A 57,671-nucleotide genomic window follows, 5' to 3' on the forward strand; every position below is an offset into this window, starting at 1 on the left:
CCTCATGGATTACCTATACCAGGTGCCATGACGATATTGGTTTAGGCTACGATGATGAAATGATCAGGAGGGCGGGCTACGATCCCTATCGCCATCGCCGGTTTTTGCAGGATTATTATACAGGCAATTTTGTATCGAGCCCATCGGCAGGCGCTTTATTTTCGGCTAACACCCAAACGGGCGATGCCCGCATCAGCGGTTCGCTGGCTTCATTATGCGGCCTTGAAAAGGCAATACAACGTAACGATACAGGTGCAATAAACACGGCCATTCAAAAAATTTTACTGATGCAGGCGCACAGCTTTTTTCTTGGCGGCATACCCATGATTTTTTATGGTGATGAAGCCGGCTATACAAACGACTACTCCTATTTAACCGATGAGGCTAAAAGTTATGATAACCGGTGGATGCACCGCCCGGTGATTGACTGGCAAAAAAACGATTTGATAAATACCCCCGGAACAGTTGAAAATATTATTTTTTCGGGCACTCAAAAGTTAATCTCCATCCGCAAAAAATTACCGGCCGTGGCCGATCATAATAACCTTAATTGGTTTAAGCCTTATAACATTCATGTGGCAGGCTACGCCAGGACTTATGAAAACAAAACCTTTTACGGTGTATTCAATTTTAGTAATGAAGTGTGCTATCTTGCATGGGCAGCCTTTGGGTTAAATGAGGGTATTACAACACAGTTAACCGACCATTGGACCGGCATTGAATACGATATTGCCAATAGTGATGGATACCTGATCATTGAACCCTTCGGTTTTCATTTAATGGAGGTTTTATAACCCCGATCCATCAATATTTTTGACAGTTATTGGGCGGCCTATGTTCCAACCATTTGTCCTTTTCATTTTGTAGCACGTATCATTTTGTGCAGTGACCATCGTCATACTTTTGGCCGGGTACTTTAGCCAATTTTACTCCCGGTTAAACGGCAAAAAATGAAAACATTATTAATTCCTACCGATTTTTCAGACAACGCCGGGCATGCAGCCGAATATGGCTATTACCTGGCTAAACAAATGAGGGCAAATGTATTGCTGTGCAATGCAGTAATTGTACCGGCAGAAATGCCGCAAGCGGGATTTACAGGCTGGCCGATAGAAGAAAATGAATTGCTGATAGATGATAGTACCGCTGAATTACAGCGTTTAAAAGCCCATCTTGAACTTACTGACCAAACAGACACCTTCAGGCCCGAAGTTGGTTATGTAAATGAAGCAGGCCGGGTTACTGATGTAGTGAACGCAAACTGCGCAACTGCCGATGTTGGCCTGGTTGTTATCGGCAGGCATGGTAATAGCGGGTGGGGCGGATTTTTATTAGCAAACCATTGCAGCGCCCTCATTGATGCAGCTAAGAAGCCACTGCTGGTCGTTCCGCCCGAGGCGGATGTAAGGATGGTTAAAAAGATCGCTTTCGCTACTGATTTTAACAAAATCGGGAAAGACATGAAATCTATATATGAACTAATAGCATTAGCCCGGCCCCTTAATGCCGAAATTCTGTTGACCCATGTTTATACCGATAAGCACCATTCTGCGGCACTTCAGTTGCTGATAGATCAGTTGCTCACCGAACTATCTAACAAAGCCGATTATCCCCACATTTATTACCGTGCGCTGGAGGATAGCAATGCCGAAAAAGGCCTTACCTGGCTATGTGAGCATGGGCAGGTAGATATCCTGGCTATGAACCATGGCCCCTATAGTTTTATTGATGATATTTTAAGCTTAAGCCATACGAAAAAAATGGCTGCCCACCTTTCGGTCCCTTTACTGGTTTTCCGGGCGTAATTGATTTGGAAACCAGCTAACTAAACAAAACACTGCCTGCACTCCAGGCGGCGTTTTGCTATTTATGGTAAGGAAAAACAACTTCTACCGCCAGCGCAAATGCGTTTAATTGGGTTAACATAACTTAACACATTTCAGGTATATTTTTTATAAGTATTTGATAATAAATATTTTATATTTTAACATGGTTAACACTATACTGATCGTGCAATTTAGAAGCATCCAATATTTGTGCCTGTTGCTGGTCAATACAAGTCCCTTTGGTACCTGGATCACTTAACCACGATCAGCCAATAAAAACAAGGTATCGTTTGATGCTTATATCTCTCCGACCCCATAAGCTTATTCCGTTAGCGATTATTAAATGACAGCTTATTGCCGTTAAGTATTTAGATGCGTTTGCCCTGCTTCTACCTCCTTAATATTTACCACAAAATTCTATCACAAACACACCGGGAAAATTCAAAACATTTTAATACCCATCGGGTTGTACCTAAGGATATGATATACATCACTATTTATGGTCATGAACGTCATTCCCCGAGCCGGTAGTAAGCTATAGCTTCGCATTGTAGTCCATTTTAAAACTACACGATTAAAACAGGTATGGCGGTCTCCTTAAATACTTTTCTGTTAACCATTAATTGCGGTTCATCCAGCCTTAAATTTAGTTTGTACCATACAGGTTCGCTGCAGCAGGAGTTATCCGGCAGTGTAAACGCTATTGGCAGTGCATCAAGCAAACTTGTGATAAACAAGCAGGAACAAGCGCTGCCCGGCCACCCCGCCGGATTTAAAAACCTGGATGCAGCAGTAAAAGCCGTAATCCATTGGATTAAACAAAGCCGGTATAACAATAACCTGCTGGCTATAGGGCACCGGTTGGTACAGGGCGGACCAAACCACCGGGCACCGCAACTCATAACAGACGATTTACTGAAAACCCTGCACCAATATATTTACCTGGCGCCTAACCACCTGCCCGATGAAATAAAAGCTATCAAAGCATTCCAACAAGCTTTTGCGCAGTTGCCACAGGTAGCCTGCTTTGATACGGCCTTCCACGCTGATATGCCGGATGAAGCTAAATATTACCCCCTGCCCGATAAATACCGGGAACAAGGCCTGCTGCATTATGGCTTTCATGGCCTTTCGTACCAATACATTATGCAAAAACTGGCGGCCGATGGCATTAATGTGAATAAACAAAATATCATTATAGCTCATTTGGGCAATGGCGCCAGCATGGCCGCTGTAAAAAATGGTATCAGCGTAGAAACTACCATGGGCCTTAGCCCTATTGGCGGCCTGGTAATGGGTACCCGTTCCGGTGATCTTGACCCCGGCGTTGTGCTGTTCCTGCTGAAACAAGGGCGGCTCACTACTACACAGCTGGATACTTTACTTAGTAAACAATCGGGGTTAAAGGCCATTGCCGGCAAAAGCGATGTGCAGGAATTGCTGGGCCTGGCTGCCCATGACGCCAAAGCCCGCGCGGCCATTACCACATTTTGTTACCAGGCACGCAAGTTCATCGGTTCGCTGGCAGCGGCCATGGGTGGGTTAGACCTGCTGGTTTTTACCGGCGGCATAGGCGAGCACTCGGCCGTTATCCGGGAATTAATTTGCCGCGACCTGGATTTTTTAGGCATACGCATCGACGAAAAATTGAACAACCATCACAACGAAAACATCTCGTCACCAACAGGCAAGGTAAAGGTTATGGTGCTAAAAACCAATGAAGAAGCAATGATTGCACAACATACACAAACTATTATTTTAAAACAAAACTCACCATGGAAACCGAAATTTTAGATATAGAACAGGCTGAATTATCGCCCGAACTATTAAGAAAAATACACGCCTACTGGCGCGCTGCAAATTACATATCGGTAGGTCAATTGTACCTGCACCACAACCCATTGTTAAAAGAACCGCTTAAGCTGGAGCATGTAAAAAATATGCTGCTGGGGCATTGGGGCACTACACCGGGGCAAAACTTTATTTATACACACCTAAACCGGATCATCAATAAATATGATCTGAATATGATCTATGTTTCTGGTCCGGGGCATGGCGGGCCGGCTGTTGTTGCCGGCACCTACCTGGAAGGAACATATACAGAAGTTTATCCTGATATTACACAGAATGAAGACGGCCTGCGGAAACTGTTCACCCGGTTTTCATATCCCGGCGGCATATCCAGCCACGCTTCGCCGCAAACACCGGGCTCTATCCACGAAGGTGGCGAGCTGGGCTATTCCTTAAGCCATTCATTTGGCGCTGTGCTGGATAATCCCGACCTGGTGGTTGCCTGTGTTGTAGGCGATGGCGAAGCCGAAACCGGCCCTTTGGCAACAGCCTGGCATTCCAATAAATTCCTGAACCCGCTTACCGACGGAACTGTACTGCCCATACTGCACCTGAACGGTTATAAGATCTCTAACCCCACCGTTTTAGCCCGCATCACCCACGAAGAGTTGGAACAACTGTTCCGCGGCTACGGCTGGAACCCCATTTTTGTAGAAGGCGAAGACCCTGAGCAAATGCACAAGGACATGGCCGCCGCGCTTGACTATGCGGTTGACCGCATTAAACAAATAAAATATGATGCCGAACAACCCAATACCGAACGCCCGCGCTGGCCGATGATCGTATTACGGTCGCCCAAAGGCTGGACGGGGCCAAAGGAAGTGGATGGTCATAAAATTGAAGGCAACTTCCGTTCGCACCAGATCCCGCTGGCAGTTTCCGCCTCGGCACCGCCCGAACATTTACAAATGCTGGAAGACTGGATGAAAAGTTACCAGCCCGAAGAATTATTTGACGAACAGGGCAAACTGGTGCCCGAACTGGCCGAGCTTGCGCCAAAAGGCGACCGCCGGATGGGTGCCAATCCGCATACCAATGGCGGTAATTTACTGCGCGATTTGCGACTGCCCGATTTTAGGGACTATGCCACCACGGTGGAAAGCCCCGGCGTTAACGGCGAAGGTGATACTTACGTAAGCGGGCGCTTTTTACGCGATGTGATCAAGGCAAACCAGGAAAAACGAAACTTCAGGATATTTGGCCCGGATGAAACGGTATCAAACCGGCTGGATGCAGTGTTTGAGGTAACCAACCGCCAATGGCACGCGCCGATAATTCCGTACGACGAATTCCTTGCAGCAGATGGCAGCGTAATGGAAATGCTGAGCGAGCACCAATGCGAAGGCTGGCTGGAAGGCTATCTGCTTACCGGAAGGCATGGCCTGTTTAACTGTTACGAAGCCTTTATTCATATTGTCGATTCGATGTTTAACCAGCATGCCAAATGGTTAAAAACAACGCTCGAACTGCCCTGGCGCAGGCGCATAGCTTCGCTTAATATTTTATTGACCTCTACCGTTTGGCGGCAGGACCATAACGGCTTCACTCACCAGGACCCCGGCTTTATTGACCATGTGGTAAACAAAAAAGCCAACATTGTGCGGGTTTATTTACCGCCCGATGCCAACTGCCTATTATCGGTAATGGATCATTGCCTGCGCAGCTATCATTATGTAAACGTTATTGTGGCAGGTAAACACCCCGCACCGCAATGGCTTAATATGCAACAGGCGGTTGAGCATTGTACCCGCGGCATAGGGATCTGGGATTTTGCCAGCAACGACCAGGAAGCCGAACCGGATGTGGTAATGGCCTGCAGCGGCGACGTGCCAACTTTAGAAACACTTGCAGCGGTATCGATTTTAAGGGAACACCTGCCCGAGCTAAAAATAAGGGTTGTTAACGTTGTAGACCTGTTTAAACTTCAAAAAAGCACCGAACATACGCATGGCCTCAGCGATAAAGATTATGACGCGTTGTTCACCATTGATAAGCCCGTGGTGTTTGCTTTCCATGGCTACCCATGGCTGGTACACCGCTTAACCTATAACCGCGCCAATAATGCTAATATGCATGTGCGGGGTTATAAAGAGGAAGGCACCATCACCACATCTTTTGACATGACCGTACTTAACGAAATGGACCGCTTTCACCTGGTAATGGATGTTATTGACCGCCTGCCGCAAACGGGCAGCAAAGGCGTTTATCTTAAACAGTACCTAACAGATAAGCTTACCAAACACAAGCAATATATTAAAGCCAACGGCAAGGATATGCCCGAAATACTTAACTGGAAATGGAAACAATAGAACAAGAGGTAGTTGTAAGGCCCAATATGCATACCTATTACCGCAGCTATCGCGTTGATAAAAATGACACCGGAATAAAAATGATACCGGCAAATGACTTTAGCCTGGTTGGTGCCCGATTGACAGACCGGCATAATGTTATTTATACTTTACAGCCGGATTATGAGCAATATTATCAAACAACCAGTTTGGTAAAAGCTATGGAAAAAGCCAAGGAAGGTGCCCTGACATCCATAAATGAGTTAATTAAACGCGGCGACGACGGTGTGGCCGCATTATTGCAATACAGGATAGACCATTACGAAGACTTACATGTAAATCTGGTTGATGCCAACATCCAATTGGTTGAACAGCAGATAGTGGAAGATAGGTATTTTAAATGGACACCTTATAGGATTAAAAGTTAAATATGCTGAATAAACAAGATATTTTTGGCTATGAGCCGGATCAGAAATACAAAACATCCGTTGCTTATTTTTCAATGGAATTCGCGGTTGACCAGGCTTTAAAAATCTATAGCGGCGGATTGGGTTTCTTATCCGGCTCGCATTTAAGAAGTGCTTATGAGTTAAAGCAAAACATGGTAGGCATAGGTATGCTGTGGAAATACGGTTATTATGACCAGGTGAGGGATGGCAACGCCTTTATGAAGCCGGAATTTATTGAAAAGCAGTATTCCTTTTTACAGGATACTGGTATAGTTTTTACTGTACAGGTGCATGACGCGCCTGTACATGTTAAAGCCTGGTTGTTAAAACCCGAAACATTTGGTACGGCGCCCATATTTTTATTGAGTACAAATGTTCCGGAAAACGATGAAGTGTCTAAGTCGATTACCTATAGGCTATACGATTCAAACGAGGCAACCCGGATAGCGCAAACCATTATTTTAGGCGTTGGCGGCGCTATATTGCTGGACATTTTAGGCTTTGAACCGGATATTTATCACATGAACGAAGGGCACTCGGTATCATTAAACTTCTACCTGTACGCTAAATATAAAAGCCTGGAAGAAGTGAAGAAAAGAGTGGTTTTTACCACCCATACCCCCGAGATGGCCGGTAACGAAGCGCATAGATATGACCTGCTAAAAAAAATGTCGTTTTTTTATCATTTACAGGAGCACGAAGTAAAATCGTTGTTAGGGATGGACGGAGATAGTTTTAACTACACCCTGGCGGCGCTTAAGTTCTCGGGTAAAGCAAATGGCGTATCTAAACTTCATGGCGAAGTAGCGCGGCAAATGTGGGGCAATAATCCCGGTGTTTGCGAAATTATAGCCATTACCAACGCACAAAATAAAGCCTATTGGCGGGATGTCGCTTTAGATGAGGCCATCGCTGCGAATAATGCAGAAGCTATTATTGCCCGTAAAAAGGCGATGAAGCTTGATCTGTTCCGGGTGATAGCAGACCAGTGCGGAAAATTGTTTGACCCCAATGTGCTGACTATTGTATGGGCCCGCCGTTTTGCCGGCTATAAACGCGCCGACCTGGTAATGCAGGACTGGGAAAGGTTTGTGGCCATGGTAAATAATGCTAAATATCCTGTACAAATCATCTGGGCGGGCAAGCCCTACCCGGAGGATGAAGGCTCTATCGCCTTATTCAACCAGATCATCGCACGTACGCGGGCATTTGCTAACTGTGCGGTGTTAACCGGTTACGAGCTGCATTTATCGGCCTTGCTAAAAAAAGGATCGGATGTTTGGCTTAACAATCCGCGGATGTACCGCGAGGCATCGGGCACCAGCGGCATGACTGCGGCCATGAATGGCAGCATTAACCTCTCCCTGCCAGATGGCTGGGTACCTGAGTTTGTTAAGGACCTGAAAAACTGTTTCCTGGTTCAGCCAGCACCTAACGAGTTTCAGGAGCACGAAAAAGACAGCCAGGAAAACAGGAACCTGATGGACGTACTGGAAAAAACGGTACTGCCCATGTATTATGGCGCTCCAAAAAAGTGGTTAGGCATCATGAAACAAGCAGCCGCAGATGTGGTACCCACATTTGAAGCCGGGCGATTGGCAGCCGAATATTACGAGAAAATGTATAGCCTGTAACAAAGTATCTGTATATTAGTTGTTAATTGATTGGCCGTTTTGTGCCCAATGTCAGTTTTTTCCATGACGGCCATCATGAACAATGGCAGGTTTTAGCACGATCTTTATAAAGCTAAAACCAGATAAAGATGCAAAAATATCACCGCTTGTTTTTCTTTTCGGCAGGAGTAACTTTGTTGTTATTATTAATCGGCGCTGCATCAGAGGCCGCGGCATACAGTGCCCGAAAAGATACATCCATAGCAACCTCTATAAAAAGCCAACTCGCGGTACACCGCAAAGAATTATACTTCCCAAACAGTGTTCAGCGCGTTTACCGGCAAACCGGCTTCAAGCTGGCCTGGATAGCGCCAGACACCGTTAAAACTCATGCTACCGATGCTATGCTGTTGCTTGATTGTGTGGTTACCTACGGGCTAAAACACGCCGATTATCATCCAGATCAGTTATTATACGATAAGTTGAAGCTACTCAGATCAAGCTCAAGCCCGGTTAGCAACAGGCAAAAAGCGATGTTCGACATCCTGTTAACCGATGCCATAATTGCTTTTGAAAACAACCTGCATTATGGCCGGCTTAACCCGAATTACCCTACCGCAAAAATCGACTCGGGAATTAAAAGCGGGTTTAATGCCGAAAAAGTGCTGATCAATGCACTTAAAAGCCAGCAATTTGAAAAAGAGATCAGCAAGGTGCAACCTCAAGCCAAGGCTTACGCATCCCTGAAGCACCAGATGTATTTGATGAAAGGACTTTATGAACTGGATTGTTACGAGTTTAGTGAAGCCGACGTGCAACGGGTAGCCATTAATATGGAGCGCCTGCGCTGGTACAGCACCAGGAAAAAAACACCTGTAGATATCAACATCCCCTCAGGTATATTAACTGTACATACCAAAACCGGCGATCAATACTTCAAAATAAAAATAGACAAATCGGGTATGGATCTGTTGGCGACAGGCCTGGATTATTCGGCAATCAACATCACCACAGCTAAAGGGCATGTATTTTTGCAGGTAAGCAGACCGGGCTATCAAAAGCAAGGAGAACCGGTTATAATAACACCCGTTGTTGGCCAGGATACAGCCATTATCCAGGTTAATGTTGTCCGCGGCGCTAAGCTTTTGGCCTTGCTATCAAACATCGGCAAAAAGCAGTCCATTCCAGTCTCGCTTACTTACCTCACCTGCGATATCCGGAACGGGCAGCTGGTTACTTATAAAGATATTTTTTATGCCGATCAAAGATTGAAAAAAGCATTATACAAGGTTAGCAAGCCTTGATCACGCCACCTCACCGAAAATTTGATACCGGTTTTAGCATTTTAACTACTGATTTTGATGATTAACCCAATAACGGCAGCTATACCAATAATATAAGGTTCCTGTATTTTTTTGATATAAATAAGTGCAGCTACGGTAGCTAAAGCAATCAGCGCTGTAGGGATATCAACAATTGACCGTAACCCGATAATAATTACCGACCCTACCAGGGCGCCTATTACCGATGCGGTGATGCCCTCTACAAATGCTTTGATGCTGGTATTTTTGGCGATCTTTTTAAAAGATGGCGCTAAAGCGACAGTGAATAAATAACAAGGCAAAAAAGTAGCTAACGCGGCCACACATGCTCCCGGAAAACCGGCAACAAGATAACCGATAAACCCAACCGTGATAACCACGGGTCCCGGCGTGATCATAGCTACGGCAACCGCATCTACAAATTGATTTTCTGTTAGCCAGCCAAACTCCTTTACCACACCGCCATGCAAAAACGGCACAATGGCCAGGCCGCCGCCAAATACAAACGCACCCGCTTTTGCAAAAAACCAGGCAATCTCCTGCAAAGTCTTTCCGTCATATTTCCAGAAACCGGTACTTATCAATATTCCGGCCGGCAGTACCGCCGGCTTTTTGACCCACCGGGGCGGCGCTTTGATAACCATATACACAATGCCGCAGCCCAGGAACAATAGTATTTCTTCTCTTTCGGTAATAATCGTAATTACAACACCGGCTATATAAAAAAGCCACAACAGCCATTTGGATTTCATGGCAGCCGGTTCAAACTTGCTGATAGATTTAACAGTTAGTTTATAAGCGCTCATGGCGACGATACCAATAACCGCTGCACCTACTCCATAAAACACTGCCTGCATCCAGGTTAAGCCGCCATAAAGCTTGTATGCCATGCCTAACAGCACCACCATGATAAAGGAAGGCAGTACAAAAGCCAGGCCTGTAAGCGTTGCACCGATAAGGCCATAGTGAACAAAGCCTATATAGATACCCAACTGAGCCGCTAAAGGCCCGGGAGCCAGCTGCGCTAAAGCCAATCCTTCTTTATATTCTTCGGTCGTTAGCCAGTCTTTTTGCTCAACAAGGTCGCGCTGCATATACCCTACCAAAGCTACCGGGCCGCCAAAACCCCAGGTGCCCATTTTTAAAAAGTATTTTGTAATATCCAGCAATGAATAAGCCGGTTGTTGTTTGGTTAATTGCTCTTCCATGGGTATTTCTCCTCGTTGTGCATATTTGCCAGGCTACAATATTTGCCTTTTTACCTAATGCTTTACCTGCACCGTTGTGCCTTCTTTCAGTTCCTCATTGGCTTGTGCCACCAGCTGGTCGCCAGGCTTCAAATCGCCGGCTATCTCAGTCTTTTCCTTGCCGGTAAAACCGGTCTTTACATCTACCCATTGAGTTTTTCCGTTTACCACCCTGATCACAAACTTGCGTTCCTGGGTAGATACCACTGCTTTAAACGGCACCAGGAACCCATCTTTGGGGCGGCTAACCGGCAATACAATTTGGGCGAACATCCCGGGTTTAAGTAAACCGTTTGCATTTGGAAAGGTAAGCTCCCAAGTTTCGCTGCGGGTTTGCGGATCAATGGCATCTGATTTTCGTGCCAGTTTGGCTTTAAACACCTGGCCGGGATTGGCCGATACCGTAAAACTTGCTTCATTATCTTTTAGCGTGGTGGAATTATAAGCTTCCGGAACAGCAACATCAACCCTTAACGACGAATTATCTTCAACACGGAACAGCAACGTTTTACCGGTATTATCTACAAAATCTCCTTTAAATATGTTCCTGGCTGTAACCACACCGTTAAAAGGCGACCGGATCACCAGGTAATCTTCCATAGCTTTATTGGCCTGGGTAGCCGAACGGGAGGCCTGGTAAACAGCACTATCCGTCCGCATTTGGTTTCGTGCAATTTCCAGTTCGTTATCAGCCACAGCACCGGGCGTTTGCGCAGCTTTTAATAACCTTAAATATGTTGATTTACTGGATTCATATTTTGACCTGGTGCCCATGCTGTTACTTTGGCTTTGCGCTTGCGCCGCTTTTAATTCGGGAGCATCAAGGACGCATAAAACCTGGCCTTTAGTAACTTTTGAGCCGATATCAACTTTTACTTCCTTCACATAGCCCGGTGTGCGGGCGTAAATATTGGCGCGATCGAACGGAATAATTTCACCGGTGAGGTTCAGTTTGTTGGCAATGGGTTCCGGTTTCAGGGTTAACAGTTTAACCACCGGCTTTTCTGGCGGGCCTTGCGGCGTTGCCTTTTCAACCTGGTTACCCCCGCAAGCCGACAGCAAGCAAGCCGGGATTATGAATATATATTTTATAACTTTCATGATTGACTTTCGGTTAAGGATTGATATTTGCTTTGCGGATCATCCGGATCTAAAGAGATAACAGGCACAGGCCGGTTACCTATGGAGAACTGGTATATTAACGGTAAAATAACCAGGCTGGAGAAGATGGAAAAGACAAGGCCACCTATCACTGCTGTGCCCAAGGGGGATGTTTGATCGCCCCCCTCGCCTAAGCCTAAGGCCATTGGCACCATTCCGGCAATCATTGCTAAGCTGGTCATCAGGATAGGTCTTATCCGGTCTTTAATCCCCTGCAAATAGGGCTCCTGTAATTTTTCACTTCTATATTTTTCTGCCTGGGTAACAAACAGGATGGCATTGGCCACGGCCACACCTACAGCCATGATACAGCCCATATAGGATTGTATATTCAGTGTTTTACCGCAGATCCATAGCAACAGCAGGCTCCCAGCTAATATGCCCGGTATAACCGAGATAATGACCAGCGATAACCTGAACGACTGGAAGTTTACTGCTAACAAAAGGAAAATTACCACGATAGCCAGCAAAATACCATTCTGCAACTCCTGAAAAGTTTGTAAAAAAACTTCGGCCTGGCCCGGCTGCTGTATTTTCATGCCTTCGGGCAGTTTGCCGGTTTCACTGATAATCTTATCGATATCGTTAATGGCCGAACCCAGCGCTTTGCCCTGCAAATTGGCAGTTATGGTAATAAAGCGTTTTTGGTTTAAGCGGTCAAATTCGCCTTCGGTATTGCCCATTTTCCAGGTTGCTACATCGCGCATGTAAACCTGTTTGCCATTATTGGAGCTCAACAAAATATTATCCACCTGCGCTGGGTCGTTCATCACCAGCTCCGGTATCTGCACCTGTACCTGGTAAGCTGTTCCGGCTGTTTTATCTACCCAATAATTGGGCTGCGTAAAACGGCTGGATGAAGTTGCTGCAGCCAGCGATTTCCCGGCATCCTCAACAGTTAAGCCTAACTGACCCAGCTTTACCCGGTCAAATTCAATTTTCATGGCCGGGTAACCTTGCGGGGCGCTATAAGCCACATCGCGCAGGTAAGGCAGGGTTTTCAAACGCTCAACAATCTTTTTTCCAAACTGGCGGTCCTGTGCCAGGCTTTTACCTAAAACCTGTACCTGTATAGGGGTGCCCGTTCCCTGGCTCATCACCTGGCCCACCAAATCTGCCGGCTCAAAAGAAATATGCGCCCCGGGCATTTGCACACTTACCGCCTGGCGTACCTTTTCCCTGAAATCATCTATTTTGATGCCCGAACCTGAGATAAATTTAACTTTTAACAGGGCCTCCTCGGGCCCACTCGTCCACAAGTGGATAACGCTCACCGGGTAACTTGAACCCACTAAACCAACATAGGCAGATGATATCGCAATTTTATTGCCACCCGACAGGCTATCAACCAGGTGCAGCAGTTGTTTTGTTTTTGCTTCTGTCCGTTCAATACGTGTTCCTTCGGGCAACCTTAGCCTTACCTGGAACTGCCCGGCATCAACTTTCGGAAATAATTCTTTACCAACTGTTAAAAAAAGCAACGCCACCAGGCCAAATGAAAGGACCAGGTAAACGGGTATTAGTATGTTTCTGCCGGGCGAAAGCCGCAGGATCAGCCTTCCATGTCGTTCTTTAAAACGGGCCATGCGCTTGCCTTCTTTTGCGGTTTCGGCCGGCTGGTCTTTAAACAACCAATTGGCAACAACCGGCACAAATGATTGTGACAACAGGAAAGAAGCTATCATGGCAAAACCAACAGCCAGCGAAAGCGGCAGGAACATGGCTTTAGGAATACCCGACATAAAGAAAGCCGGGAAGAATACCGCCAGGATACAAAGAAGGATTAACAATTTAGGCAAGGCAATTTCTTTACAGGCTTCTAAAATGGCGCGCCCCTTCAGCTCGCCTTTTTCCTGGTGATGGTGGATATTTTCTATCGTTACGGTGGCTTCATCTACCAAAATACCTATGGCCAGTGCCAGGCCGCCAAGAGTCATAATGTTGATGGATTGCCCAAAAAGTTTGAGGCAGATAACCGCCGAAAGCAAGGCCAGTGGAATAGTTAAAACCACGATGAGCGAACCGCGCCAGTCGCGCAAAAATAGCAGTACCATAAGGCCGGTAAGTAAAGCGCCTAAAATGCCCTCGGTCATTAAGCTTTTTATTGAATTGATAACATAGCCCGATTGATCAAACTCATAGCTTACTTTAATATCAGGGGGTATGGCCGCCTGCATATCCGGCAAGGCTGCTTTCACCTTTTGTACCACATCCCAGGTGGAGGCATCGGCCCTTTTGGTAACGGGGATATAAACCGAACGTTTACCGTTAATCAATGCATAACCTGCTGTAATATCGGCGCCGTTATCTACCTGTGCCAGGTCATGTACATACACGGCCGGGCCGCTGCCGGTTTTTACGGGAATGTTGCCCAAATCCTGGATATTATCTACCACCGTATTTTGGGGTGCGATGAGCATCTGATCGCCTACACGCAGGTTACCTGCCGGCAGGATGGAGTTCCCTTTGGCAATTGCCGTAACCAGTTCTTCGGGGCTAACCCCATAACTCCTTAATTTATTGGGATCGGCCTTGATGAGTACCGAACGCTGATTACCGCCAAACGGCGGCGGTGCCGAAACACCAGGCAGGGTGGAGAACATGGGCCGTACTTTAAATAGGGCAAGATCTGATACCTCGCCCAATGACCTGGTCGGGCTGCTGAAAACCAGCTGGCCAACCGCCACGCTGCCCCCGTCAAAGCGGGTTACAAATGGCGATACTGTACCAGGGGGCATAAACGCCCGCGCGCGGTTTACCATTGATACCACCTCGCCGGTGGCCTGCCCCATATCGGTGCCCTCGTAAAAATTTAATTTTAATAAAGTAACCCCCTGGATGGTTTTGCTTTCTACAGATTTAATACCGGTTACATATAAAAAGTGATACTCATAATAGGAGGTTACAAACCCTTCAATCTGCTCGGCCGATAGCCCGCCGTAAGTTTGCGCCACATAAATAGTGGGGGTACCCAGCTTCGGGAAAATATCTACCGGCATGGTACGTATAGATACCACCGCGAAAAAAACGATGGCAATAACGGCTACAACAATGGTGACCGGTTTTCTTAATGAGGCGTATAAAAACTGGATAATGTTCATTTGCCGTATTGATTTAAAAACAGGTTGAGGTTGCCACTGTAAGCCGCTTCACTTAATAATGCCCGCCATGTACTGTAATAGGCGATGCTGACTGTAGCTGCCGACTGAAATAATAATTGCTGTGCCTGGATCACATCGTAATAATTAATAAGGCCCGACTTATATCTTGATTGAATACCCTTGTAGGTATACTCGGCGGAGTGTAATTGCTGCGGGGCAAGCTGTGCCGATTGCAGCGCCCTTTTAAAATTGGATGCTGCAATTTCTTTTTGGGTGTTAAGGTGTAATTCGGTTTGCAAAAGTTGTTCGCGGCTTGATGCGGTGATAAGTTCCTGTTGTTTCCATAGGGGCTTCTGCCTGAAAACTTCCAGTATCGGGAAAGCAATTTGTGCCCCTACACCATAATTATAACGCTGAAAGCGCCAGCCGTTGCCGGAGTTTACCGAACCATCGGCGGCAATGCCCGATCCCCGACCGTAACCGGTGCTCCATAAGGTTAATTTGGGCAGGATGCTTCGTTTTAATGATTTTAACGCCAGTTCATTGGCATTTAGGTTGGCCTGTCCCAATTGCACTTCGGGGTGGCTGGTTGTTATAGTATCGCTTAAAGCAATTACGGGGAGAGTTTTAAAAAGTGAAGTATCAACCACCAGGCCGGCTGGTAGCGTACCACCTACCAGTTCCTTAAGCGCTATCAACGTGGAATCCTGTTGCCTTTCAAAAGTGATTAATTGCATTTGGGCCCGTGTATACTCCGATTGAAAGGACGAAGAGTCGGTTCCGGGCCGCAAACCGCTTATTACCAGGGTTTGGGCCTGTTTTAAATTAAAAGCTGCTCTATCAATATTTGACCGGTAAACTTTAATCAACTCGCTAACCAGTAAATAATTTAACCAGGCGCCAATTACATTTACCCGGTGCTGAAACAGGGTTAAGTTCTCGTCTGCCTGGCCATATTGCAATCTGCCCTTAGCCAATTCAACTTCGGCACCGCGCTGACCAAAAGTAATGGGTTCCCATTGCAGGTTAAGTGCGGCCGCGCTGCCCGGCACGCCGCTATAATCATTACCCTTGCTTGGCGGACCGCTGATAGGTGTAATAAACTGCGGATAAACCATGCCGGTTATGTTATTGGCGGTTGCATAATCTACCTGGTACGATGCGTTAAGCGACGGAATAATGCCATTCTGCTTATACTTCACAGCATATTGTAAAGATTGTGTTTGCAATCTCTTGGCTTTTATCAAGGGATAATTAGCTGTTGCGGTATGCAGCAGGGAATCAAGATAGGGCTTACTTTGCTGCCCCAAGGTTTGCGTGGGAAATAAAAAACAAAGAAGCACACCTGCAAGCACGCTGATTTTTGGAAGGGCGGGTAAGTCGGGATATTTCATAGCTGGAAATCCAGTACTGTATATGTAAGCGCAATACTATGGCAATTTACTATTTTAAAATAGAACAGATTTTACCGAATAGAATCTGCTTTACTTTTTACCACGTTTTTTTTGTAATCAGACGCCCTCATCCCCATTTGTTTTTTGAAAATCCGGTTAAAATGGCTTTGGTCCGAAAATCCGGTGAGGTAAGCAATCTCCGTTAAAGAGTAGTCGGTGGTTTTCATCAGGTTTATTGATTTTTCGATGCGCATTTTACGGATATAGTCGCCGAAGGATAAATTTTCGAAGTACCTTGAAAACTCCCGCGACAGGTAGGCCGGGTTAATCTTTAGTTCTTCCGACACCTGTTGCAAGCTTAAGCTCATATTGGTATCAATTTGGTCCTGGATCATCTCCTTAATCTCTTTTGCCCATACCGGTGCTTTTTTTGATCCCTGCTGCTTCAGGTATTTATTAAAAACCTCCAGTAAAAGGAATTCTACAGGCTCCTGTATATGTTTTTGCTCGTACAAGTATTTGGCCCAGGTGTACAAGCCGTCATAAACCTTAATACCCAACTCCAGCAATTCGTGGTCGTCTGGGATGTTTTTTGATAACCCTAAAAAAATCGCCGACAAACCCGATGCCTGAGGGGCGAAATCATGTCTATCCGTATCGGCCCCCCGAACAATGGCGGCTATGCGGTCAAGCGCGATATCCTTGAGCTGATGCTTTTTTATAAAATAATCAAAGGTACACTGGTCGTCGTAGTGCGTGTACTCCACACCCGGAAGGTCAAAGGGAATAGCATTCAAGGCTGCGGCCTGCGAAATCACCTGGTCTACCGGTACATAAATAATCTCAGCCTCGGAATCGATAAAGCGTTTGATTAGCCAGGGACAGGCAATACGGTCTATCTTCGGATGTTCGCGGGTAATCCATTTCATTTCGTTACCAAAGTTAGAAATCTAATCCTTTTTATGGCAACGAATTCCTTGGCGACTGTCCATGGGTAATCGTAACAAATTTGTTCAAGTCAACAGAGATAGGCTAAGAAAGCGGGTAACGTTTATTCCCGAAATTTGTAAAGTAAAAAAGCCGCCAATGTTTGATCAGTTAATAGACTCCAGTGTCATGGTGCCCATTAGCTTGCCATTTTTACTATAGGTTTCCGACTTTACAAAACGCCCCAGTTTTGGCGCGAACCACTCGATTACTTTCATCCTGAAAGGTATACTGATCCCCATCATCTTCATCGTGGTTGTAGCATCGTACGTTATTTTAAAGCAATCAAAACTACCGCCCCCCGTGGTTACTGTTTCGGTTGCTTCTACTTTACGGTTAACAATGTCCATTTGCATCTCCCCTTTTGCCGCGCCGCCATTATTCAGGCTGATAGTTACCGATCCATCATCAAGCGTTTGCCCGGCTTTAATATCGGCAGGGTAACTAAGGTACCTGGCTTCGCCATTCACCTGCATGTCCCCGTATTGTTTCATAGAGGCGGCCGGGATAAACGATTTCATATCAATCTTAATCGCGTCCCCACTGCAAATCATCTCCGAATCGCCGGTGCCCATAACCTTGCCATTATGGTCGCTGATAACGGCATGTACCGCCACGGTCGACGCGTCTTTTTTGGTGCTGGTATAAACAGCGGTCATTTGTGGCTGTCCCTTGGCATCGTGGTTAATATAACTGAGTTTTTTGCCGTTGACGTTGTTAACAAACTGGTTACAACTTTGGGCGTTAACTGCATGCCCGCCAATAGCAGCGCATAGCAGCAGGATGATCAATTTTTTCATAACGTTTACAGATGATTAAACCGGGAGTAAATATCCTGCCTAAAGCACAGATATACAATCGTATAAATACGTCATCATGATGCGGCAGTTACGTAATCTGAAATGTTAAAAACGAGGGATATTTTAAAACAAGGGGTAAGTTCGGATTTTACAATACAATTCGGCCCCCAAAAACCTAACATGGTAACTGTATAATGCTTATTGACAAGTAGCCGTGAAAGTACATGTTAATAAGCGGGCCTGCAAAATCATGGTTTAAATGATTTCCCGGCATCAATTCCTCATTGGGCTTTTGACATACAATTATGGGAGCATTTAGTTGGGCCAAAATAAAAAAATGACAAACCACCCGCATTCCCCTTTGTTGTAACAGTAAGCCGGATATTCCGGCAGATCAAAAATCAAGAGGAGGAAGCATCATGACACTTGTAAAGTTTAATGACGGCAAAAGCAGTATGCTGCACCCGGGGTTCGACGACATTTTTGAATCTATCATGAACGACACTTTTTTATCCGACCGTATGGTATCGCGCGTGCCGGCGGTTAACATTTCAGAAACGGATGGCTATTACCATATTGAACTGGCCGCGCCGGGGCTAAGCAAAGAAGATTTTAAAGTAAGCCTTGACCGCGACGTACTCACCATTTCGGCCGAAAAACAAAGCGGGCAACCGGCTAACGACAAAAAGTACAACAAATGCGAATATAATTATACCTCATTTGTACGCTCATTTACACTGCCCGATTCTGTGGATAACGAGGGTATCAATGCGGAATACACCGACGGCTTACTGAAGGTTAATGTGGCCAAAAAAGAAGAAACCAGGACGGCCAGCCGCCAGATAGAGATTAAATAAGCCACAACTGCGGCAATTATTAACAGGCGCCGTACCAGGCACCTTTATTTTTTTAGTTATGTTGGCCAGTATAGATCAAAGCAAGCAAAATGATGCCGGGCAACCGGCACCCGAGCTTAAAACGGAAGGTCCGCTTGCCGAAAAAGATCAGCAGGGACAAGCGGCAGAGCGTGCCAGGAAACTCGCGCAGGAAGCGCTGGCAAAATGGCGGCGTTTGCAGGAAAAAATTCAACATCCATTTAAAAAATAAAGTCATGTGGTATTATCAATATTACTGGGGAATGAACTGGATTTGGTGGATAGTTTGGGGCCTGATAGTCATTTGGATATTTGCCCTGCCTATTGGCATACCCGGGCAGCGGTATCAGCGGGAAAGACCGCTGGATATCCTGAAAAAACGTTTTGCCAGGGGCGAGATTGACCAAAAAGAATACCGGGAAAGAAAAGCGGAACTGGAAAAGTAAATAGTTTTTAACCAAAAAATTGCCGGGCCGGGGATTGGCCCCGGGGTTGTTATTCCTTGCCCGGCAAGTGATGCATGTACAGTTTTTTTACCAGGAATGTCCGATATCAGGTAATAAAGGACAAAACTTCGGTATTGGGCGTTCGAAATTCAATGTTCGATATTATTTATCTTTCTGCTTTTTTTAACTTAATGATATTAAGCCCGATGGGGCAATGTGATGAATCAGTAGCTGTTTTCTGCCTCGTTACCGTAGTGTCTGTAAAATTCATTTTCATTGGTTTCGGGCAGCGGCACCGAGGGGTCATATTCAGGACTGTTCTTTACCGCGTTAACCGTGATATCCACATAAACCGCGTCCTCTTCCCATTTTACATGGGTGATCCATTTGGGCGATACCAGCACCTTTTTTCCCGGGAACCAATGTCCGGTATCCACTACCAGGAAATGGATGCGCCAACTTTGATCGTCAACAATAAAATCTTCCACATCGCCAATTTCGCCGTTAGTGGCATGAATGCGGTAACCTGTAACTTCGCGGGTGCTGCGCAGATGTGGGTTGACATGCTTATCGCCGGCTGTTGTTGCCAAAATACTTTCTTCAAACGGTACCCGGGATTCCATCATGCCCGACATACCCATGCCCCCATAAAATCCTGCTCCGGCGGAACCCATGTATGGCCAGCCGTAGTGACTATACAGGTCGATTTCCTGCTGCCGGGAAACTGTTCTTTCCGTATCAATATCAGGGCTGTGTTCAATTTGCTTTTTGGTTAGGTTCACCGGGAAAACTTTATTTTCCCAATCGGGCGTTTTTAATGCAGCAGGCGAAATCAGCACCCTGCGGCCAAACAGCCAGCCCCCCGTTTTAACAATCAGGTAACGTATAGTCCAGGTTTCATCGTCAAAATAAAACTCTTCCAGTTTTCCAAATTCACCATCGGTTGCCCCCATACTGAAGCCAGCCAAACTTTTTACATTCCGTTTCATGATTTTTTCGGTTTATCGCAGCATCTGCTTCTTAATTACCCACAAAAATCATGCTGAAAAGCGGAATATCTGCGGGATAATCAATTGTTAAGTCAACAGTCTTTAGCCGGAAGTCTCAAGTCATATTTTGCTTGTCTTTTATTTAGAAGCTGTTTAAAAACAGCCTCATGGAACTTAAGACTTTCGACTCAAGACTAACCCTCACCTAATCATTACAGGACACTTTTACAGATACTGTACACCACTTGCCGAAGTGAAACTCCTGTCGTCTGCCGAAGGCCCATATATGGATGGCACCTCAATATCGTTCAGGCGCATATAAACCGTTAGCTGCCCCCGGTGGTGCACCATATGGTTAATCGTCGATTCTACCTGCTCTTTTTTGGATGACCGGAGCAATTCCCGGCCACCTGTTTTGAGGTAAAAGGTCTCTGCCAATTCACCCTCGCTGACATTTAACAGCGTTGTTTTGGCTTCGGCCACGTTTTGTTTAAAATAATTTACCAGGGCTTGCGTATCATCCGGTTTAAAATGCTGAAAGGTAGCAAAGTCGATCTCGGAATGTTTGATGATATGGGTAATCCATAAGGGTATCTCGGCTACAAGCAGCGCAAGGTAACCCAGTTCCATAGATCTTTCATGCGGTTTCCAGCCAAACAGCCGGGCAGGGATCCGCTCCAGGCATTTGAGACTGGCAGGCGATTCGGCCCCCAGCTCCCTGGCAAATTCACTTGCAAACAATGCGTCGTTCATGAGCTTGAATTTTATTGATGACCAATAAGTCAAAAACAAGTGTGCCTTAAAAAAGTTTAACCCGAGCTTCGTTTTTTTTAATTTGATTGAAATTTTCCCTGTCAATTAAAAAAAATGCAAACCAATAAAAATGAGCTTTGTTCTATAAGCATTGTATAGGGACCTGTTAATTAATTTCACCACATAACACCTTTATAAATCGAAAGCCAAGGCATACTGTTTAGTCCTTGTGCATCCCATTTTCCGGCTTCTATACCATACTGACGATAGCGGGCCCAGGATCCCGCTGTTCAAAATATTGAAACATGGAAACTAATAAAATCAAACAAATTCAGGAGTTCGGCCAAAGCATTTGGCTGGATTTGCTGGACAGGGGGCTCATCCGCTCCGGCCGGTTAAAAAAAATGATTGAAGAAGACGGGCTGCGGGGCATGACCTCGAACCCGGCCATTTTTGAAAAAGCCATTAGCGGCAGCGCTGATTACGACGAGCAGATCAGGGAACTGGCAGAAAAGTACCAAAACAACGAGGCCATTTTTTATGAGCTGGCAATTACAGATATCCGGGAGGCGGCCGACCTGTTCGAACCCGTTTTCAGAACCGGGCATGACGGCTTTGTCAGCCTGGAGGTTTCGCCGCACCTGGCGCGGGATACCAGCAGGACCATAAGGCAGGCAACGGAACTTTGGCGAAAGACGGACCGGAAAAACGTAATGATCAAAATACCCGCCACCGCCGAAGGTTTGCCCGCCATCCGCAGGGCCATTTGCGAGGGGATTAATATCAATATCACGCTGCTGTTTGGGCTCGACCGATATGAAGCCGTTACCGACGCTTACCTGTCGGGCCTGGAAGACCGTTTGGCCGATGGCCAGCCAATTGACCAAATTGCTTCGGTAGCCAGCTTTTTCCTGAGCCGTATTGATATACTGGTAGACCCTATGCTGGAAAAAAAGGGCTATCCCGAATTAAGGGGAGAAATAGCGATTGCCTGCGCCAAACAGGCTTACCAGATATATAAAAGGGTTTTCGGCAGCGACCGCTTTAAAAAATTGCAGGAAAACGGCGCCCGCCCGCAACGCGTGTTATGGGCCAGCACCGGCACCAAAGATCCATCTTTCGAGGATACCAAGTATATAGAGGCCCTTATTGGCCCCGAAACCGTGAATACCGTGCCACTGGAAACGCTGGACGCCTACCGCGATCATGGGCAGCCGGAAAGCAGGTTGGAGCAGGGCACAGATGAAGCTGTGCAGGCGCTGGCCCGCCTGAAAAAGATAGGGATCAATATTGATGAGGTTACCGCACAATTGGAAACCGAGGCAATCGAAAAGTTTAACAAGCCATATGACCAGTTATTGCAGGCTATCGAAGAGAAAAAAGCACGGTCCCGGGCCAGGTCTTACGCTCTTTAAAGCCCGTAAGGAAAAACTATTCCATAGCAGGTTTAGGAAGATATGGCTATTTAAGCTATTAATAGGATACCTGGACGGGCATTCGGCAGTTTAGTACTTTACCCGGTGGTTGCTAATTTAATCAGCAAAAATTAAAAAAGCACCATCGGGGAAAGCACAATTTATGCTTAACTTTATTTCCCTTTTGCTGCTACTTATACGTTTGTTCCGGTTTCTATCTTTTCACCTCAAAATTAAAAGTTTATGGAAACAATTATGGTACAAGAAGCGGATGCCGCTACCCTGGATGTGGTAGCCACTGCTTTACAAATGGAAGGCTACCGGGTTTGCAGCCTGGACGATACGAACGAAAATGCGTTGGAAATGATCAGGCGCCATCACCCCAAACTGGTTTTACTTGACTGTTGGCTCAGCCACAATTCGGCGGGGCAGGTTAGTCAGTGGATAAAAGCGCATTTCCCACACCTGCCGGTGATCGCTTTTAGCTGTGATAACCAAATTGAAGCAAAATACCGGCAATTTGGCTTTGATGATTATATCCAAAAGCCATTTGAGTTGCATAAACTATACCAGGTAATCAGAAAATACTTACCCCAACGCCATAAGCGCCGGGAAACTGCCGGGCGTGTTTAAGCCATTAGCATAAAGCAACCGGTTAGGTGGCCGGCTTATTTGTAGTTTGATTTTTTGATCAGCCGCTGTAAGTCTTTAACCCATATTTTACGGCCATTAGTTTCTACGATGCCTTCTGCTTTAAACTCCTTTAATAAGCGAATTACGTTTTCTTGTGCAATGCCCGCCATATTGGCCAGATCGAGCCTGGAGATATTTAAAACAGTATTTTTTTCATCGGTTCCTTCTACTTTATATTTCTCCCGGAGCACGATAAGGGCTATAGCCAACCGTTCTGAGGCTGTGCGCTGCGCGATTACCGAAATACTGTTGGTTAATACCGTAAATTCATGGCTTAACGCCTTGAGCAGCCGCCAGGTAAACGCCGGAGACCTGTGTAAAATACTGATAAAATCTTCCTTGGGTATAAAACTTATCAGGCTATCTTCTATAGCCGCTGCCGAGTCTGGGTACCGTTCATCAGACAGTACTGCGTGGTAACCGAATAACTCGCCCTGGTTGGCTACATAAAAGATTTGTTCTTTCGCGGTATTATCAACCTTGTATTTTTTGACTTTGCCACTTTTAATCAAAAATATGCCCGAGGGTACGGTGCCTTCCCTAAAAATCACGTCGCCTTTCTGGTAATGCTGATCGCTGTGGTGCGCAAGTAAATCTGCATGGTCGGCTTCGGAAAGCACATGAAGCGTTGATTGCGTGGTAAAATTCCACCGGTCGATTGGAAAAATTCCGGATAGGCTCATACGCTAAGGTACGGATTTTTTAAAAACTGATAAATATCAGTTCCTGCGTTGATCTGGTACGGAAAACCGGGTTACCTAAGCATTTAAATTTACCGGCAATGAAAGCTTACCCTTTTTTCCATTTCTTCCCATCGGCAGATGACGTCAACAAAGGCCTGGTAAAACAAAAAAAAATTAATCCGAATGCGGGCTTGTTCAGTAATGATGCCGCATTTGACTGGCTATACCCTGAACATTTTCAGCTGCTATCGCCGAAACATTGGACACCATTGGCCATTGCGCATACCGCTGCCAATTTTTTGGCCGAGCCTGGCGCCCGGGTACTGGATATAGGCAGTGGCGCCGGTAAATTTTGCCTTGCTGCAGCCTACCATTTTCCCGAAACCTATTTTTATGGCGTTGAACAACGGCACGAGCTGATATGCCTGTCTGAAGAAGCCAAAGGATATACAAAATTGCCCAATGTAAATTTTATCTATGCCAATATTACCCAGGTGAATTTTAAGGAGTTTGATCACTTTTATTTCTATAATTCCTTTTATGAAAATATCGATCCCGAAAACAAAATAGATGATAGCCTGGAATTATCGCAAAGCCTTTATGCCTACTATAACCAGTACCTGTGCGCCGAACTGGATAAAAAGCCATTGGGAACAAGGCTGGTTACCTTTCATAGCCTGGAGCAGGAAATACCATCCGGCTTCAGGCTGGCAGATGTAGCCTGCAATGGCCTGATGAAAATGTGGATTAAAGCCTGACCTGATGGAAGCTCCAATTTTTATCCCCGTTTTTAAAAATTTTCATCCTTCTAAAAATAAAAGAATGCTTAATGAGGTATTAAACCCCTCCCTGTTTTACCATGACAGTGCTTTTGACGAGTTGTATCCCGAACACATCCGGAAGCTGTCGCAAATGCACTGGACACCCGTGGAGATTGCCAAAATAGCGGGCAATTTCCTGGCCATTCCTAATACCAGGGTTTTGGATATCGGCAGCGGCGTTGGCAAATTTTGTATCACAGCCGGTTTTTTCCATCCCGAGACAACGTTCTCGGGTATTGAACAGCGGCGCGAACTATACAATTTTGCCGAGACAGCCAAAGCCGGGGTAGATTTACCCAATGTAACCTTTATGCATGGGAACCTGACTGAACTGGAATTTAACAATTACGATCATTTTTATTTCTACAACTCATTTTACGAAAATATTGAGCCCGACAGCCGCATAGATTATGCTGTTGAAACTTCCTTTGAACTGTATGACCAGTATAGCAGGCTGGTTTACCAAATGCTGGCCGAAAAGCCTTCAAAAACGCGACTGGTTACCTTTCATACCCCCGGCGGCCAGGTTCCGCCTGGTTATCAGCTGGTAAACAATTCCTACAGCAGGCTATTAAAAATGTGGATTAAAGAATAAGCCGATGTTTAAGCCCAAACTCATAGATACCCTAAAGCATTACCGGAAAGAACAATTCTTTAAAGATTTGATTGCCGGAACCATTGTGGGCATTGTGGCCCTGCCTTTGGCTATAGCGTTTGCCATCGCCTCCGGCGTATCGCCCGAGAAGGGAATTTTCACAGCCATTATCGCCGGTCTAATCATTTCGGCACTGGGTGGAAGCCGGGTACAGATAGGCGGGCCAACAGGGGCTTTTATCGTGGTAGTTTATGGCATTGTACAGCAATTTGGCATCAACGGACTAATCATCGCCACTTTTATGGCCGGTGTATTGTTAATTGTTATGGGTGTTACCAAATTAGGCAATGCCATCAAATATGTCCCCTACCCCTTAATTACCGGCTTCACTACGGGCATAGCGCTCATTATTTTTTCCTCGGAGGTTAAGGATTTCCTGGGGCTGCATATGGGCAGCGTTCCCGCCGATTTTATCAGCAAATGGCTGGCTTTTGGCCAGCATATTTCTTCGGTCAATCCATACGCGGCGGGTATCGGGGTGGTTACCCTGGGCCTGGTTTTGCTTTGGCCCAGGGTAACACACAGGGTGCCTGGTTCGCTAATTGCCATCCTGGTTACCACCTTTGCCGTTAGTTTTTTTCATTTACCAGTCGAAACCATCGGCAGTCGTTTTGGCGCTATACCGTCATCCCTGCCCCGGCCGGTAATTCCCGGTGTCAGTTTCGCCACCATTCAGCAATTAATAAGGCCGGCCATTACCATTGCATTGCTGGGCAGTATCGAATCCCTGTTATCGGCAGTAGTGGCCGATGGCATGACCGGCGGAAACCACCGATCCAATACAGAATTGATTGCCCAGGGGCTGGCCAATATTTGTTCATCGCTGTTTGGGGGGATACCTGCCACCGGGGCTATAGCACGGACGGCCACCAACGTAAAAAACGGCGGCAGAACACCGGTGGCCGGTATTGTTCATGCACTCACTTTATTAATTATTATGCTGTTTGTGGGCAAATGGGCTGCCTTGATCCCGATGCCGACATTGGCCGGAATATTGGTTGTGGTTGCCTGGAACATGAGCGAGCTGGAAAGTTTCAAATCGGTACTTAAGGGCTCCAAAAGCGATGCCGTAGTTTTAATTACCACTTTTGCGCTCACTGTATTGGTTGACCTGACAGTGGCAATCGAGATCGGCATGATCCTGGCCGCATTCTTGTTTATGCGGAAAATGATGCAGGCCAGTTCTGTACAGCAAGCGGATGTTTTGCCGGGCGAGTTATTTAATCAGGATGATATGCCTAAAGGCCTGGATGTTTTTGAGATTAACGGCCCTTTATTTTTTGGCGCGGCTTACAAGTTTAAGGATGCGATGAAGGTAATTGAAAATCCGGCCCGCGTGCTGATTATCCGGATGCGGAACGTGCCGGTTATTGATGCTACCGGCATCAGGGTGTTGCGCGAGGTTCATTCAGCAACAAAAAACAACGGAACAAAACTGGTTTTAGCCGAGGTTGCCAGCGAACAGGTTATGAGTGAGCTGAAAAAAGCGCGTTTATTATTTGAGATTGGTAAGGGAAACGTTAAAGATACTTTTGAAAACGCATTAAAGCGCGCTAACAGTATTTTGGAAGCCGGTTAAAATCAGCAATAAGGGCCGACCTGTGTTTGCTAAGATTGTAAAACCCATCGGGTATAAAGCACGCTAAAACAAAAACTGTTATTATTTCATTAGGCCAGCGGCAGCTTAAAATAAAACGTAGAGCCTTTGCCGCTTTCGCTTTCTGCCCATATTTTGCCATCATGCCTTTTAATAATTTCAGCGCTTAGATACAGGCCGATGCCGAAACCTGAAATATGACGTAAATCGCGATTTTCAACGCGATAGTACCTATCAAATACCCGGTCAATTTCTGATGCTTTAATGCCTATCCCTTCATCTTTTACACTCACAACCACCATTTTTCCTTCAGTTTGGCATCGAATGTCAATTAATTTTCCCCGGGGCGAATACTTTACCGCATTGCTGATGAGGTTGGAGATAACAGAACTGATTTTATCGCGATCGGCATTCACCGTGATATCGTTACATTCATTGAGGCTAAAAATATGACTGCTCACGGTGAGTTTAGTTTCTTCCAGGGTTTCGCGCAGTAGTTCATCAAGCCTGAAAGGTTCTTTTTCGATAAGCAGTTGCCCCGATTCCAGCCGCGAAATATTCAGAAAACTATTGATCATACTGGTCATCTTTTTAACCTGGCGGCTGGCGTTTTCCATGGCGCCGGATAAAAATTCGTCCTCGCTGTTCCTGAGCTTAGTGGTGCCCATTTGGATGATAGCACTAAGCGAGGTGAGCGGTGTTTTAAGTTCATGGCTAACCATCCCGATAAAATCATTCTTCCGCTGCTCTTCCTGTTTTTTTTCGGTAATATCCCGGGCTATTTTAGATAAACCAATAATATTGCCCTGCGCATCTTTAATGGGAGAAATTGTTAATGAAATATCCAGTAAGCGCCCGTCTTTGGTTAGGCGTTTGGTTTCAAAATGATCTACCCGCTCTCCTTTTTTTAAACGGGCCAGTATTTGAGGCTCTTCATCCTGGCGGTCAGAAGGGATAATCTTATAAATTGTCTGGCCTATCATCTCGTCTTCCGTATAGCCAAATATCCGTTCGGCTGCTGCATTCCAACTGGTTATCACGCTTTCCAGTGTTTTGCCAACGATAGCATCGTCAGATGATTGGACGATTGCGGCCAGCTTCGCGCTTTTTTCTTCGGCCTGCTTAATGCCGGTAATATCAAGGGTAATGATCAGGCCCGCATCTACTTCGTTTCGTTCGTTTTTTAACGGTACAAAATGTACAATATAAAATTCGCCGTCCTCAGTTTTCCATTCAATCGAAAACTGGTCGCCGTTTATCACCCTTTCATATAGGTGGCGGGAGGCTTCATAGCGTTCGGGCGAAACCTCCGAGGGATGCCTGCCTTCATATTTCTGCCGGTCAAAACCCATCTTTTCCATGATATCACCCTCAATGGTTATATACCGGTGGCTCCTGTCAATCACCATAATCAGCGACCCGGGAATATTCAGGGCAATTGACCGGAACAATTTTTCGCTCCGCTGAAGGTTGGCCTGGGTTTCAATCAACGCGTCGTTGGTGGCCGCCAGCTCTTCATTAGCCGCGGCAAGTTCTTCATTGGCGGCAGCAAATTCTTCGTTGGTAGCGGCCAGTTCTTCATTCAGTCCGTGCGCGGTATTCTCCAGCAGCCATACAGCTAAGCTGGTAACACTACCTTCGCTGTTTTTTATTGGAGAGTAAACAAAACTAACCATTACCATTTCTTTCTCACCGTCATGTAACTGCAGCATCTCCCTTTCACTGGCGGTATATGGGCGACCTTCCTGGACGACTTTATTAAGGATCATTTCATCCTGATCAAGCCTGTCCAAAGGAAATATTTCCCGGTAATGCTTCCCCAAAACTGCCTCTTCCGGCTTACCGGTCAATTTCAAAAAATGAGCATTAGCCATTTCGACCACCAGGGTGGCCGCATCCACTATGCAAATACCTACCGGCGCATTTCGCAATATATAGGATAAATTGTATTCGTTGATTATTTGCATAAAGTCACAACATTTTCCTCAAAAATAAAGATAAGTGAATATCAGTTAGATTACTCTTAAATAATTTTCCAATCCGTTAACTAATAACAAATTCCGAATACCTGACGATATTTTACCGCCAACGTGGCCGGTTTAGATAATATCATCGCATTTTTTGCATTCGGAGTCTTTTTGTTTTTGCTGACTGACACCCGGAATGGCTGTAACACTAATCAGCAAGCGAAAGCATAAAAACCAACAGCCCCAAAAGCTTATTAATTTTGCTGGGCAGATAACCAAACTTCTTTTTAAATGCCGTTGTAAAATGATGGGCATTTTTATACCCCACCTCAAAAGCCACTTCCCTTACCGGCTTTCCATCTTTTAAAAGCAATTTCGCTTTGTCCATCCGTAAATCATATAAATAGCCAAAAACCGTTGTCCCAAAAACTTCTCTAAAACCTTTTTTTAGTTTAAAATCGTTAAGGCCTACCTTATGCGCCAGTTCAATAAGCGAGCAGGGGTTTAACAAATTTTCCTCCACTATGGTTTTGGCCTGGTTAATGCGCTCCAGGTCGTGCATTTTCAAAAATGAATTGGCCGGTTGCCCGGCTAAAGCTGCCACCTGTTCCAATTCAAGGAAAAGTAACTCCAATGCCTTTGCTTCAAAATAAATGTGATGGTTCCCCCTTTTTTCAATATTAGCCATTATGCCCTGAATAGCCTGGCTCATTTGCAGCGTGGTTGGCCTGCTAGCTTGCAGCAACTCCAATTGTTCGGGATCAATTGCACCCGGTATACTTTTTTTCAAACTATCTCCCAGGAAACAAACCACAAAGAGTAATAAATGGCCCCGAAGGCTGGCCTTAAATTTTAACTGGCCGGGCGAAAAAAGGCTATTGTGTTCACCTTCACAAAATGGGAAGCCCGCTAAACCTGGTTGTGTTGGCCCTGATAAGGTAAAGCTCATCATCAGGCATAAGGTATCAATCTCCACAGTCGCCGGGCATATTTTATCACTCTCGAAATCGATCACAAAGAAATGGATATCAGTCAGTTTTACGGTGATAATGCTTACGTGGCCCCAGTTCCCGGTTTGATTAAATAAGGCTTTATCCCTTAAAATACCATCAAAATGGTAAACATCATCATCCAATAAGGCAGAAGTAATCCTGATCATTATTAATCCGTATCGCGTTTATTAAAATCCCGCTGGCGTTATCATACTGTTAGTAAATCGCTCAAATTTGCATCATTATTTTTAATTAGTCTAAATAAATGCAAATAAAATATATCCTTTGCGCTTTTGCCATGTCATTTACATTACATATGGCCTATGCGCAAAGGCGGGATACATTAAAAAAGGATACAGCAAATATTAAGCAGCTGAAAGAAGTAGTGGTTACCGGAACCCGCACCCAGAAAAGCCTGCAACAGGTGCCAATACCAATTACCCGCATCACAGCCGACGAAATAAAGAAAAAAGGGCTGGTACGGCTGAACGAGATTTTGGCCGAGCAAACCGGGATAACCATTTTAGATGACCCGCACGGACAAGGCATACAGATTCAGGGCTTTGACCCTGCCTATACCATGATTTTGATAGACGGACTACCTTTAATTGGCCGCAATACGGGTATCCTGGAGCTTTCCAGGATCACCATTAATAATATCGACCGTATTGAGATTGTAAAAGGCCCAACATCTTCTCTGTACGGCAGTGAAGCGATGGCCGGGGTTGTAAATATCATTACTGCCGATCCGGTAAAGGGAATATCGGGCGGGGCGGCAGCCAGGTATGGTACCAATAATACCGCAGATATTAGCTTAAATTCGGCCTACAAAAATGACCGGTTCTACATTTCGGGCTTTGCCAACCGTTACAGCAGCAGCGGTTATACATTGCAGCCTTCATCAGGCCTGCCTACAGTTTCGCCCTTCGCGGGCTATACGTTTAATGGTAAAACATCTTACAAAATAGACGATAGAACAACCATCAAACTTTCGGTAAGGTATTACACGAATGATCAGGACAGCAGGTATCTTGTAGAAAATCGGTATGCAGCCGGGACGGGTACCGAAAAAGATTTTAACATAGCACCGGTAATAACCCATCGCTTTACCGATAAGCTACTTTCCACCTTACAACTTTACCGCTCAACCTATAAAACAAAATCGGATGTAAGATATGAGGATGACCAGTCTGTATACGACCAGACCCATTTTAACCAGGCCTTTAACCGTGCCGAACTGCAGAATGATTACGCTTTAAAGGATAACCTGAAACTAACCGCCGGGGCAGGTGGCCAGTATGAAACGGTTGAGGCTACACGCTACACCAAACTACAATCGTTCACATCCGGCTACAGCTACTTCCAGGCCGACTGGCTGCCGGTAAAAAAGCTGGATATTATTGCCGGTGGCAGGTATGATGTGCACAGCGTTTACAAATCGCAGTTAAGCCCCAAACTGGCGGCAAGCTATGCACTTAGTCCAAAATTTACGGTGTTAGGGTCGGTTGGTAAAGGTTATAAGGCCCCCGATTTTCGCCAGCTTTATTTAAACTTTACCAATGCCGAGGTTGGCTACAGTGTTTTTGGTTACGAAGAAGCAAGCGCAGGTATACAGCGCTTACAGCAGGCCGGGCAAATTGAAACCATATTGATTGATCCTACTACGCTTAAAAGTTTAAATGCCGAAAGCTCCACCGCTTTTAATTGGGGATTCCGGTATAAACCCACAGGCAAACTCTATTGGACAGCCAACCTGTTCCGCAACAATATCACCAACCTGATAGAAACTGCGGCTATAGCCATAAAAACCAATGGCCAATCTGTTTTCTCTTACTTCAACCTCAATAAAGTTTACACGCAGGGTGCTGAAACCGATCTGAGCTACCAGGTATTTAAGTCGCTACAGTTGGCAGGCGGCTTTCAATACCTGGAAGCATATGACCAGGAAGTGCTGGACCAGATAGTCGCGGGTAAGGTTTTTACCAAAGATCCCGAAACCAATCTTACTAAAGTTATTAAAAGAAGCGACTACGGCGGGTTGCTCGGCCGGTCAAAATACACGTACAATATCCGTGTAAACTACCAGGAAAATAAAACAGGCATCAACGCCTCCATAAGGGCCATCTATCGCGGCAGGTACGGTTATAAGGATACCGATGGAAACGGCATTGTAAACCGCGATGATGAATATACAAAAGGATACGTGCTTGTTAACGCGTCGCTATCAAAGCCCCTTCTGAACGATGCCATCAGGGTACAGCTTACCGCGCAAAACCTGCTGAACTATAAAGACACCCAGGTTATCCTTAACCTGCCGGGCAGGCTCATTTACGCCGGGGTAGCCTACAATTTCAATAAAAAATAACACACAAATCAAATAACAATTCAAACAATAAAACACATGAACAAATTTGCAACTTTATCATTGGCATTAAGCAGCGCTATCATTTTACTGACATCATCGTGCAGTAAAAACAGCGATGACGTTACTCCGGCAGTAAGTAAACTCACCACAAAAACAGTTACCGATCTTGACGGCTCAACTGCCACCGTTTATTACAGCCTTTCAACCGGCGCGCAAATTACCGGCGCCGATACGGCCACAACCAAATGGGATATTAAATTTAAGGGGACAAGCATATTTATAAACGGCGGTACATCGGGCACCGGAACTACCCAGGCCCAAATAGTAAGCAGCACCTTTGAAACTTTGGCTACCGCGCCAACCGCCGGTTATCAGACAGATGCAACAGGCGCACCTGCCATATCGGGATGGTACACCTACACGGCCACCACCGAGCCACAGCACGCCATCCTTACTGTGCCAGGGAAGATCATCGTGATTAAAACATCGGCGGGCAACTATGCCAAGGTTGAAATGATAAGTTATTACAAGGGTAACCCAAACACAACAACTGCCGAATTTGCCAACCTGGCCACCAGGCCGGCATCGCGTTATTATACCTTCCGTTTTGCTTACCAGGGCGATGGCACAACCAGTTTACAATAGTTTGCTTTAAAAAAGAAACAAATAAAACACTTCAAATCATCATGAAAAAACAAATATGTTTAACATTGGGCCTGCTGATACTGGCTGCAGCCGGCCTTTACGCGCAATCAAAAATGGAACAGGACCGCGCGGCCATCCGTTCGCTCGGCGGTTTTTATAAAGTAACCTTTGACTATTCGGAAACTTTTGCGCCCGATACCGCTTACAAAAACCATCCTAAATATCATTCATCCGGTTATGAATGGGCTGTGGTTGAAGAAGAATCGCCAAAAAAAATTGTGATCCAGCATATCCTGGTTACCGGCGATACCTCTGTGATTAAGCATTGGCGCGAGGATTGGGTTTACGAAGAAAACAACCTGGTAACTTTTGACAAAGACAATACCTGGAAAAAAGTGAACTTAAAACCAGCCGAAGTAAAAGGCCGCTGGGTGCAAAAAGTATTCCAGGTTGATGACAGCCCACGCTATGAAAGTATAGGCACATGGGTACATGCTGATAGCAGGCATGAGTGGCACAGCGAATGTGATGCGCCCCTGCCTCGCCGGGAGTTTACCAAGCGCGACGATTATAACGTACTCAGGAGGGGAAACCGGATTTACCTGACAGCCAACGGCTGGATGTTTGAGCAGGATAACCAAAAAATTATCCGCTCGGTCACCGAAGATAAATTACTGGTACGAGAAAAGGGCTACGAAGAATTTACCAAAGCGGATGAAAGTAAATTTAATTATGCCAAAGGCTGGTGGAAAACCCGGAAGTCTTACTGGACATCTGTAAGGCAGGTTTGGGACCAGGTTTATGCACAGCATGCACAGGTAAAACTAAAAGGAAAAACAGATGGAAAGCTGCTGTATGAAAGGCTGTTTGACCTGGCCGACCAGTCGGCAAAAGAAAAATGGGATACTGTTAAAAATAAATTGGAAATCAGCAAGGTGATCGAAAATTATTTGGCGGCTATTTAATTTAAGAAACAAAGTCCTGCGCTTACCGCCAGATTTATCCGGAAAATGCGGTAAGGCAGGCACTAATTTTTCAAATTCGGCAACAGCATAAATATCCGTAATTGCTTACCCAAAAAAAGCAGGCATCGGGGGTTTCATGATTAAGCCCCCGATAGCATGCACCAATATTTAACCGGGAACTTTATCCCACCATTTTAACGGGAATTTTATTTCGTCGACTGAACTTGCAACCATATCCGGCTTAAATGCATAATGCGCAAGCCTGTCTTTAGTTGATATCCCCGACAAAACCAGGATTGTTTTGTAACCCATTTGCACGCCCCCCTGTATATCGGTTTCCATCGTATCGCCTATTACAGTGGTTTCGGCTGTTTCCAACCCCAGAAATTTACGGGCCGACCGCATCATTACCGGGCTTGGCTTGCCTGTAACAAAAGCCTTCCGGCCGGTTGCCTCTTCAATCATGGCGGTAGTTGCCGCAATCCCTAAATTGTTCCATCCTGGTTTTTTTGGAGAGGGGTCGCGGTTGGTGGTAATAAATTTGGCTCCCGCCAAAATCATATCTACCGCACGCTGAACCATCTCCAGCGTAAAATTGCGGCCCTCGCCCAAAACCACAAACTCCGGATCGGTATTTACCAGTGTAATGCCATTTTCATGCAAACTGCTCAATAAACCCCCTTCGCCCAAAACGTAGGCTGTTCCGTTAGGGCTCTGATCGCCCAAAAACTTCCCGGTAGCCATAGCACTGGTATAAACATGCTTGTCCTGAACCTCAATTCCCAAACCTTTCAATTTACGTACAACTTCCAGGCTTGTTCGCTGGCTGTTGTTGGTCATAAAAGCAAAAGGTATATCGCTGTCAATTAAATATTTGATAAATTTATCCGCCCCGTATATCAGTTCCTCGCCGCTATAGATAACACCATCCATATCGATTAAAAGTCCTTGTTTCATATTATGTTTTTTAAATTATAAGTTGTAAGAAGACCGGCTTCTATATATCCAAATATACGACATTAATAACAAAGTGAATATTTTATTAAAAATTCAATAACAATTTTCTTTATTTATTAACAATTTATCAATACGATTAAGGTTTACAAAAACACTTCAGGCATATTAAACCTTCAATGCCACAAAACTTTGGGACATTGGTTAATTGCATGGCCAGGCTGTTTTTCCGACTTAACAGGTCAGGTTTTATTCGCCCAGGCGAAACATGATGTCTGTACGTAAAACATACTTTGTACCTTTTGTTACCGGCCTGCCTTCGTGTTCTAAACTGTGTAAGAAAACGAGTGCCAAACCTTTTTTTGGTTGAATAACCAGGTTACCAAAATTTGTTTCCCCTCCTTCATAATCTTCATTCAAATAAATCATAAAGGTGTAATAGCTGGCTTCACCATCACTCCTGATGTAACTTTGATCTCTGTGACGTTTAAATTCCTGCCCTGGCTGATATTTGTAAAATCTAAAAAGTTCATTTAATCCGACGGCTTTACTATAACCAATCTGTTTCGGCGCAAATGGTTTTAGTTGCAGCCATAGTATATCGGCAAGCTCATAGTCTTTATAAATAACCCTGTTATTATTACGAACACTTGTAACAACTTTTTGCCCGCCTTCTGTTTCAATAGTCGCAGGTTCGTAACCAATAGCTTCACTTTTAAAAATAAAGTCGTCACATTCTTCGAGATTCCAAAAATCTTCAATTATGAAAATATCATTTGTCAGAACGCGGAGTTGCATCACGTAGTTGTTAAATCTCGGCTTATCGTTTATGGTTTTTGTAGCAGGACAGCATTCCGCCCGTCAAATATAGTACAAAAGCTCGTCAACACCTTACTGATTATAACGGTTCCCTTCTGGCGGCTCCTGATTTATTTATTAAGAAATTGTAATACCAACCGTTCCCATTCCTCTTCCAAAGACAGGTCGGGGCGCATTTGCCGTGCTTTACGATACCAATAGTCCGCATTCGAAATATCCCCTTCTTTACGATGCAGGTAAGCATGTACCAATGCCGATGCCTCATCGCTTAAATGATCAACCTGGGCATGCGCCTTTGGCCAATCGCCTTTGCCATCATACCAAAGGCTTTTTAACTGCACAGGCAACCCGGTAGCTGGTTGTGCTAAGTTTAATGATGCTTTAAAGTCGGCTAAAGTTTTCATAGGTATCATTTTGGGGCTCAAAATACAAAACATTATCTTACGCTTAATAACAGAAAAGCCACCTTTGCGTTAACAAGGTGGCTACAGAAATATTTGTATCACGGCTTTTACTTAAAGAATTTGGTAATATAGCGGCCAGACTGAACAAGCTACTAATAAAAATACAGAAAGCTCAGCCGACTAAGCCGGTGAAATATTAAGATTTTAGCGGACCAACATGCCGGTAAGTGTTGATGAGCAAGCCCGTGGGCGTAGTTTTCGAGTCAACAAAAGCAAGCTCCCGGGCGTCAATACTATCCGACAATAAGCGTTTGCCCCGGCCAAGCAAAACCGGGTAGGTAATGAGTACAACCTCGTCAGCCAGTCCCTGGTCAAGCAACACGGACGTTAGCGTCGAACTCCCCACTACGATCAGATCGGGCCCTTCTGTTGACTTGAGATCGCGAATCGCCTTTATAACGTCCTCGCCCAAATTCTCTACCGGACCCCATTCCAGGCTGTCGGGCCTGTGGGTTACAATGTATTTGGTTGCAGCGTTGATAGCATTTGCCATAGGGAAATTTCCGGCATTAGGCCAAAAATTACTAAATATATCGTAGGTGTGGCGGGCAAGCAGCAGGTCAAATTTCGGCCCGTATGCCTCCAGGAGGGTTGCCGCGCCGGCAGGGCTGCGATAGGGTGTTGTCCAAGCGCCATAGGTGTAGTCTCCGTCATGTTCTATCACGCCATCCAGCGAGATGTGTTCAAAAATTCTGATTTTTCTCATTTTTTTATAGTTAGTTCATAGATAAATCTGACATTAAAATTCCTCTCTTAAAAATACCAGGGTCGATTTGGTTACTTTAAAAAGTCGTCCAGGTAACCTGCTATTGTTTTCGTCTGCATCATCAGGCTCACGTGACTCTGCGCAGGCACAATGGCTAAATGTGATTTTGGCATCGGCCCCAAATCGGCAGATACGCCACCTCCCAGTAATTGGTACGTTTTCATCAACTCTACCTTGTCCAGGCCATCATTGTCGCCTGATATAAGCAATACCGGCGATGTGATTTTTTTAATATTGGCTTCCCCCACGTCAAATGGAACGGCGGCAAAAGCAATCATTTGTTCAATAAACTTTCTCCATTTTGTTTTGTCGGGCGCTACTGCATCATATGCGGTTTTTATAGGCGTATTGTCAAAAAAATCAGGTTTAAAATCTTTAAACCCACTATTGATAACCGGCAGCCAGCCGTTAGTTTTGTAGGTGGAAGATATGATCACTAATTTTCGTACCCGTTTAGGGCTTTTCGCCGCCAACTGGTAAGCTATAGAGCCGCCCATACTATATCCTGCCACATCGGCGCTATCAAGTTTTAAAAAATCCATTACCCCTTCCACATCACTTGCCAGGGTAGCAATGTCTAATTTCCTGTCCGAAAACGGGGTGTGCCCATGTCCTTGCAATTCAACAGCAATTACCTTTCTTGTTTTTGACAATTCGGGTATTAATTGCCCCCAATTCATCTCAATGGTATAAAATGCACCATGCAGTAAAACAAGGGGCTTACCCTCACCATATACCTCATAGTAAACTTTAATGCCATTAACAGGCGCATAGCCACTTTCGGCAGGTTTAAGCTGTTGGCCCTTAGATTGAAATACCGTAAAAAAAAGCATAGCAATTATGAACACCAGGTTTAGGACATTATATCCTTTAGATACTCTTTTCATGATGCGTTATTTAAATTATTGATTTTAGTGATAAAACAAAGATAGAAGGCATTTCAGGATTTTGGGCTGTGTAAAAATGACATTTTGAGGGGCGGATAGCGACAAAAGCATTACCGTTATATGGGATTAAGACCGGATCAAAACCGTCCCCGCCGGAAAGGAAACTAAAGAAATTTTCCTGATTATAAGAAAGTTACAATAAAAAAATGGGACAACCGATTTTTCTTCTCAGTTGTCCCATCAGGTGATCCCTACTTTACAAATTTCGAACTATTTCCCATCTGATTTATGCTTATTTGCGGATTTAGACTTCTGGCCTTGATGAACATCGCAGCAAAGAACGTAAGCTCATAAAGAGTGATATAGAACTAATTTGGTTTCAAATAACAGGTTAATTAATGCTGGCAATATAAATTTATTCATTTCGCAAACTCTTCACCGGGTTGGCCATACCAGCCCTAATTGTTCGGAAACTTAAGGTAAATAATCCTGTTAGCAGCATCCCTATGCCGCTGATAACAAATACCCACCAGCTAATAGCTACGTGGTCGGCAAAGCTTTCCATCCATTTATTTACGGCGTACCATGCAATCGGCGTTACGATGATAAAAGCCAGTAAAATAAGCGATATCAGTTCGGTTGATAGCAGGGTTACTATTTGAGCAACGCTTGCGCCAAATACTTTGCGTATGCCAATTTCCTTTGTTCGTTGATTGGTGGTGTAAATGGCAAGCCCTAACAGCCCGAGGCAGCTAATCAATATCGATACACTTGTTGCCCAGGTGAGCAGGGTTGATGTGTGTTGTTCCTGGTCGTAAAATCTGGCTATCGTGTCATCATAAAAATGGCAATCGAAATCATCGTCGGGATAAGCCTTCTTCCAGGCCTTTCCCATATTTGTAATTGCGGTTTTCCATTCGTTGCCGCCTGCGGTTTCAGGTTTCAGGCTAACATGTAACGTCATCATTGGCCGGGGGATTGGACTGCCCGATGTTATGATTAATGGATAAATGGCGGAATGCAGCGACCGCTGATTAAAATCGGCAACTACGCCAATAATATTAATATTTCGGCCACCAAACCAATTCAACTGCTTCCCGATAGCTTCATGAGGGTCAGTAAACCCTAATAATTTAGCGTAAGTATTGTTAATGATGATGGCTTTCCCGGTGTCGGCTTCGGTTATGTTTCTGCCGGCAAGTAATTTTAGCTGATATATTTTAATGTAGTTCTCATCGCCAGACTTAATTATTATTTCTTCTGTTGTAATTTGTTTTTTTCCATCGTTATAAGTAATGCGCGTCCTGTTAAATGCATCAGCCGAAGGCGGGTCATTACCTAAACCCACAAGGGCAACCTGGGGCATTAGCCTGAATTCGTTCAGCAGTACCTGGTTGGTGCTGGCCTTACTGGTTTGCCAGGGCGTATTAATAAGCAGGATGGCATCCTTTTTAAACCCGAGGTTTTTATGTAAGGCGTAATAAATTTGCTGACTTACCAAAATGGTAGCCATTATAAAAAATTGGGCTACAACAAACTGCGAAACCGTAAGCGACTTACGCAGCCACGCATTTCGCGTTTTATTACTATTGCCCTGCACCTGGTTTTTTAGCACCGATGCGGGCTTGTAGCCCGATAACACAATTGCTGGATAAAAACCCGACAAAATACTTATCACAATAGTTAAAATCAACAGGAAGATTATGACATCCGGCCTTAGCATATTGGCATGAATATCCGGGGATATAACATCGGCAAACATTTTTAAAATAACTGGCGCAAGCAATATCGATATGCAAACCGCGAAGAATGTTATAAAAAATGTTTCGCTTAAAAACTGAACTACTAATTGCATCCGGCTGCTACCCAAAGTTTTGCGGATCCCAATTTCTTTTGCCCTTTGTGCGGCATGGGCGGTAGTTAAATTCACATAATTGATACATGCCAGCAACAACAAAAAGATACCGGAAGTCAATAATCCGTAAAGAGTTGTTTTGCTGGCCGGCGATGAGAAATAAAAAATATTATAGTCGGGATTGAAGTGAATATCATCTAAGGGCTGCAAGGCCAGGTCTACAATGGGCGCAGGCATTTTTTGTTCGGCACGCGGCAGATTATTTTTTCTGAAAATGGTAGTGATCTGTTTTACAAGCCCGGATGCCACGGTGCGAGGCGCCAGCTTTACAAAAACCTCTGATGCCGAAGATATTCTGCCCCAATTATTTATATGCAGATCGTCAGCTAACCGTTTATTAGTTGTGGCGGTACTAAAGGAAATAAAATCATGAAAGGTAAAGTCGCTATTCTCGGTAAACGTTTCAACTACGCCGCTAACGGTTGTCTTAAGGGTATCATAGGTAACTACTTTGCCAATCATTTCATGGTATGATAAAGACGGGAAGTAAAGCCTGGCTTGTTGGGATGTTAATACTACCTGGTCGGGTGCATCAAGCGCGTGTTGCGATGAGCCGGCAAGCCATACATAATTAAAAATTTTAAAATATTGCTGATCGGCAAGAGTTATCCTGTCCGGGTCTTTAAACCGCTTTTGTGCCTTTTTGTCTTTGTCGATATAGACAAAATGTGGTGACAACGTGTATATAGGCGTAATTTCCTCTATTCCGGTGGCCTGGCTTTTAATCGCCTCAGCCAGCGGGCCGGGTCCGCCACTCGAATAGATTTTATGTCCCTGAGATGATATGTTCATCACAACGCGGTAAATCCGGTCGCTGTCCTTGTGGAATTTATCAAAGGTAAAATCGTAGTGTACAACAAGGTAAATGACCAGGAAAGCGCTTATACCGATGGATAAACCGATAATATTTATCAGTGTAAATAGTTTATGCCTCCAAAATCCGCGGAATGCAATTTTAAAATAAGTTTTAAACATACGACTACCGGTTAATTTTTCATGCGTCCACCCCGGAGGGTTTACATGGCTCAATATTAGCGGCATAGTTTGGGTAAAACCTCTCAAGTTATAAGATGGGAGAACTTTTTGAAGGTGACTTTTATATTCTAAAGGGGTTTTGCCTGTAAATTGCTTAAAAATACGATGAAAGCTGCTTTGTGAATTAAAGCCAGATTCATACGCAAGACCAAGCAGCGTGATATGATTATAGGACGGGTCCTGCATTTTGAGCGCAACTTCGCGAACCCGGTATTCATTGATAAAATCGTTGAAGCTTTTTTTGAAAACTGTATTAATAATCCGGGACAACTCATGGGTAGTAAGTCCAAGTTTTTCAGCAAGAGAGCTCAGGCTTAATTCCGCATCCCGGTAGTGCCCTTTTTCCTTTACTTCCATTTTTAACCAGGATCCTTTTTGCTTCAGATCTGCCGGTAATAATGGTTTTAAGATCATATGGGGCCGTTCAACATATTCTGTTTTTATATGGCTTTTTGCCGCTATCCAAATGATCATGGATATTAAAAGAAGGTACAAGGGATAATAATGTTGTACGCTTAATTCATAATGGTAATAAAAATAGTCTATAGCTGTAAACGGTATCCATAATAACCACAACATGCCCAGGCCGGCAAGCAAGCGATCTAACCAAAGCAACTCGTTCCTGTAACGGTCGCTCCCGTGGAATTTTTTGCTTCGGTAAAAATTGTCAATCTGTGTATAGGAAAAATATAAATAAATAGCGACCGACAGGAATGCGGATAACTGCAATACGGGATTAGATTTGTCATAAATAGTGTTGCCTGTAGTTATATTTTGTATTGAATTAAATAACTGAAAGCTTATTTCAAGCAGCGCAGGTATGAAGTGTAGCAGGTCTTTGCGACGGAAGATATCCTTCGGCTGAATTATTTGACGTACGTAAAAGTAAATCAAGGGACCGAATCCCATTGAAAACCGTAATGGCAGACGGTTCAATAATGGATTATATTTTGTCAGACCGATATCGGCCGATAAAATCTTGAACATCCACAAGGCAGCAATGATCATTAGGATAGCCAGCAAACGATTAGCAGAGCGGTTCTCTTTAGGGGCGATCCATAAAAATAGCGATAGTGTTAAGCTGATAATTGCAGCAGCGAAGAACACGATATCGTAAAAAGTAATATGGAATGTAAGTGGTGTCAATTGAGTTTAGGTGCTGTGCCCCCATCCCAAACCTAAGAAAATCCTGGTACAAATTCAAAGATCACCTTAGTAAAACACCTAAATTCGGTGTGATTCGAAACATTTCTTGATGCTCAGGTATACCGGTTTGTTATGTGCGAAGTCATAAAAAAAGTTGTCAACTTAGTTGACAACTTGCTTAAAAAAGTGATCCCGCTGGGATTATGTTTTGAAGGCTTACAGCCTCTAATTATCAATGAGTTACGACGATGGAATTGTAATGGGTCACCGAAAAGGTCACCGATTTACTTTGTACTTATTTGTACTTGTTTGATGTCGTTTAAAGAACGAAAATTAATGTTCACAAATATACATTTTATACCCAATACTATATAATCTAAATGTAGCTTACAATAACTATTTTTGATTTTATAAGCAAGCAATTTTAATTACTAACTAATGCATTTCGAAGAGGTAAACGAATTAAAAGAACTGGGTTTTACTGGTTTTAAAACCATTCAGGAATTGACTGAAAATAAAGCCTTGATTCCTACTCAAAGAGGCATTTACTGTATTGTGCGACCAGTAAGCGAATATGAGTTTTTAGAGGTGGGTTGTGGTGGTTATTTCAAAGGTAAAAACCCAAATGTTGGTGTTTCTATTTTAGCGTTAAATTGGGTAGAAAAATCACATATAGTTTACATTGGCAAAGCTGGCGGGATCGACAACAAATCTACTTTAAGATCTCGCTTAACTGAATATTTAAATTTCGGTCAGGGCAAACCGGTTGGCCATCGTGGGGGAAGATATATTTGGCAATTGAAAAATTCTAAAGATTTAATTGTAGCCTGGAAAATATTAGATGGTGAAGAACCCCGTAATCACGAAATTAGATTAATAAAGAACTTTGTTGATAAGTATGGCAAACGTCCTTTCGCTAATCTTAAAAACTGAATTATTTGATTACATAAACCTGCAATTACATAAATACAGATTTATGTATAAATGTAATAAATTCAAGCCTTTATATTCCAGCTAATACAATTTAAAATGCCCCCCTTTTTAGCGATTTCATTAGAATTTATCGTGACTATAGTTTTAGCAGGAAATAAACCCTCAATCAATTTAATCGCTGTAATATCTTCAGCAATATTAAAAGTTGGTACAACGATTACTTTATCCATTTCCAAGTAATTGATGTAAATACCATAGGCGTAATCGTTCGACAAATTTTGATAAGGGTTATAAGGCAATTCTATTGCATCCAATCCGGCATTATGCAATGCTAACTTAATGGCTAAACGAAACACCCGGTCATTATCAGCATACTTATTAATCAATACAGTTTTATCATTGACATATCTAACCAGGCCGTCAGCGTGTCCGGTAAAGTCGTTTCTTTGAGTTGGTAGAAAAATTATTCTGTTGACCTGAAATGTTTCTTGTAGCCTTTTTATCAGGTTTATTTCTTCATATTTCGGATTTTCTTTAAAAACCTTATCACAAAGTATCACCTCATCTTTGCCTTTAATTACATTACCTCCGTCTAAAACTATATCACTGTCAATGGCAGTTTTACCTATATTCAATAAGATTTCATGAACATTGGAAATTGATTTTAGACCCGACTTGGTTTGTAAATAATCAGGATTATAAACGAAGTTTATGAAAGAATTTTTATCGATCTGAACAGGCATGTAATCAACCGCCCAAATATCTTTGGTATTAGGTAGATAGGAATATTTTACGTTATTGTTCTCCAACAACTGTACAAAGTTATTGCAGAAAACAGGATTTTTTTTTTGCAGACAATCCGCTAAAAACAAAAAATTAGTTTCATTATCCCGTATCATAATTATTTGAGGGTATAACCTAAAATAATTTTCGCCTTTTCAGCATCTAACTCCCCGCTGGCAACTTTGCTTCTTATTATAGTTTCAATGCCTTTTACTTTTTGCTTGAATTTGGGGAACCTTTGCATTATGATGATATAACGTAGATTTAAGTTAAGGTAATGGTTCGATGAATCTGTTTTCTTTGGCGTTAGACCTACACGGCTTGTTTTTAATATATATTCACCTGGGAAAAATTGATTATCCTGATTGTGTCCTTCCAAATCTATAATGCGAATATCATTAGCGCCATTAGTATTTAGTGAATTTAGGTTTGAAAATAGTTCTGTAGCGACCTTTTGGGGGCCGTCAATTTGATTTTTCATATATCCGGTTAACTTATCCGAACCGTCAAAGAGCTTGACCACACTTCTTAGTAAAATTCCACCGTGATTTTTACCATCGCCAAAAGTAATGTCAACCCCAGATCCATGCAGATAAAATTTATTTGGCTCTAATTGCAAGTCATGTTTGTATGTGTGCGGGTCAGGTATTGTTTCAGAATAAGCGTAAAACTCAAAGTCCACAATCCTGTAAAAAGCATCATTAATTTTTAGCTGTATATCCCGTGATAGCTTATCGGCTATGTTATCAAAACTTGCTAACGTTGTTCCTTGTGAACTATAATCAACCTTTAAAAAATCCATTTTATAATCAGTTTCGGTATTTATTTACCAGCACAAGTTAATGCTATTTTGAACTTTAGGATTTTATTTTTCTCAAAAAAAAACACCTAAGTTATGTACGAGTGGTGAAAAACTTAAAATGTTCCTTTTCAATTTTGTCGGATAAAATATTGATTATGGAAAAAGCTATTTCACATTTCGATAAACAGGGAAAGATGTTTCGCGACCAATTGATTACAGTTGGTGACCTTTTAGAATTTAAAGACCTTTTGCTATCCGATATTAAATCTATGCTTAAAGACCAAGTGAGCGGGAAAACCAAAAAATGGTTAAAAGCTATGGAGGTTCGTAAAATGCTCAATATATCGCACGGCAAGCTACAGGCTTTGCGGGATAATGGTAAAATCCCTTTTACAAAATTAGGCAAGGTAACATATTATGATGCCGAAAAAATAGAAGGGTTGATGGAGACAGCAACTGTCATTAAATTCTAAATAATGTTAAAGCGTAGGGCGAAACGGCGAGTTATTCACCAGCATAATCTAAATACTGCTTTTGGTGACATTTTGGCTGATTCTACAAATCATGGAATGGGTCACCAATTACCGCCGCTTATCAGCCATGTGGCAATTTATTTCAATCAGCAAAGCATGGCTTTGCCGGATGCCCTAAACTTTTTTCAGCATTATGCAAAAATGGAATGGAAGACCGTAACCGGCAGGCCGCAGAAAAATTGGAAAGTTTTAGCAAAGGACTGGATTTACAATACTATTCAGCAAACAAAATTATTGGAACGTCAGGAAGCAAAACGAATAGCCTTCCCTGATACATAATTGTAGATTTCTGTATTTACAGTTATATGCAATTATAGAATTATGTAGCTATAGAAACCTGTAAATATTGAAATACAGGTTTACAGCAATATGTATTTAAAGACTTCTGCAAATGAAGAAATATGTATTTAAAGATTTACAGCATTGTGCATTTACAGCATTATGTATTTATAACAATTTAGAATTACATAACATGGGAAAGATCATCACGGTAGCCCACCAAAAAGGGGGCGTAGGAAAAAGCACATTGGCAATGAATTTAGCAGTGTGTTTTCAGGATCAATTAAACGTTGCTTTGGTTGATACGGATTTGCAGGGCAGCCTTTTTCAAATCAAAGAGGAGTTGCCAGGCCTGGCAGTTGTAGGTAATGACCAATTGCAGGATATTAAACGTTTGGAATACGACTTGGTTATAGTTGATACCCCACCTTACCTGTCAAACAAACTACCGGAATTATTCAGCCTTTCGGATTTTATATTGATACCCACTAAAGCAGGCTTTTTTGACGTAATGGCTATTCGCTCAACTATCGCTTTATTGAAGGATGCGCAGGTGAAAAAGCCAGACATACAGGCTGGCATTGTAATGAATATGATTAAACCCCGCTCAGGTATAACCAAAGAAGTGAGCAGTCTTTTGCAAAGCATGGAAACTCCTGTTTTGGCTACCATGATTCACGACCGGGTGAGCATTGCAAGGTCGTCAATTACCGCAGGGGTGCTGCAAGGAAGCGATAACAAAGCGATAGAGGAAATAACATCGTTAGCCGAAGAAATCGTTAACCGCATCAGTGCATAATTACATAATTACATATTTATGTAATTGTCAAATTCTCTTATGAAATGAGGTAATTAAATAAAGGTTTACAATGACAGATTATAAAGACAAGCTGGGCGGGTTAGCGGACAAACTTAAAAAGGACACTCCCAAAACGCCCATACAGGAAGTCCACCCGATCAGGCAAAGCACCGCAGTGAAAGAGGAAGAGGTGCAGTTAAATGTGTGGATTCCAAAGGCGCTTTTAAAGCGCATGAAATCTTACGGAATAGAGTATGATGCGTCTTTAAAGGACATCAGTATTGTCGCCTTAAAATTCTTCTTAGATGCCAAATTAAAGAAGTCAACATGATGCAGGTTTTAACTGAATGCTGGCAGATTAAAAAAAGTCTTGAAGGATGAGATTGCCTCTTAACAGCAATCAGCAAGATAAACGTTTGTATTACAAACGAAATCTTGCCCTCCCTTCCGAAGTCAGTCCGGGACCATTTGAAAATCTTCCAAAGTCAGATTTTATAAGATAAGAGATATGGAAAATCAGGATGAAAACAGATCAAAAACTTTGCTTACAAGGCTCAAACCTGCCGAGTACAAGTGTATATATTCATCATTTAAAAAGACACGCTTTAATAAATTAAGTGAGTATTGCAGAAGCGTATTATTAAGCAAACCAGTAGTTGTTACTTACCGCGATAAGTCAATGGATGAGATGCTTGAAGAATTGGCATTGCTCCGAAAAGAGTTAAATGCAATAGGCAATAATCTTAACCAAGCAGTCCGACAAATTAATAGTGCGCACGGAAATGCGGATAACCGCCTATGGCTAAATCTCCTTTCCATCATAGGCAGTAAGGTTGATCCTGCAATAGGTCAGATCAAAGAACGTATGCAAAGTTTTTCAGATTTATGGTCGCAAAAATTAAAACCGGAAGAAGTCTCAGCGGTGCAATAAATTACAATGAACATAAAGTTAAGTTGGGTAAAGCGGAGCTAATTTCCGCCCAAGGCTACCTAAAAGATCCGGTCAATTTAACGTTCATTGATAAGATGCAAAGGTTGACTGATTTAACCAATCGGAATGAGCGAACGCTCGTAAATGCGCTGCATGTTTCGTTAAATTTTGCAGTCAGCGAAAACCTGGAGAAAGATATACTACAGCAAATTGCCGATGACTACATGGAGGGATTAGGTTTTGGTAAACAACCTTATTTGGTTTACCAGCATCATGATGCCGGACACCCCCACCTGCACATTGTAACCACTAATATTGAACCTGACGGTAAACGTATCAGCTTTCATTTACTCGCAAACAGGGCTTCTGAAAGTGCGAGAAAACAGGTCGAGTTAACTTACAACTTGGTTAAGGCAGAAGACCAGGGAAAACAGCAAAACGTAATTAAAAAGTCATTGGAACAGGTGGATTATGGCAAGTCTGAAATTAAAAGATCAATCACCAATGTTGTGAATCAAGTAGTAAAAGTGTACAAGTTTACCAGTATTCCTGAACTGAATGCAGTACTAAATCAATACAATATCACCGCTGATCGTGGGTCTAAGGATTCAAGAATGTATGAAAAAAACGGGTTGGTTTATTGGGTACTTGATGCAAACGGAAACAAACTTGGGGTGCCAATTAAGGCAAGCAGCATCTACGGAAAGCCAACTTTGAAGGCGCTCGAAGACCGGTTTCGGTTGAATGAGGTATTGCGTAAACCGCTGAAAGACCAGGTAAAATCGAAGGTTGACAAAGCATTATTAACACCGGTTTCAAAAACTGATTTTCAAAAAAAATTAAAAGCAGACGGCATTCAAGTCATTTTCAGGCAGAACGAAGAAGGCCGTTTATACGGTATTACTGTTATAGATCACGTATCAAAAGCGGTGTTTAACGGTAGTGATTTAGGCAAGGCTTACAGCGCGGCAGCATTGATAAATTGGTTTAAAAATAACGGAATAAATAACAACCAAACAATATTCAAGAAAGAAAATAGCGATACCAGCGCACCAAAATTCACTGACAATATTTCAGGCTCAAACGCGAACGGTAGCGAAGGTGATTCATTACTAAACATATTATTCAAGGAAGAACATCAGGATATGGCCGCTATAGGCAGGCTGCAACAAAATAAACGTAAGAAGAAAAGAAAAGGCCACTCACTTTAAAATATACGATTATGCAAACAGGTGAAAACGAACAAGCCCTAAGAAAGATAATAGACTTTACCAGGCTTTTAAGTATTGCTATTTTGATAGTACATTTTTATTTAAGCTGTTATCCGGCTTTCCAGATTTTAGGTTTGACCAAGCCTTTTGTAAATCATATTTTATTTCCACTATCAAAAATGATCGTATTCACCAATGTGCTGTCTGCGAAGTTGGCGGCTCTCATTCTTTTAATGATTTCACTCGTGGGAAGCAAGGGAAAAAAGGATGAATCCATAAAAGCAAGCAGGATATTCATCTATTGTTTTACAGGCGTGTTATTGTACTTTATCAGTACGCTGTTTCTTACGATACATTATCCTGCAACAACGATAGCGGTTCTATATATTGGTTTAACTGTCATTGGTTATATGCTATTACTATCTGGGGTAAGCCTGCTGTTCAGGATGCTCAAACTTAACTTAGGTAAGGATATTTTTAATAAAGAAAATGAATCTTTCCCACAGGAAGAGCGGCTTTTGGAAAATGAATATTCCATCAATTTGCCGGCAGTTTATTATCTCAAAGGGAAAAGCCGCAAAAGCTGGATCAATATCATTAACCCGTTCAGAGGTACGCTAATTGGTGGCAGTCCGGGTTCGGGAAAATCCTATTTCGTAATCCGTCACATTATCACTCAGCATATTCAAAAGGGCTTTACCATGCTGGTCTATGATTTCAAATATGATGATCTAACCAAGATCGTTTATAATGCTCTACTGAAGTACGGACATTTATACAAAGTAAAGCCAACTCAATATATCATCAATCTTGAAAATATTATCCATAGGGCTAATCCTTTAGAGCCACACACCATGATGGATATTACTGATGCAATGGATTCAAGTCGTACCATCATGCTGGGCCTAAACCGCGAGTGGATTAAAAAACAGGGTGATTTCTTTGTTGAATCGCCAATCAACTTTATCACAGCGATCATGTGGTTTTTAAAGAAATATGAAAACGGGCGTTATTGCACGTTGCCCCATGTTACAGAATTAGCGCAGGTAGAGTACAAAGACCTTTTTGAAGTATTGCTACAGGAACCCGAAATAGAAGTGTTGATCAATCCTTTTGTTTCTGCCTGGCAAAATGAAGCTTACGAACAATTAGAAGGACAAATTGCAAGTGCCAAAATTAGTTTGGCGCGGTTGTCATCTCCACAATTGTATTATGTACTAAGTGGAAACGATTTTTCACTTGATATAAATAACCCAGATGAACCAAAAATAGTATGCCTCGCCAATAATCCCCAGAAATCGCAAATTTATGGTGCGGTGTTATCGCTCTACATCAATAGGATCAATAAGCTCGTCAACCGTAAAAATCAGCAAAAGTGCAGCATGATTTACGATGAGTTTCCTACTATATATTTTAATGGTATAGATAACCTGATAGCCACCGCCCGATCTAACAAGGTCGCCGTTACCTTAGCCGTACAGGATTATAGCCAGCTTAAAAAAGATTATGGCCGGGAGCAGGCGGAAGTGATTTTAAATATTGTAGGAAACGTTGTATTCGGCCAGGTAACGGGAGATACAGCAAAGCAGTTATCAGAAAGATTTGGAAAGATCAACCAGGAAAAAGAAAGCGTTTCCATTAACAGTCAAGACACTTCAATTAGCAAATCAACACAATTGGACTATGCGATACCCGCAGCAAAAATATCCGGATTATCTTCCGGTGAATTTGTAGGCATGGTTGCCGATGATCCTGACAATAAGATTGATTTAAAAACCTTTCATAACTCTATACAAAACGATCACGAAGCAATTAGGCAGGAAGAGGCAGCTTATCAGCCCATTCCCATGGTTCGAAATGTTGAGCAGGCAGAAGTGTTAATGACCTATCATCAGATTAAGGATGATATTAAATTATTGGTTGATAGTGTATTGAGTAACCTTTGTTGAATGAGGAAATATTTTTGCTTATTATTTATATATAAGTAATAATACAACGCATCCGTTGTACAGATTTCAATTCCTTTACTTTTCTTTTATACTTCCGATGAATAAGGAAGTATTATTAAAAGACCTGGGCGAAAAAATCCGCATTGTGCGCAAGGACAAGGGGATTACGCAGGTACAACTTGCCCACTCCATCGGAAAAGACCAGCAATCAATTCAACGTTTAGAAACCGGTAATATTAACCCCTCATATATTTACCTACAGGAAATAGCCGAAGGTTTAGACACCACCTTATTGGATATGCTGAAAACTGAATTGCCTGCAAAAACCTGATTTATAAACTTTTTTCCTGTTTTTTTTTGAAATGCTACCGTGTTGTAGTAAAGCTTTGCTGTATAACAGGATTTTAAACTTGTTGCCTATAAAAATCTATACATATTATATTACAGTACTAACCTACCTAACCTTATTATGAGAACTTATACCGAACGTTTCTACAGCGCTTTAGAAAACCAATTGAATGAAGTTGCCATTAACGGCGAATCCTTAACTGAACAGTATAAAATGTCCATCCAGCTTTGCAAAAAGGCAATGGCCAAACTGAAAAGTTATATTTCAACCTATTCCTTTGAAAACAAAGAAGATGAGATCTATTTCTTTAAAGTGCTCAAACCTCAATTCTACAGCAAGTACATCTATTTTATAAACGTTTATAAATTTATCATGCAAGCCCCTCCCGGCGGCGAGGGAATATTAAAAGATTATATCAACTATGAGTTGGCTGATATCAAACGATTTTTCGACCATAATCAGAGTTTCTACCAATACTATCGTTCCGGCTCGACACAAATGGATGAGCTTTATTTTACCCGCGGAGGTTTCGATGTTCACGTAGACCTTGAAGAATTTGAAGAGGACGAGCAATACTCTACCAGTCATGACTATAAACTTTCTAAGATAATAGCAAACGAGAAGTACCAGGACTTTCTTAATCTTGAACTACAGAAAACATTAGAGCATGACGATGCCCCTCCGGAAATGGGTCTTGAATTGCCGCTCACCTGGACTTTCAACAAAACAGACCTTGTTGAATTGATCTATGCTTTGGTCGCATTAGGTGTTTTTAACAATGGCAATTCGGAGATTAAAACCGTAGTCGGTTTTTTTCAAACGATTTTCCATGTTGATCTCGGTTCCTATTATCATAAGTATCTCGATATAGTCAAACGGAAAAAAGAACGCACAGCATTTTTGGACAAACTTAAATTGGCAATGTTAAGAAGAATTGAAGAAAAGCTGGATGAAGAAGCCTCTAACCAACAAAAGTTAAAATTTGGGTGAATTAAAAAATGCTCATTATCAGTTTGTTATAAGTGTATAAAAAATAAAAAACACCTAACTTAGGTGTAAGTGGTGAAAAAATATTTTTTTCTACCCCAACCTTTGCTTTCACAATCGCCGCGTGGTGCGGTGAGGATTAAAGCAAAGCAATATGTTGTCCTCTATTTCCTGGCAGCACTATCTCGCAGCCGTTATCATCATTACTATTTCATACTACCTGTATGTTATACTCAGGTATTATCAAAAAGAGATTGGTAATCTCTTCAATCGCAAGCAGCAAACAGTTGATATATTTTCAGCCGTTCAATCTCCTGCCATTTCTGTGATGGGTCAGGCCAAACCGGATAATGGTGTAACCATTGCAGAAACTCAAGACTTACCTTTTACAGATGTTTTGCCGGATGATCCAAGAGAGGTCGTTACTGAGCAAACACACACGGCCAGCATTCAAAATGATCCGTCATTAGAGTTAATATCCGAAGCCGGTAACTTGATTGAAGCATTTAAGGACGTTGATAATAAGCAAGAGTTTATAACGCTTGTGGGAATTTTAGTCGGCTCTTATAAAAGGTTTCAGGAGCAAATAGATCTTCCGGCTGCACTAAGCCGAGTGGTAGAAATTTCTAAAAACAAATTAAAATTCACGGTTGCCTTGTCAGACTTTCATAGTAACTGGGCTTAGACAACTATCCGTTTACATCAAAATTCAAATTTATGAAATCTCAAAAAACAGACTTCCGTTCAAGAGCGGTAAATTTTCTAAGACATTTTATTGTAACAATAACCTTATTAATTATCAACCTTAGCCTTTACGCGCAGGATGGTAATTCAGGAATAACAGCAGCCACAAGCCAGGTCAAAAGTTACTTTTCAACCGGCACAAGCTTAATGTATGCCATTGGTGCAATAATGGGCTTGGTTGGCGCGATCAAAGTATTCAAAAAGTGGAATGATGGCGAACATGACACCGGAAAGGTCGCTTCCAGTTGGTTCGGTAGCTGTATCTTTCTTGTGGTAGTTGCAACTGTCTTGAAATCATTTTTCGGGGTTTAACGAAACTTAGTTATGGCACTATATCAAATTAACAAGGGCATTAACAAACCGATTGAATTTAAAGGGCTGAAAGCTCAATACATCGGCTATCTGGCCGGTGGGCTTGTCATCTTATTGGTCGGCTTTGCAATAATTTATTTGCTTGGTGTACCTGTTCATTACTGCATTATGATTATTGCAGTATTAGGAAGCGCATTATTTTATCAGGTTTTCAATTTAAGCCACAAATACGGTGAACATGGACTGATGAAAAAAGCAGCTAAACGTTACCTGCCGAACCATTTAAAATTCACGACCCGGAAGGTCTTTTTAAAATTAAAAAAATAGACAATGGCAACACATAGTAAAGCAGAACAGGTTTTTCCTGTGTATAAGGTAGAACATCAATGTATGATTTCCGTACAGGGTGATTTGACCATAGGCTTCAAAGTTAACCTGCCTGAAATCTTTACCCTATCCAATGATGAATACCTGGCATTTCACGAGGTTTTGATCAAAGCTTTGAGGCTATTGCCTAAAAACAGCGTGTTTCATAAACAGGATTGGTTTATTAATGAGCAGTATGAAGCAGTCTTTGCTAAGAATAACGGTGCGAACGTTAAAACGTTCCTGTCACATTCCAGCGAACGCTACTTTCATGAACGGGCCTATCTTCATCACCACTGCCATATTTATTTAACGAAGAAGCCGGATAAATTCAAGCAGTATTCAAGTGCAACCAGCGTATTGATGCGTAAACGCATTGTACCCGTGCAAACTACCTGCGATGAATTATTCCGTGATTTTTTGGATAATGCTGGCCAATTCGTTCGGGTGTTAGAGGACAGTGGATTAATTTCTTTGAAGCGATTAACCGACGACGAATTAACGGGCACGCTTCAAAATCCCGGCATTTTGGAACAATATTGTTTCTTGTTGAATAAAGACGAGGCCCCCGTTTTAAAAGATATTCATATCGAGGACGAGATTAGAATTGGCGACAGTCATTGCCAGCTTTATACCCTTAGCGATGTGGACGACCTGCCTGCGCTTTGCGGGCCACGGATCACTTACGATAAGTACAGTACCGATAAAACGAAATTCAGTACGGGTTTTGCCACACCAATAGGGACTTTGCTGAAATGTAATCACCTGTATAATCAATACATTTTTATCGGGGACAGTCAGCAGACCATTAAAAAACTGGAAGCGAAGAAATTAAGGCTACAATCTCTTTCGGCTTATTCCCGCGAAAATGCGATTGGCCGTGATGCGACACATGATTTTTTAAACGAAGCGATCAGCCAGCAACGGTTACCGGTAAAAGCGCACTTTAATATTTTGGCATGGACGGACAATGCCGCTGGTTTAAAGGATCTGAAAAATAAGGTTAGTTCCTCATTGGCGCAGATGGATGCGCAGCCGAAACAGGAAACCGACGGCGCAGCACAAATATGGTGGTCAGGATTGCCCGGTAATGAAGCCAGTTTCCCAATGAATGACACGTTTGATACGTTTGTCGAGCAAGCTACATGCTTTTTAAATCTGGAAACCAATTATCAGTCAAGCATTAGCCCCTGTGGCATTCGCCTGGGCGACCGTTTATCCGGCAAACCGGTACACGTAGATATCAGCGATGATCCGATGACAAAGGGTATAACCACCAACAGGAACAAATTTATATTAGGTCCGTCGGGCAGTGGTAAATCGTTCTTTACAAATCACATGCTGCGCAGCTACTTTGAACAGGGTTCCCATTTGGTTATCGTTGATGTAGGCCATAGCTACCAGGGCTTGTGTGAATTTGTAGGCGGTTACTATTTCACTTATACAGAGGACAAACCAATCAGCTTTAATCCTTTTTATGTTCCTGAAGGTGATAACCTGGACACTGAAAAGAGAGAGAGCATTAAGGCGATGATACTCGCCTTATGGAAAAAAGAGGACGAAGGTGTGCAACGGTCTGAATACGTCGCTATTTCAGACGCTTTGTATCACTATTATGAGAAGCTAAAAGTTCAACCCGATATATTTCCCTGCTTCGATAGCTTTTATGAATTTCTTTCCAATGAATTTTATGAAACTATGAAGCAATCAAAAGTGAAGGATGTTCGTTTTGATATAGATAACATGCTGTTTGTATTGAAACCATACTACAAAGGCGGTGAATATTCCTATCTGCTGAATGCAAAAGAAAATCTTGACTTGTTGCAAAAACGCTTTATTGTCTTTGAATTAGATAATATTAAAGATCATCCTATTTTATTTCCGGTCGTAACTTTAATCATCATGGAAACCTTCGTTTCCAAAATGCGCAAACTAAGTAAGGATACCCGCAAAATGATATTGATTGAAGAAGCCTGGAAAGCAATTGCACGGGAAGGAATGGCAGAATATATCAAGTACCTCTTTAAAACCGTCCGTAAATATTTTGGTGAAGCTTTAGTGGTTACGCAGGATATAGAAGATATAATCAGTTCACCAGTGGTTAAACAGGCCATCATTAATAACAGTGACTGCAAAATATTACTTGACCAGCGGAAGTATCAGAACGACTTTCCTAAAATTCAGCAATTGTTAGGGATAACCGATAAAGAAACCGCCCTCATTATGAGCATGAACCGTAATAACGATGAAAATTTAAAATACAAAGAAGTCTTTATTAGTCTTAACGGCCAGCTATCTAAGGTTTATCGTACCGAAGTTAGCCGCGAGGAATATTGGACATATACCACGGAATCAGCGGAAAAGGCCAAAGTCCATGACTATTCTAAAAAGTATGGCAGTATGCAATTAGGTATAGCCGCAATAGTCAGGGAAGAATTAGAAAAAGCAGCATAAATTTAAAAACCATAATTATGAAAGCATTATCGTTTATTATAATCCTTGCAATTATCGCCTTTATAGGATGCACAAGTAATTCGCAAAGCAAATCGCTATCAGGTACTTTCACTAATCAATCGAAAAGTGAGTATAGCACGGCTTCTGATACATTGATAATAACATCAACTCAATCGACCAATAGTTACCAAATCGAGCGAAAGACAGGTTTTCAAAAAATACGAAACGGTGTAACCCAAGCCAAAGAGTATAAAACCGAAAAATGGCAATCAACATGGAACGACGACAAACAGGTGTTGGCAGAAACTGAATATGGCCGTCAAATAACCCCAAGTAAAGACGGTAACTCCGTAACGTTGAAAAATACGCAGTACCAAAAAATTAAATAACATTTTCCTACATATCAGTAAATAATTCCTGTCAGTAAACAGGGATATGGGAGGCTTTTATGAAAAATTTACCTATAAAAATGGTGTCTTTGATGGTTTTAATCGCTTTAATATTACCCACGCAAAAGGCAAAAGCACAATTCGTTATTGGCGAAGTAATTAAGCTTACAGTAACCAAAGTAATTAAGGCAATCGACCTTAAAGTACAGCGAATGCAGAACAAAACGATATGGCTGCAAAATGCTCAAAAGGTTATTGAAAATCAAATGTCAAAAACCAAGCTAACTGAAATTTCGGGCTGGACAGAACAGCAGAAGCAGTTGTATAGCAATTACTATACGGAGTTAGGGAACATCAAAGCCACCATATCAAAATATCAGCGTATTAAGGACATTACCTTAAAACAGGCGGCTTTAGTAAGTGAATATAAACAAGCCTGGAGCTTGTTTCGGCAGGATAATCATTTCAACCCACAGGAATTAAACTATATGCAGCAGGTTTATTCAGGGATATTGGATGCAAGTGTCAAAAACCTTGATGAGATCATGCTCGTGGTTAGCCCTGCTAAAACGCAAATGACAGATGAACAACGTCTGGAATTAATTAATAAGGCCAGCGATCATTTGGATGAAAATTATAACGACTTACATCAATTCAATAATCAGGGTATTCAATTAAGCCTGCAACGAAGTAAAGATTTAAGCGATACACAGTCAATTAAAAAACTTTATGGAATCAATTAATCAAATAAAAATGCGGGCAGAAGAGATCCGGCGTAAAAGCAAGAAATTACTGGCTTTCACAGTGATGACGGTTGCCGCATCTGCATTAGCAACTACAGTAAGGGCACAAACGTTTGCCGAGTGGTTCCAACAAAAAAGCACCCAAAAGAAATACCTTTTGCAGCAAATAGCGGCTTTGCAGGTTTATGCTGCATATTATAAAGCAGGAAATAATATAGCTCACAATGGTTTAGGTTCGATCACCGGCTCTCTCAAATCAGAGAACGGCCTACATACTACTTATTACAACAATCTTAATAATGTTAGCCCGGTAGTAAAGAATAATAAACAGGTGAATGATATAGTGCAATGGCAGAATGATATTCTTACACGTATGAATACGCTTGACAAAACTGCCAATCTTAATAACGGCGAAAAGAAATATATCATCCAGGTCAAGGCGGCTTTATTCAAGGACTGCGATGAGCAGATCACTGAATTACAAAATGTCGTTACGGACAATAAACTAAAAATGAGTGATGAAGAACGACTTAAACATATCGGTGTTATCCATTCCGCTATGCAAAATAATTACCGCTTCGCATCGGCATTCGCAGACCAGGTTAAGGTTTATGCCGTGCAACGCTCACAGGAAAACTACAATGTGATCTCCGAAAAGAAAATTTACGGGATTCAATAACAAAACCGCTTATGAAAAAGCAGATAAAGCATATCGTAATAACTGTAGTATTTTCCTTTTGCCTTCTGACAACAAAGGTTGCAAATGCGCAAGTTCAGGAAATGCAGCAGCTAATATTGGATATTGAAAAGCTTACCCAACTGAAAGGCATATTGAGTGATATGAAAACCGGCTATCAAATTTATCAGCAGGGCTACGGCAGCATATCCCAATTGTCTAAAGGGAATTTTGATTTGCATAGTGTTTACCTGAATGGTTTGATGTCAATAAATCCAACTGTAAAAAATTATGGGAGAGTAGCCGAAATCATTACGCAACAAGTTAGCTTGATAAGTGAGTATAAAAGTGCCTACAAACAATTTAAGCAAAGCGGCTCATTTAGTGCAAGTGAGTTGAATTATATGAGTAGCGTATATACGCAGCTTGTCAATCAAAGCCTTCAAAATCTGGACGATCTGACTAATGTACTCACAGCAGGTAAACTGCGCATGTCGGATGATGAGCGAATGAGGGCCATTGACCGGATCTACGCAAGTAGTTCT

General features: G+C 42.9%; 55 protein-coding genes (2 of these 55 cut by a window edge). 36 read left to right on the top strand and 19 right to left on the bottom strand.

Annotation, left to right across the window (positions count from 1 at the left end; translation table 11 throughout):
- The 7 genes from ACFGVS_RS12305 to ACFGVS_RS12335 all read left to right on the top strand — a co-directional run.
- Positions 1–794, top strand: partial view of an alpha-amylase family protein gene (locus ACFGVS_RS12305; protein WP_439698845.1) — the final stretch only. 1,153 nt of this gene lie to the left of the window's left edge; only the last 794 of its 1,947 coding nucleotides appear in the window; the start codon falls outside the window, past its left edge; it ends in the stop codon at positions 792–794.
- Positions 795–950: 156 nt separating this feature from the next.
- Positions 951–1,805: a universal stress protein gene (locus ACFGVS_RS12310; protein WP_439698846.1), complete on the top strand. Its 855-nt coding sequence runs from the start codon at positions 951–953 to the stop codon at positions 1,803–1,805.
- A 606-nt stretch (positions 1,806–2,411) separates the two neighbouring features.
- Positions 2,412–3,620, top strand: a complete 1,209-nt coding sequence (locus tag ACFGVS_RS12315; protein ID WP_439698847.1) for an acetate/propionate family kinase — start codon at positions 2,412–2,414, stop codon at positions 3,618–3,620.
- Positions 3,602–5,986, top strand: coding sequence for a phosphoketolase family protein (locus ACFGVS_RS12320; RefSeq protein ID WP_439698848.1), 2,385 nt, complete (start codon positions 3,602–3,604; stop codon positions 5,984–5,986). Before ACFGVS_RS12315 ends, ACFGVS_RS12320 begins: the two co-directional genes overlap by 19 nt.
- Positions 5,974–6,393, top strand: a complete 420-nt coding sequence (locus ACFGVS_RS12325) for a hypothetical protein (RefSeq protein WP_439698849.1) — start codon at positions 5,974–5,976, stop codon at positions 6,391–6,393. Before ACFGVS_RS12320 ends, ACFGVS_RS12325 begins: the two co-directional genes overlap by 13 nt.
- Positions 6,394–6,395: 2 nt before the next feature.
- Positions 6,396–8,048, top strand: a complete 1,653-nt coding sequence (glgP, locus tag ACFGVS_RS12330; protein WP_439698850.1) for an alpha-glucan family phosphorylase — start codon at positions 6,396–6,398, stop codon at positions 8,046–8,048.
- A 128-nt stretch (positions 8,049–8,176) separates the two neighbouring features.
- Complete coding sequence (locus ACFGVS_RS12335) at positions 8,177–9,331, top strand: hypothetical protein (protein ID WP_439698851.1); 1,155 nt, start codon at positions 8,177–8,179, stop codon at positions 9,329–9,331.
- Between the two features lie 41 nt (positions 9,332–9,372).
- Here the strand turns inward: ACFGVS_RS12335 and ACFGVS_RS12340 are convergent, their stop codons facing one another.
- From ACFGVS_RS12340 to ACFGVS_RS12365, 6 genes are all read right to left on the bottom strand, one after another.
- Complete coding sequence (locus ACFGVS_RS12340) at positions 9,373–10,557, bottom strand: chromate transporter (RefSeq protein WP_439698852.1); 1,185 nt, start codon at positions 10,555–10,557, stop codon at positions 9,373–9,375.
- Positions 10,558–10,611: 54 nt separating this feature from the next.
- On the bottom strand, positions 10,612–11,697 hold the full coding sequence (locus tag ACFGVS_RS12345; protein WP_439698853.1) for an efflux RND transporter periplasmic adaptor subunit: 1,086 nt from the start codon (positions 11,695–11,697) through the stop codon (positions 10,612–10,614).
- Entirely contained in the window at positions 11,694–14,858 is a 3,165-nt protein-coding gene (locus ACFGVS_RS12350) for an efflux RND transporter permease subunit (RefSeq protein ID WP_439698854.1), read from the bottom strand. The genes ACFGVS_RS12345 and ACFGVS_RS12350 overlap by 4 nt, the downstream gene beginning before the upstream one ends.
- Positions 14,855–16,252, bottom strand: coding sequence for a TolC family protein (locus ACFGVS_RS12355; protein WP_439698855.1), 1,398 nt, complete (start codon positions 16,250–16,252; stop codon positions 14,855–14,857). The genes ACFGVS_RS12350 and ACFGVS_RS12355 overlap by 4 nt, the downstream gene beginning before the upstream one ends.
- 71 nt (positions 16,253–16,323) lie before the next feature.
- Positions 16,324–17,181: a chromate resistance protein ChrB domain-containing protein gene (locus tag ACFGVS_RS12360; protein WP_439698856.1), complete on the bottom strand. Its 858-nt coding sequence runs from the start codon at positions 17,179–17,181 to the stop codon at positions 16,324–16,326.
- A 165-nt stretch (positions 17,182–17,346) separates the two neighbouring features.
- Positions 17,347–18,039, bottom strand: coding sequence for a TapB family protein (locus tag ACFGVS_RS12365; RefSeq protein WP_274212143.1), 693 nt, complete (start codon positions 18,037–18,039; stop codon positions 17,347–17,349).
- Between the two features lie 419 nt (positions 18,040–18,458).
- On the opposite strand from ACFGVS_RS12365, the gene ACFGVS_RS12370 reads away from it, so the two are divergent.
- From ACFGVS_RS12370 to ACFGVS_RS12380, 3 genes are read left to right on the top strand one after another with little or no spacing between them, the layout of a single operon-like run.
- Positions 18,459–18,896 carry an Hsp20/alpha crystallin family protein gene (locus ACFGVS_RS12370; protein WP_439698857.1) on the top strand — a complete coding sequence of 146 codons (438 nt, stop codon included), beginning with the start codon at positions 18,459–18,461 and terminating at the stop codon, positions 18,894–18,896.
- 58 nt (positions 18,897–18,954) lie between these two features.
- Positions 18,955–19,146: a hypothetical protein gene (locus ACFGVS_RS12375; protein WP_143065473.1), complete on the top strand. Its 192-nt coding sequence runs from the start codon at positions 18,955–18,957 to the stop codon at positions 19,144–19,146.
- A gap of 4 nt (positions 19,147–19,150) precedes the next feature.
- A complete protein-coding gene (locus ACFGVS_RS12380; RefSeq protein WP_090651198.1) occupies positions 19,151–19,360 on the top strand; it encodes an SHOCT domain-containing protein in 210 nt (69 codons plus the stop codon).
- Positions 19,361–19,584: 224 nt separating this feature from the next.
- On the opposite strand, the gene ACFGVS_RS12385 is transcribed toward ACFGVS_RS12380, so the two are convergent.
- Together ACFGVS_RS12385 and ACFGVS_RS12390 are read right to left on the bottom strand one after the other, a co-directional pair.
- Positions 19,585–20,349: a PRC-barrel domain-containing protein gene (locus tag ACFGVS_RS12385; RefSeq protein ID WP_439698858.1), complete on the bottom strand. Its 765-nt coding sequence runs from the start codon at positions 20,347–20,349 to the stop codon at positions 19,585–19,587.
- 225 nt (positions 20,350–20,574) lie between these two features.
- The gene (locus ACFGVS_RS12390) at positions 20,575–21,102 is read right to left on the bottom strand and encodes a DinB family protein (RefSeq protein ID WP_439698859.1); all 528 of its coding nucleotides are present in this window, start codon (positions 21,100–21,102) and stop codon (positions 20,575–20,577) included.
- Between the two features lie 305 nt (positions 21,103–21,407).
- On the opposite strand from ACFGVS_RS12390, the gene tal reads away from it, so the two are divergent.
- Both tal and ACFGVS_RS12400 read left to right on the top strand, forming a co-directional pair.
- Entirely contained in the window at positions 21,408–22,517 is a 1,110-nt protein-coding gene (gene tal / locus ACFGVS_RS12395; protein WP_439698860.1) for a transaldolase, read from the top strand.
- Positions 22,518–22,760: 243 nt separating this feature from the next.
- Entirely contained in the window at positions 22,761–23,150 is a 390-nt protein-coding gene (locus ACFGVS_RS12400) for a response regulator (RefSeq protein ID WP_439698861.1), read from the top strand.
- 35 nt (positions 23,151–23,185) lie between these two features.
- Here the strand turns inward: ACFGVS_RS12400 and ACFGVS_RS12405 are convergent, their stop codons facing one another.
- Positions 23,186–23,893 (bottom strand): Crp/Fnr family transcriptional regulator, encoded by a 708-nt coding sequence (locus ACFGVS_RS12405; protein ID WP_439698862.1) that lies wholly within the window; start codon positions 23,891–23,893, stop codon positions 23,186–23,188.
- 98 nt (positions 23,894–23,991) lie between these two features.
- Here ACFGVS_RS12405 and ACFGVS_RS12410 point away from each other — a divergent pair, with 98 nt between their 5' ends.
- The 3 genes from ACFGVS_RS12410 to ACFGVS_RS12420 are packed head-to-tail and all read left to right on the top strand — an operon-like array spanning position 23,992 to position 26,948.
- Complete coding sequence (locus ACFGVS_RS12410; protein ID WP_439698863.1) at positions 23,992–24,651, top strand: methyltransferase domain-containing protein; 660 nt, start codon at positions 23,992–23,994, stop codon at positions 24,649–24,651.
- Between the two features lie 4 nt (positions 24,652–24,655).
- Complete coding sequence (locus ACFGVS_RS12415) at positions 24,656–25,309, top strand: class I SAM-dependent methyltransferase (RefSeq protein WP_439698864.1); 654 nt, start codon at positions 24,656–24,658, stop codon at positions 25,307–25,309.
- 4 nt (positions 25,310–25,313) lie between these two features.
- Positions 25,314–26,948 (top strand): SulP family inorganic anion transporter, encoded by a 1,635-nt coding sequence (locus ACFGVS_RS12420; protein ID WP_439698865.1) that lies wholly within the window; start codon positions 25,314–25,316, stop codon positions 26,946–26,948.
- 89 nt (positions 26,949–27,037) lie between these two features.
- Here ACFGVS_RS12420 and ACFGVS_RS12425 read toward each other — a convergent pair whose 3' ends face one another.
- Entirely contained in the window at positions 27,038–28,933 is a 1,896-nt protein-coding gene (locus ACFGVS_RS12425; protein ID WP_439698866.1) for a PAS domain-containing sensor histidine kinase, read from the bottom strand.
- A gap of 208 nt (positions 28,934–29,141) precedes the next feature.
- The gene (locus tag ACFGVS_RS12430) at positions 29,142–30,092 is read right to left on the bottom strand and encodes a helix-turn-helix transcriptional regulator (protein ID WP_439698867.1); all 951 of its coding nucleotides are present in this window, start codon (positions 30,090–30,092) and stop codon (positions 29,142–29,144) included.
- Positions 30,093–30,190: 98 nt separating this feature from the next.
- Here ACFGVS_RS12430 and ACFGVS_RS12435 point away from each other — a divergent pair, with 98 nt between their 5' ends.
- Genes ACFGVS_RS12435 through ACFGVS_RS12445 form a run of 3 tightly spaced genes read left to right on the top strand, consistent with a single transcriptional unit; the run spans position 30,191 to position 33,900 of the window.
- Positions 30,191–32,290: a TonB-dependent receptor plug domain-containing protein gene (locus ACFGVS_RS12435; protein ID WP_439698868.1), complete on the top strand. Its 2,100-nt coding sequence runs from the start codon at positions 30,191–30,193 to the stop codon at positions 32,288–32,290.
- A gap of 36 nt (positions 32,291–32,326) precedes the next feature.
- Positions 32,327–32,935 carry an HmuY family protein gene (locus tag ACFGVS_RS12440; protein WP_439698869.1) on the top strand — a complete coding sequence of 203 codons (609 nt, stop codon included), beginning with the start codon at positions 32,327–32,329 and terminating at the stop codon, positions 32,933–32,935.
- 41 nt (positions 32,936–32,976) lie between these two features.
- Entirely contained in the window at positions 32,977–33,900 is a 924-nt protein-coding gene (locus ACFGVS_RS12445; protein WP_439698870.1) for a DUF6607 family protein, read from the top strand.
- A gap of 168 nt (positions 33,901–34,068) precedes the next feature.
- On the opposite strand, the gene ACFGVS_RS12450 is transcribed toward ACFGVS_RS12445, so the two are convergent.
- From ACFGVS_RS12450 to ACFGVS_RS12475, 6 genes are all read right to left on the bottom strand, one after another.
- Positions 34,069–34,857 (bottom strand): HAD-IIA family hydrolase, encoded by a 789-nt coding sequence (locus ACFGVS_RS12450; RefSeq protein ID WP_090651211.1) that lies wholly within the window; start codon positions 34,855–34,857, stop codon positions 34,069–34,071.
- Positions 34,858–35,103: 246 nt separating this feature from the next.
- Positions 35,104–35,652: a prolyl hydroxylase family protein gene (locus tag ACFGVS_RS12455; protein WP_439698871.1), complete on the bottom strand. Its 549-nt coding sequence runs from the start codon at positions 35,650–35,652 to the stop codon at positions 35,104–35,106.
- A gap of 131 nt (positions 35,653–35,783) precedes the next feature.
- The gene (locus tag ACFGVS_RS12460; RefSeq protein WP_274212128.1) at positions 35,784–36,077 is read right to left on the bottom strand and encodes a hypothetical protein; all 294 of its coding nucleotides are present in this window, start codon (positions 36,075–36,077) and stop codon (positions 35,784–35,786) included.
- Positions 36,078–36,273: 196 nt separating this feature from the next.
- The gene (locus ACFGVS_RS12465; protein WP_090651214.1) at positions 36,274–36,843 is read right to left on the bottom strand and encodes a dihydrofolate reductase family protein; all 570 of its coding nucleotides are present in this window, start codon (positions 36,841–36,843) and stop codon (positions 36,274–36,276) included.
- A 71-nt stretch (positions 36,844–36,914) separates the two neighbouring features.
- On the bottom strand, positions 36,915–37,790 hold the full coding sequence (locus tag ACFGVS_RS12470) for an alpha/beta fold hydrolase (protein WP_090651215.1): 876 nt from the start codon (positions 37,788–37,790) through the stop codon (positions 36,915–36,917).
- Between the two features lie 415 nt (positions 37,791–38,205).
- Complete coding sequence (locus ACFGVS_RS12475) at positions 38,206–41,886, bottom strand: ABC transporter permease (protein WP_439698872.1); 3,681 nt, start codon at positions 41,884–41,886, stop codon at positions 38,206–38,208.
- Positions 41,887–42,324: 438 nt separating this feature from the next.
- Between ACFGVS_RS12475 and ACFGVS_RS12480 the strand changes: the two genes are divergently transcribed.
- Positions 42,325–42,819 carry a hypothetical protein gene (locus ACFGVS_RS12480; protein WP_439698873.1) on the top strand — a complete coding sequence of 165 codons (495 nt, stop codon included), beginning with the start codon at positions 42,325–42,327 and terminating at the stop codon, positions 42,817–42,819.
- A 62-nt stretch (positions 42,820–42,881) separates the two neighbouring features.
- Here the strand turns inward: ACFGVS_RS12480 and ACFGVS_RS12485 are convergent, their stop codons facing one another.
- Complete coding sequence (locus ACFGVS_RS12485) at positions 42,882–43,718, bottom strand: agmatine deiminase family protein (protein WP_439698874.1); 837 nt, start codon at positions 43,716–43,718, stop codon at positions 42,882–42,884.
- A gap of 2 nt (positions 43,719–43,720) precedes the next feature.
- Positions 43,721–44,404, bottom strand: coding sequence for a hypothetical protein (locus ACFGVS_RS12490; RefSeq protein ID WP_439698875.1), 684 nt, complete (start codon positions 44,402–44,404; stop codon positions 43,721–43,723).
- Positions 44,405–44,559: 155 nt separating this feature from the next.
- Here ACFGVS_RS12490 and ACFGVS_RS12495 point away from each other — a divergent pair, with 155 nt between their 5' ends.
- From ACFGVS_RS12495 to ACFGVS_RS12575, 17 genes are all read left to right on the top strand, one after another.
- On the top strand, positions 44,560–44,877 hold the full coding sequence (locus ACFGVS_RS12495; RefSeq protein ID WP_439698876.1) for a helix-turn-helix domain-containing protein: 318 nt from the start codon (positions 44,560–44,562) through the stop codon (positions 44,875–44,877).
- Positions 44,878–44,880: 3 nt separating this feature from the next.
- Positions 44,881–45,216, top strand: a complete 336-nt coding sequence (locus ACFGVS_RS12500; RefSeq protein ID WP_439698877.1) for a hypothetical protein — start codon at positions 44,881–44,883, stop codon at positions 45,214–45,216.
- A 193-nt stretch (positions 45,217–45,409) separates the two neighbouring features.
- On the top strand, positions 45,410–46,015 hold the full coding sequence (locus ACFGVS_RS12505) for a nucleotide-binding protein (protein WP_439698878.1): 606 nt from the start codon (positions 45,410–45,412) through the stop codon (positions 46,013–46,015).
- A gap of 70 nt (positions 46,016–46,085) precedes the next feature.
- Positions 46,086–46,346: a hypothetical protein gene (locus ACFGVS_RS12510; RefSeq protein ID WP_439698879.1), complete on the top strand. Its 261-nt coding sequence runs from the start codon at positions 46,086–46,088 to the stop codon at positions 46,344–46,346.
- 177 nt (positions 46,347–46,523) lie between these two features.
- Positions 46,524–46,946: a plasmid mobilization protein gene (locus ACFGVS_RS12515; RefSeq protein WP_439698880.1), complete on the top strand. Its 423-nt coding sequence runs from the start codon at positions 46,524–46,526 to the stop codon at positions 46,944–46,946.
- Positions 46,901–48,157, top strand: a complete 1,257-nt coding sequence (locus tag ACFGVS_RS12520) for a relaxase/mobilization nuclease domain-containing protein (protein ID WP_439698881.1) — start codon at positions 46,901–46,903, stop codon at positions 48,155–48,157. Before ACFGVS_RS12515 ends, ACFGVS_RS12520 begins: the two co-directional genes overlap by 46 nt.
- Before the next feature lie 11 nt (positions 48,158–48,168).
- Positions 48,169–50,106, top strand: a complete 1,938-nt coding sequence (gene mobC / locus ACFGVS_RS12525) for a conjugal transfer protein MobC (RefSeq protein WP_439698882.1) — start codon at positions 48,169–48,171, stop codon at positions 50,104–50,106.
- 97 nt (positions 50,107–50,203) lie between these two features.
- Complete coding sequence (locus ACFGVS_RS12530) at positions 50,204–50,437, top strand: helix-turn-helix domain-containing protein (protein WP_439698883.1); 234 nt, start codon at positions 50,204–50,206, stop codon at positions 50,435–50,437.
- Positions 50,438–50,575: 138 nt separating this feature from the next.
- Positions 50,576–51,445 (top strand): RteC domain-containing protein, encoded by an 870-nt coding sequence (locus tag ACFGVS_RS12535; protein WP_439698884.1) that lies wholly within the window; start codon positions 50,576–50,578, stop codon positions 51,443–51,445.
- A gap of 151 nt (positions 51,446–51,596) precedes the next feature.
- Positions 51,597–52,127, top strand: a complete 531-nt coding sequence (locus ACFGVS_RS12540) for a hypothetical protein (RefSeq protein ID WP_439698885.1) — start codon at positions 51,597–51,599, stop codon at positions 52,125–52,127.
- Between the two features lie 32 nt (positions 52,128–52,159).
- Positions 52,160–52,498 carry a DUF4134 domain-containing protein gene (locus ACFGVS_RS12545; protein WP_439698886.1) on the top strand — a complete coding sequence of 113 codons (339 nt, stop codon included), beginning with the start codon at positions 52,160–52,162 and terminating at the stop codon, positions 52,496–52,498.
- Positions 52,499–52,510: 12 nt separating this feature from the next.
- Entirely contained in the window at positions 52,511–52,825 is a 315-nt protein-coding gene (locus ACFGVS_RS12550) for a DUF4133 domain-containing protein (protein WP_439698887.1), read from the top strand.
- A gap of 3 nt (positions 52,826–52,828) precedes the next feature.
- A complete protein-coding gene (locus ACFGVS_RS12555) occupies positions 52,829–55,318 on the top strand; it encodes a TraG family conjugative transposon ATPase (protein ID WP_439698888.1) in 2,490 nt (829 codons plus the stop codon).
- Between the two features lie 17 nt (positions 55,319–55,335).
- Positions 55,336–55,707 (top strand): hypothetical protein, encoded by a 372-nt coding sequence (locus ACFGVS_RS12560; RefSeq protein WP_439698889.1) that lies wholly within the window; start codon positions 55,336–55,338, stop codon positions 55,705–55,707.
- A gap of 92 nt (positions 55,708–55,799) precedes the next feature.
- Positions 55,800–56,450: a conjugal transfer protein TraI gene (locus tag ACFGVS_RS12565; protein ID WP_439699247.1), complete on the top strand. Its 651-nt coding sequence runs from the start codon at positions 55,800–55,802 to the stop codon at positions 56,448–56,450.
- A complete protein-coding gene (locus ACFGVS_RS12570; protein WP_439698890.1) occupies positions 56,437–57,129 on the top strand; it encodes a hypothetical protein in 693 nt (230 codons plus the stop codon). Before ACFGVS_RS12565 ends, ACFGVS_RS12570 begins: the two co-directional genes overlap by 14 nt.
- 11 nt (positions 57,130–57,140) lie before the next feature.
- Positions 57,141–57,671, top strand: partial view of a TerB family tellurite resistance protein gene (locus ACFGVS_RS12575; protein ID WP_439698891.1) — the 5' portion only. 117 nt of this gene lie beyond the right edge of the window; only the first 531 of its 648 coding nucleotides appear in the window; it begins with the start codon at positions 57,141–57,143; the stop codon falls past the right edge of the window.

Origin of the sequence: Mucilaginibacter sediminis, from assembly GCF_051903035.1 — a bacterium.
Taxonomy (GTDB): Bacteria; Bacteroidota; Bacteroidia; order Sphingobacteriales; family Sphingobacteriaceae; genus Mucilaginibacter.

Coding starts and splice junctions, on each gene's coding strand:
- ACFGVS_RS12310 (WP_439698846.1), top strand. CDS start 951: ATGAAAACATTATTAATTCCTACCGATTTTTCAGACAACGCCGGGCAT.
- ACFGVS_RS12315 (WP_439698847.1), top strand. CDS start 2,412: ATGGCGGTCTCCTTAAATACTTTTCTGTTAACCATTAATTGCGGTTCA.
- ACFGVS_RS12320 (WP_439698848.1), top strand. CDS start 3,602: ATGGAAACCGAAATTTTAGATATAGAACAGGCTGAATTATCGCCCGAA.
- ACFGVS_RS12325 (WP_439698849.1), top strand. CDS start 5,974: ATGGAAACAATAGAACAAGAGGTAGTTGTAAGGCCCAATATGCATACC.
- glgP (WP_439698850.1), top strand. CDS start 6,396: ATGCTGAATAAACAAGATATTTTTGGCTATGAGCCGGATCAGAAATAC.
- ACFGVS_RS12335 (WP_439698851.1), top strand. CDS start 8,177: ATGCAAAAATATCACCGCTTGTTTTTCTTTTCGGCAGGAGTAACTTTG.
- ACFGVS_RS12340 (WP_439698852.1), bottom strand. CDS start 10,557: ATGGAAGAGCAATTAACCAAACAACAACCGGCTTATTCATTGCTGGAT.
- ACFGVS_RS12345 (WP_439698853.1), bottom strand. CDS start 11,697: ATGAAAGTTATAAAATATATATTCATAATCCCGGCTTGCTTGCTGTCG.
- ACFGVS_RS12350 (WP_439698854.1), bottom strand. CDS start 14,858: ATGAACATTATCCAGTTTTTATACGCCTCATTAAGAAAACCGGTCACC.
- ACFGVS_RS12355 (WP_439698855.1), bottom strand. CDS start 16,252: ATGAAATATCCCGACTTACCCGCCCTTCCAAAAATCAGCGTGCTTGCA.
- ACFGVS_RS12360 (WP_439698856.1), bottom strand. CDS start 17,181: ATGAAATGGATTACCCGCGAACATCCGAAGATAGACCGTATTGCCTGT.
- ACFGVS_RS12365 (WP_274212143.1), bottom strand. CDS start 18,039: ATGAAAAAATTGATCATCCTGCTGCTATGCGCTGCTATTGGCGGGCAT.
- ACFGVS_RS12370 (WP_439698857.1), top strand. CDS start 18,459: ATGACACTTGTAAAGTTTAATGACGGCAAAAGCAGTATGCTGCACCCG.
- ACFGVS_RS12375 (WP_143065473.1), top strand. CDS start 18,955: ATGTTGGCCAGTATAGATCAAAGCAAGCAAAATGATGCCGGGCAACCG.
- ACFGVS_RS12380 (WP_090651198.1), top strand. CDS start 19,151: ATGTGGTATTATCAATATTACTGGGGAATGAACTGGATTTGGTGGATA.
- ACFGVS_RS12385 (WP_439698858.1), bottom strand. CDS start 20,349: ATGAAACGGAATGTAAAAAGTTTGGCTGGCTTCAGTATGGGGGCAACC.
- ACFGVS_RS12390 (WP_439698859.1), bottom strand. CDS start 21,102: ATGAACGACGCATTGTTTGCAAGTGAATTTGCCAGGGAGCTGGGGGCC.
- tal (WP_439698860.1), top strand. CDS start 21,408: ATGGAAACTAATAAAATCAAACAAATTCAGGAGTTCGGCCAAAGCATT.
- ACFGVS_RS12400 (WP_439698861.1), top strand. CDS start 22,761: ATGGAAACAATTATGGTACAAGAAGCGGATGCCGCTACCCTGGATGTG.
- ACFGVS_RS12405 (WP_439698862.1), bottom strand. CDS start 23,893: ATGAGCCTATCCGGAATTTTTCCAATCGACCGGTGGAATTTTACCACG.
- ACFGVS_RS12410 (WP_439698863.1), top strand. CDS start 23,992: ATGAAAGCTTACCCTTTTTTCCATTTCTTCCCATCGGCAGATGACGTC.
- ACFGVS_RS12415 (WP_439698864.1), top strand. CDS start 24,656: ATGGAAGCTCCAATTTTTATCCCCGTTTTTAAAAATTTTCATCCTTCT.
- ACFGVS_RS12420 (WP_439698865.1), top strand. CDS start 25,314: ATGTTTAAGCCCAAACTCATAGATACCCTAAAGCATTACCGGAAAGAA.
- ACFGVS_RS12425 (WP_439698866.1), bottom strand. CDS start 28,933: ATGCAAATAATCAACGAATACAATTTATCCTATATATTGCGAAATGCG.
- ACFGVS_RS12430 (WP_439698867.1), bottom strand. CDS start 30,092: ATGATCAGGATTACTTCTGCCTTATTGGATGATGATGTTTACCATTTT.
- ACFGVS_RS12435 (WP_439698868.1), top strand. CDS start 30,191: ATGCAAATAAAATATATCCTTTGCGCTTTTGCCATGTCATTTACATTA.
- ACFGVS_RS12440 (WP_439698869.1), top strand. CDS start 32,327: ATGAACAAATTTGCAACTTTATCATTGGCATTAAGCAGCGCTATCATT.
- ACFGVS_RS12445 (WP_439698870.1), top strand. CDS start 32,977: ATGAAAAAACAAATATGTTTAACATTGGGCCTGCTGATACTGGCTGCA.
- ACFGVS_RS12450 (WP_090651211.1), bottom strand. CDS start 34,857: ATGAAACAAGGACTTTTAATCGATATGGATGGTGTTATCTATAGCGGC.
- ACFGVS_RS12455 (WP_439698871.1), bottom strand. CDS start 35,652: ATGCAACTCCGCGTTCTGACAAATGATATTTTCATAATTGAAGATTTT.
- ACFGVS_RS12460 (WP_274212128.1), bottom strand. CDS start 36,077: ATGAAAACTTTAGCCGACTTTAAAGCATCATTAAACTTAGCACAACCA.
- ACFGVS_RS12465 (WP_090651214.1), bottom strand. CDS start 36,843: ATGAGAAAAATCAGAATTTTTGAACACATCTCGCTGGATGGCGTGATA.
- ACFGVS_RS12470 (WP_090651215.1), bottom strand. CDS start 37,790: ATGAAAAGAGTATCTAAAGGATATAATGTCCTAAACCTGGTGTTCATA.
- ACFGVS_RS12480 (WP_439698873.1), top strand. CDS start 42,325: ATGCATTTCGAAGAGGTAAACGAATTAAAAGAACTGGGTTTTACTGGT.
- ACFGVS_RS12485 (WP_439698874.1), bottom strand. CDS start 43,718: ATGATACGGGATAATGAAACTAATTTTTTGTTTTTAGCGGATTGTCTG.
- ACFGVS_RS12490 (WP_439698875.1), bottom strand. CDS start 44,404: ATGGATTTTTTAAAGGTTGATTATAGTTCACAAGGAACAACGTTAGCA.
- ACFGVS_RS12495 (WP_439698876.1), top strand. CDS start 44,560: ATGGAAAAAGCTATTTCACATTTCGATAAACAGGGAAAGATGTTTCGC.
- ACFGVS_RS12500 (WP_439698877.1), top strand. CDS start 44,881: ATGTTAAAGCGTAGGGCGAAACGGCGAGTTATTCACCAGCATAATCTA.
- ACFGVS_RS12505 (WP_439698878.1), top strand. CDS start 45,410: ATGGGAAAGATCATCACGGTAGCCCACCAAAAAGGGGGCGTAGGAAAA.
- ACFGVS_RS12510 (WP_439698879.1), top strand. CDS start 46,086: ATGACAGATTATAAAGACAAGCTGGGCGGGTTAGCGGACAAACTTAAA.
- ACFGVS_RS12515 (WP_439698880.1), top strand. CDS start 46,524: ATGGAAAATCAGGATGAAAACAGATCAAAAACTTTGCTTACAAGGCTC.
- ACFGVS_RS12520 (WP_439698881.1), top strand. CDS start 46,901: ATGGTCGCAAAAATTAAAACCGGAAGAAGTCTCAGCGGTGCAATAAAT.
- mobC (WP_439698882.1), top strand. CDS start 48,169: ATGCAAACAGGTGAAAACGAACAAGCCCTAAGAAAGATAATAGACTTT.
- ACFGVS_RS12530 (WP_439698883.1), top strand. CDS start 50,204: ATGAATAAGGAAGTATTATTAAAAGACCTGGGCGAAAAAATCCGCATT.
- ACFGVS_RS12535 (WP_439698884.1), top strand. CDS start 50,576: ATGAGAACTTATACCGAACGTTTCTACAGCGCTTTAGAAAACCAATTG.
- ACFGVS_RS12540 (WP_439698885.1), top strand. CDS start 51,597: ATGTTGTCCTCTATTTCCTGGCAGCACTATCTCGCAGCCGTTATCATC.
- ACFGVS_RS12545 (WP_439698886.1), top strand. CDS start 52,160: ATGAAATCTCAAAAAACAGACTTCCGTTCAAGAGCGGTAAATTTTCTA.
- ACFGVS_RS12550 (WP_439698887.1), top strand. CDS start 52,511: ATGGCACTATATCAAATTAACAAGGGCATTAACAAACCGATTGAATTT.
- ACFGVS_RS12555 (WP_439698888.1), top strand. CDS start 52,829: ATGGCAACACATAGTAAAGCAGAACAGGTTTTTCCTGTGTATAAGGTA.
- ACFGVS_RS12560 (WP_439698889.1), top strand. CDS start 55,336: ATGAAAGCATTATCGTTTATTATAATCCTTGCAATTATCGCCTTTATA.
- ACFGVS_RS12565 (WP_439699247.1), top strand. CDS start 55,800: ATGGTTTTAATCGCTTTAATATTACCCACGCAAAAGGCAAAAGCACAA.
- ACFGVS_RS12570 (WP_439698890.1), top strand. CDS start 56,437: ATGGAATCAATTAATCAAATAAAAATGCGGGCAGAAGAGATCCGGCGT.